Source organism: Acidovorax sp. KPB24-03 (genome assembly GCF_057546605.1).
The window spans coordinates 1-53,951 of sequence record NZ_BAAJYR010000007.1 but is presented as its reverse complement, the minus strand read 5'-3'; the positions used below and the strand labels follow the sequence as shown (position 1 = coordinate 53,951).

The window sequence follows — 53,951 nt, the reverse complement described above, 5'->3', positions numbered from 1 at the left end:
CGCCGGGGGGGCTCCGGAGCGGGCGGCAGGCGCTTTTCGTCGCAGCCGGGCACCACCAGCGTGGCGAACGGGCGCGCCAGGATCTGCGGCAGCGGCACGACGAACACCGAGGCGCTGCCGTCGTGGCCGGGCCGGTAGCGTGCGGCTTCGAGCACCTCGTCCACCCAGCGCGTGAACTCGGCCAGCGCCATGGGCCGCCCGGCGCTCGCCAGCCCCTCCAGATCGGAGGGCAACCCGTCCTGCAGCCGCAGCTCTGCCAGCACGCGCTCCCCCGCGGCGTCGGCCTGCAGCGCCTCCCATTGCCCCGTTGCCTGCAACAGTTCGCGCAATGCGGCCAGCCATGCCGCCAACGGCCTCGCGGCCTGCCAGGGCGTGCGCCAGGCGTGTACCTGGGCGATGAGCGCTCGCACCGCTTGCGTTGCAGACGGCATGGCATCGCTGCGTTCCTCGATGGCCGACCAGTGGCCGGTGCCGGCCCTGCGCAGCCATTTCTCGGCCGCGCCCACCGCCTGGGGACTGGCGACCGGCACGTGCTTGAGCCAGTCCAGCACGGTGTCGGCGGAGGCGTTCCAGGCACAGGCCCGCAGCGCCACCATGGCATGGGACGCCGCGCGCGTGGTGGACAAGGTCCAGCCGTTTTCGTCGTGCACGGCCACCCCGCGGCCCCGCAGCAGCGCGCTGATGCGGCGCGTCAAGGCCCGGTCGATCGCGGCCAGGGCCAGCGGAGCCTGGCCCTGCGCCAGGCGGTGCAGCACGCACGCCGCCGCGCGTTGGGCTTCATCCTCGGCATCGGCGGCCTCGTGCAGGAACACCTCGCCGAGCGCGGGAAGCGCCGTTTCAGGCGGCGCACCGAGCGGCAGGGACAGCGCGCGGTCGCCCCACCGGGTGCAGAGCGTCTTGGCCAGCGGATCGGCCTGAAAGCCGTCGAGCACCACCAGCGCATCCACGGCCGATCGCGTGCCCGGCTCGAACAGCACGTCCGTTGCGTGGCGGGAGGCCAGCACCCATTCGAGGGCGATGCGCGCCACCGCCGCCTCGTAGCGCAGTGCCGCGCCGTCGCCTGCGGTGGGCATCAATTCGCGCGCGCCCACCGCCCAAGCGTCGCGCTCGGACGGCGGCACGGCGCAGACGACGCTGGCCAATTGGGCCGCCGCCTCCAGCAGCGGCGCGGCCAGCACGTCGCGCTGCTCGGTCAGGCCGACCCGATCGAGCAACGCGCGCGCCGTGAGGGTGTCGCGCCCCATGTCGTGCGAGAGATCGTCGCCTTCCGGCACGAAAGGGGCGATGCGGGAGGCCCAGTTCCGGGTGGTCTCGAACCGCGGCGCGAAGCCGTCGGGCACGCAGCGCGCCCATTCGCGCTGCGCCTCGGCCATGAGCTGGGCGTACGGCACCAGCACCACGGTGGCCGCGGGGTGCGCGCCAGTGCGCCGGATGTGGACCTGCACCCGGTCCAGCACCGGGCCCCAAACGCTGCCGGGCGCATCGTTTTTCGCTATGACTGTCATAGCGGTGGAGGCCGCGGCCACACCGTGGGGCGGGAAATATCTTTCTGTCACAATCCCCTGACTTTATCCGGACCCGCCCACCTCAACTTGCTCCACAAAGGAATGTGCCATGGCAAGCGAACTCATCAAACACCTTTCCGACGCCAGTTTTGAAACCGATGTGCTGCAACCGGGCACCACGGTGCTGGTGGATTACTGGGCCGAATGGTGCGGCCCCTGCAAAATGATCGCGCCCATCCTGGACGAAGTCGCCAACACCTACAAAGACAAGCTGACCGTCGCCAAGATGAATGTGGACGAGAACCGCGAAGTGCCTGCCAAGTTCGGCATCCGCGGCATCCCGACCCTCATGCTGTTCAAGGACGGCCAGTTGGCCGCCACCAAGGTTGGCGCGATGAGCAAGACGCAGCTCACCGCGTTCATCGACCAGCAATTGGCCTGATTGGTGGCTTTCGGGGCTGGCGCGGGCGGCGGCCTGGTCCGCAGCACGCCACCCCGCCCGCAAGCATTGTTCGATGGCAGCGATCTTGCTGCCCGGGCCTTGGCAAACCGGTTTTTTTTCCTGTCATAATCGCCGCAGATCATCGCGTCCGCATGCACTGGCGGCCGGTTCCAGATCCCCAGGCCATCCGAGGTCCGCAAACAGCGGCAGCCCGGCTCCCGGCCTCCCCCCTGATTCAAATCCGCTCCGTTCAGGAGTCACCCCATGCATTTAAACGAACTCAAGGCACTGCACGTGTCCGAAGTGCTCAAGCAGGCCGAAGAGCTGGAGATCGAGAACACCGGGCGCATGCGCAAGCAGGAGCTGATGTTCGCGATCATCAAGAAGCGCGCAAAGGCCGGTGAGCAGGTCTTCGCCGACGGTGTGCTGGAAATCCTGCCGGATGGCTTCGGCTTCCTGCGCAGCCCCGACACGAGCTACACCGCCAGCACCGACGACATCTACATCTCGCCCAGCCAGGTCCGGCGCTTCAACCTGCACACCGGCGACATGATCGAAGGCGAAGTGCGCACCCCCAAGGACGGGGAGCGCTACTTTGCGCTGACCAAGCTCGACGCGGTCAACGGCGGCCCGCCGGAGCAGAACAAGCACAAGGTCATGTTCGAAAACCTGACGCCGCTGTTCCCCAAGGAGCAAATGAAGCTCGAGCGGGACATGAAGGGCGAAGAGAACATCACCGGCCGCATCATCGACATCATCGCCCCCATCGGCCGCGGCCAGCGCGCACTGATCGTCGCACCGCCCAAGAGCGGCAAGACGATGATGATGCAGCACATCGCGCACGCCATCACCGCCAACAACCCCGACGTTCACCTCATGGTCCTGCTCGTTGACGAGCGCCCCGAGGAAGTGACCGAAATGCAGCGCACCGTGAAGGGCGAAATCATCGCCTCCACCTTCGACGAGCCTGCCGCACGCCATGTGCACGTGGCCGAGATGGTGATCGAGCGGGCCAAACGCCTGGTCGAATTGAAGAAGGACGTGGTGATCCTGCTGGACTCCATCACGCGCCTGGCCCGTGCCTACAACAACGTCGTGCCCTCCTCCGGCAAGGTGCTGTCGGGCGGTGTGGATGCCGCTGCGCTGCAGCGCCCCAAGCGCTTCTTCGGCGCGGCGCGCAAGGTGGAAGAAGGCGGTTCGCTGACCATCATCGCCACGGCGCTGGTCGACACCGGCAGCCGCATGGACGAAGTGATCTTCGAAGAATTCAAGGGCACGGGCAACAGCGAAATCCACCTGAACCGCCGCCTGTACGAAAAGCGCGTGTTCCCGGCCATCGAGCTCAACAAGAGCGGCACCCGCCGCGAAGAGCTGCTGCTGCCGCCCGAGATCCTGCAAAAGACCCGCATCCTGCGCCAGTTCATGTACAACATGGACGAGATCGAGTCGATGGAGCTCATGATCAAGAACATGAAGGCGACGAAGACCAATGTGGACTTCTTCGACATGATGCGCCGCGGCGGTTGATTTTTTGCCGTCCGTACTGGGTGGCTTGCGCCGCTCCCGTGTACATCCAAAAGCCCCGCAGGCCATTCGGCCTGCGGGGCTTTTTGCTGAAGGCAGCGCCCTTTTCCGTCAAGTACCGGACCACGCTGCGGCGGACGATCCCAGTGCAGGCGCAGCCGATTCCCAGTGCATCGCCATGCCTTCGATGGACAGCGGCGCCAGCAAGCGCCTGGCTGGCCCCCAGGCGGTGGCTTCGATCTCCGGACACTGGTCATGCAAGGCCTCGGGCAACAGCGGCTCCCGGTCCAGCGACGACGGCGCCTGTGCCAGCCAGTGGGCGGTTCGCGCCAGCGACGCCCGTACCTCGCAGCCCTGACCTGTCTGCCGGCGGTGCGCCAGCGCCTTCAGGGCCGCGGCCGCCATCAGGTAGCCGGTGGCATGGTCGATGGCCTGCACGGGCAGTGGCACCGGCACCTGCTGCCCGGTCCGGCGAATGCCTTCCTCGGCAATGCCGGTGCTCATCTGGATGAGGCTGTCGAAACCCCGGCGTCCGCGCCACGGGCCGCTCCACCCATAGGCGTCGAGCGAGACATCGATCAATCCGGGATGGACCGCGCGCCGCCATGAAACGCCCAGCCCCAGCCGCTCCAGGGCCTCCGGCCGCAGCCCGTGTACCAACACGTCGGCCTGGCGCAGCAAATGCTCGAACACCGCGCGGTCGGCGGCCTGCCTCAGGTCCAGGCGCGCGCAGCGCTTGCCCAGAACCACCTCGGGCACGGTGCCGGGCTCTTCCCAGCCCGGCGGGTCGATGCGCAGGACCTCGGCACCAAAGCCGGCGAGGAAACGCGTTGCCACCGGCCCCGCCAGGATGCGGGTGAGGTCCAGCACACGCACGCCATGCAGCGGGCGTTGCGCCGTTCCCACCCAGGCGCGCTCGGGCCCCTCCGCTCCAAAGGCCACGTGGAGCAAAGGCTCCGCCTGGACGGCGCGACCCTGGGGATGGGACGACCATTCGTCCAGGCTTCGCATGGCGGCGGCACAACCGCCCTGCTCCACGATGGCGAACTCCAGATCGCTCGCACGCCAGCCAGCGACCGCCTGGGCCGCCGACTCCCGGTCAGTCACCCCGCCGAGCACCGCCAGCGCCGCGGTACGGTGGTGCGGCGCATTGGTGTGCAAGCGGATCCATCCATCCGCAGCTTGGTAGTCGCCTGCGATGGCATCCCACAGCGGTGCCAGGGCCCAGCCGATCGGACGCAACGATCCACCGAACCAGAAGGACGCCAGCCGCCGATCCACCCGAACCTGCGGCACCAGTGCGCGGGAAGGTGCCGCGACCTCCGCCAATGCGAGACCGGCCACCGCCATCGAGGCACTGGCCAGGTCGGTGACGGGAAAGACCGATGGCAACTGCCCTGCGTTCGTGAAAGACAGCGCATCCATCGGATCCGTTGTGCCGCCCAGGCCCTTCCAAAGCGTGCGCGCGAAATGGGTGAGTGGCGCAGAAGGGGGCAAAGGAGCGCAGGAATGGGGGGACATGGTGGGCCTCAAAAACGATGCATCAGCCTAGATCAACCCATTAAATTGTCAATATTGATTTATATTTTCAACATGAAACCATTCCACACCAGGAGTCCCGATGCCTGTCTATCTCTCCGCCCCTGAGGCCGCTGCCCGCCTTGGTGTTTCCCGACAGACGCTCTACGCCTATGTGAGCCGGGGCCTGCTGCCAGCCCACGCGGGCGACAGCACCCGCGAGAGCCGATACCTGCAGCAGGACGTGGAACGGCTCGCCGGCCAGCGCACGCGGGGCCGCAAGCCGAAGGAGGTGGTCAAGGCGGCGCTGGACTGGGGCTTGCCGGTGCTGGAGTCCTCCATCACATTGATCGAGGATGGGCAGCTTTACTACCGTGGAGAAAACGCCATCCCGCTGGCAGCCGCCTGCACCGTGGAAGACCTCGCAGCCCGGCTGTGGCGCTGGCCCACCGCATCCGCTTTCGGCTCCGACACACCTGCCTGGCCCCGGGCCATGGCGGCATTGCAGCCCTGTCTGGCCGGGCTGCGGCCCGAAGACAAGCTGCTGCCGCTCTTTGCCGCGGGCAGCGAGGACGTCCACACCGCTGTGTGGCAGACGTCGCCCGAGCGGCTGGCACAGGGATGCGGTGCGCTGGTGCGGCTGCTGGCCGCGTGCCTGCTGGGCACGGCACCCGAAACGGCCCCGATCCATCAACAATGCGGCGCGGCATGGGGGCTGGACCCCAAGGGGGCGGACCTCATCCGCCAGGCGCTCGTGCTTTGCGCCGACCACGAACTCAACGCGTCCAGCTTCACCGCCCGCTGTGTGGCCTCCACTGGCGCGAGCCTGCGGGCCGCGGTGATCGGTGGTCTGGCCGCGCTCACGGGCAGCAAGCACGGCGGCACCACCGCACGCGTGGAAGCCCTCTGGGACGAGTTGGACAACGCCGTGCCAGAACAACGCCTGCGGCAGCGCCTGGCACGGGGAGAGGACCTGCCAGGCTTCGGCCACCACCTTTATCCGCAAGGGGATGTGCGCGCCGAATGCCTGCTGCGCCCACTGCTGCCGCACAACGAACGCTTGCAGCGCTGGATCGCGGAGGCCCAGGCCTTGACAGGCCAACGGCCTTCGATCGATTTGGCGCTGGTCGCCCTTCGGCGCCATCTGGCGCTTCCGGAAGGAGCGGCCTTCGGCCTGTTCGCCCTCGGGCGGTCCATCGGCTGGGTGGCCCATGCGCTGGAGCAGCGCGAAAGCGGGCAGCTCATCCGGCCGCGCGCTGCGTACAACGGACCGCGGCCGGCTCAGCCCACGGAGAATCGCCGCTCCAACGCGCTGTAGCCCAGGCCGACGCCCTTGTGCACGCGAATCTGCACGGGGATGCGTTCCTTGAGGGCCTCCACGTGGCTGATGATGCCGATGGTCTTTCCGCTGGCGTTGAGGGTGTCGAGCGCATCCAGGGCGGTCTCCAGTGTTTCTCCATCCAGCGTGCCGAATCCCTCGTCAAGAAAAAGCGAGTCGATGCTGGCCTTGTGGCTCACCAGGTCGGAAAGCGCCAGCGCCAACGCCAGGCTCACCAGAAAGCTCTCGCCGCCCGACAGGGTGCGGGTGTCGCGGGCCACATCGGCCTGCCAGGTGTCGATCACCTCCAGCTCCAGTTCGCCCGCAGAGCGGCGGCCCAGCCGGTAGCGCCCGTGCAGCCGCCCCAGTTGGCGATTCGCCAAATGCACCAAGTGGTCCAGCGTGAGGCCCTGAGCGAACTTGCGGTATTTGGCGCCATCGGCAGAGCCGATCAGCCCATTGAGGTGCTGCCACAGATCATGGTCGGTCTCCTGGGCCTGGATCTGTGCCAACAGCGCTTGCAAGCCATCGCGGCGCTGCGCATCGTCTTGCAGCCGGCTCGCGATGGCACCCTGCTGCTGCTGCGCCAAGGTGAGCTCAGCCTCCCACTGCGCCATCAGCGCGGTCAGATCCTCTGAACTCCGCTCGGTGAGGGGAAGGGCTTGCAGCTCCGCCAAGGCTGCGTCAGCGGCAGCCTGCAAGGCGTTCGCCTCGGTCAGCGCCTGCTGCCGCTGCCCCAGCCGTGCGCGCAGCGCTTCGCGCTCCGGCTCGGCCATGCCCGCCGCGTGAAAAGCGGTTTCATCGGCGAAGGGGCTGAGCGACAGCGCCTGCGCCCAATCCTGCTCGGCCTGGACCTGGGGCACCTGCACCTCGGCATGCCGGCGCTGCAAGGACTCCAGCATGCCTTGCAGCGTGGCCAGCTCGTTCTCTGCCGCACGCCAGAGCGCCTCGGCTTGTTTGACCGCCTGTGCCAAGTCTGCGGGCCCGGATTCGGGATCTTCCCGCAGCAGGGCATCGACCTCGGCCCGCGTGCCAAGCGCTCCCACGGCCGCCCAACGCTGGGCGGCCTCCCCCGCCATGTCGGCCACCTGTTTCAATGCCGATTCACTGGCCGCCAATGCCTGAAGGCGCGCTTGCGCCGCCTGCCACGCGCGATGTTCTTGCACACGCTGCTGCAGCCAGTCCGCCCCATCGCTGGGCAGCGCGTAGCCCAACGTTTGCAATTGGCTCGCCAGCGCCGCTTCGGCCTCAGCGTGCTGGCTCTGCTGCTGTTGGAGGTGCCGCGCCAACTCGTCCGCACGCCCTCGGGCCGCCTGCAGATCCTTGTCCGACAGGGCCCGCTGCTGCAGGGCCGCGCGCTCGGCCTGTTCGGCCTGTTGCCATGCGGACAGCGTCTCGTCGAGCCGCGTTCGTGCCTGGACGATCTCCGCCCATCGCTGTTGCGCGGCTTCCAGCTCGGCCGCGTACCGGGCCTGGGTATCGACAATGGCCTGGGCGTCCACGGCATCCACCGGCCAGTCAGTGGCCGCGCAACATGCCTGCCACTGCGCCAGCCACTGTGCCAAAGCCTGCTCTCCTTCGGCGATCTGCTGCGCCGCCTGATCGCTCTGCGCCTGCAGCGCGGCCAGGCGGGAGCGCCGCGCCTGCCCTTGCTCGGTCACCTCGTCGCGCTGCGCGCGCAGCATCTCCAGTGCGGACTGGGTCGCGGAAACGTCCAGCGCCTCGTAGGCGTCGACGGCGGGATGGGTGGTCGATCCGCACAGCGGACAGGCTTCGCCCGGCTGCAAATGGCTGCGATGCGCCTCCAGGGCCTGAATGCGCTGCTCTTGCGCCAGGAGCTTTTCCTGGTCCTGCACTTGCCGGTGCAGGCTGGCATAGCGATCGCGCAGCGACTGCACGGCCTGCGCTTCGTCCGCCTCCTGCCGCTGCCGCTCCGTCTGGGCCGCCATCCATTGCGCCTGGCGCGTTCGGGATTGCTGCCATGCGCTCAGGCTCTGGCCCAGGCGCTCCCAGGCATGGCTGCGCTCCAGCAGTTGCAACGGGGCATCGCGCCATGCGGATTCTTCACGCCCCATCGTCAGGCGCTCATGGGCCTGGCGCGCTGCCTCGGCCTCCTGTTGCGCCTGGTTCAAGGCCGCAGCAGCACGTTGGCATGCCTGTTCATGGCCGGCGCGCTGCGCCTCCAGCGCCTGAGACTCACTGCCTTGTTTTTCCTGGCGCACCCGGGCTTCGGCCAGTGCCTGCAGCCGGTGCGCACGGGCGCCGAATTGCTCGCGCCATCCGCTCAACCATTCCCCCAGTTGGGCGTGCTGGGGCACCGCCGCGAGTTCTTGGGACAGCGTCTCGCGGGCCCGCACAACATCCTGCCATTCGTCTTCGCGCAACCGGGCCAGGCGCTGGCTGTCGCGCTGCACCTGGCGAAGCGCTTGGGCGCAGCGATCCACCGCCTGACCATGCCGCACCTGCGCGTCATCCCGTTGCCGAACCACGGCCACCGCCTCATGCAACGCGGCCTGCCATGCGGCATGGACCGGCTGCAGCCGCGCAGCGGGCTCGCTGGCGGCAAGGCGCAGGCGTTCTTCGGCACCGGCATCCCATTCGGCCTGGGCTTGCTCCCGATGCCGCACCGCCTCGTCACGCCGCATCTGGGCGCGGTCCTTGTCCGCCAGCCACTGGCGCTCGCGGGCGGTGGCCTGTCGCTGCGCCTGCAGCGCCTCGGCATGCAAGGCAAGGCTGCCGGCTTCGCCCGCCAGCGTGGCGCGCGTGGCCTCGTCCAGCAACTCCACGCCGCCGGCACGGGCCCGCAGTTGCTCCAGCACCGCGCGAGCGTCGCGGGCGCTCTCGAACACCCGCTGCGAAATCTGCCCGTAGATATCGGTCCCCGTCAACTCCTCCAGCAACTCCGCACGCTTGCCAGCGCTGGCTTCGAGGAAGGCAGCAAAGCCGCCCTGCGCGAGCAGCATGGACCGGGTGAAACGCTCGAAATTGAGCCCGGTGAGCACTTCCGTCTGGCGCAGCTTGTCCTGCACCCTGGTAGTCAAGATTTCGCCTCCGCCTCCGCCTCCGCCTTCGCCGCGGACCTGGGCCACCAATTCCACCTGCACCTGCTGCAAGGCCCCGTCGGGCTTGCCGTGTGCCCTGCGCTGGCTCCAAAACGACCGGTAGCGGGCGCCGCGAACTTCGAACTCCACTTCCGCCAGGCATTCCGCGGTGTGCCGGGTCATGACCTCGTTGCCCCCTTGGGACACGCCGGCGATGCGCGGCGTCTGGTGGTAGAGCGCCAGGCAGATCGCATCGAGGAGGGTGGTCTTGCCCGCCCCGGTGGGACCCGTGATGGCGAACAGGCCGTTGCCGGCAAAAGGTGCCGCGGTGAAGTCGATGCGCCATTCGCCTTTGAGCGAATTCAGGTTCTTGAGGCGCAGGCTCAGGATTCTCATGGCGCGGGCCTTTCCTGCAGGTCGGCCAGGACGGTCCGGTACAGCGCCGAAAGCCGCTCCTCCAGTGCCGGTTCGAGCGATTGGGCCGCCAGCCGGCGGGCAAAGACTTCTGCCGGGCCCAGTTCATCGAGGGTTTCTCCCGCAGCGGCATCCAGCGCGGTGGGAAGCACATTGCGGGCCCTGCGCACACGCAGGATCTGGATCGGCAGGCCTTCCGCCATCTGGGCCACGCGCACCTGCAGATCGGCAAGGTAGTCGTCATGGGCCACTTCCACCTCGACCCACACCGGCAACGAATCGCTTGCGCGGCTGGCGGCTTCGGCAAATGCCGCCGGCAGTTCCGCCAGGCGGCAGCGCACGCTGGCCAGCGGCTGAAAGCAGGGCACCGGCAGCGGCGTCACGCACTTCAGGCCCGCCAGGTCGAAATCGACCAGCAGCACTTCCTTGCGCTGGCGCGCCTCGTCGAAGCTCAGCGGTATCGGCGATCCGCTGTAGCGCACATGCTCCAGCCCTCCGACCTTTTGCGGCTGGTGGATGTGGCCCAGGGCGATGTAGTCGGCCGGTGGAAATGCGTTGGTGGGAAAGGCTTCCAGCGTGCCCACATAGATTTCGCGCACCGATTCGCTGGCGCTGGCGCCAACGGTGGTGAGGTGCCCCGTCGCCACAATGGGCAAGCCGCCCAGCGCGGCGCTGCGCTCGACGGCCAGGGCATGCAAGGCCTGGTAATGGGCACGGATGGATGCCTGCAACGCCAATTGCTTGTCGGCCGCGCTTTGCCCGGGCTGGCTCAGCAGCAGGTCCCGCGGGCGCAAGAACGGCACGGCGCACAGCACGGCTCCCGGCACGCCAGCCCGTGTATGAAGCACCAGCACCTGGTCTTCGGGCCGCTCCGCCATGCCTGGCACCACCCGCGTATTGAGATGCGCGAGCAAGCTGCGGCTTTCGCCGAGCACGGAAACGGAGTCATGGTTGCCGCCCAGCACGACGAATTGCGCCCCGGCGTCGCGCAACGCCAGCACGCAGCGGTTGTACAGTTCGCGCGCATAGCTCGGAGGGGCGCCGGTATCGAAGACGTCGCCTGCCACGATCACGGCGTCCACCGCCTGCGCGCGGACCTGCTGCGCCAGCCAGTCGATGAAAGCCAGGTGTTCGGCTTGTCGTGTCTGGCCCATGAAGTGTTGGCCCAGATGCCAGTCGGAGGTATGCAGGAGGCGCAATTCGTGGCTTTTGGAGAAGTTCTGGAATGGCAATGGTCTCACTTTGGCAGGCCTATGCAATAATCGAAGGCTAATTTCCGCGGAAAGTGCGACGCAATGGGTGCGGCGTGGCTACCGCAGCAGCCCCTGAAAGGACCATGCCATGAAAGAAGGCATTCACCCCAATTACCGCGAAGTGTTGTTCGTGGACCTGTCCAACGGTTTCAAGTTCGTGACCCGCTCCTGCGTGAACACGAAGGAAATGGGCAAGACCGATGACGGACGCGAACTGCCTCTGTTCAAGCTGGACACCTCCAGCGAATCGCATCCCTTCTACACCGGTACGCAAAAGTCCGTGGACAACATGGGCGGCCGCGTGGAGAAGTTCCGCAACCGCTTCGGCAAGACGACCGCAGCGAAGTAATCGGCGGACAACGATGTGTGCAGGCCCTGGCCTGCGGTGCCGCAAGGCAGCCGGCCTGCTACCGCAGACCGACAACACCGTTTGAAGAAAGGCAGCCCGGCTCGACCGCGCTGCCTTTTTCTTTGTCTTTTTGCCCGTATTCTCGGGCGTCCTTTTCCGTCACCAGAACGAGCCGAGTGATCCACCCCACCCCTGCCATCGTCACCCAAGGCGCAGTCCGCCCGCTGCCGCGCTGGGCGCTCTTGCTGCTGTGCCTGGCGTATGTGGTGCCTGGGTTCGTCATGCGAGACCCCTGGAAGAACGCCGACGTCACCGCCTTCGGCTACATGCTCGAGCTGGCGCACGGCACAACGGCATGGCTGTCCCCTTCGCTGGCCGGAATGCCCCCCGAAACGGAAGGCCTGCTGCCCTATTGGCTGGGGGCGCTGGCCCTGCAGATCGCCCCCTCCTGGCTTTCACAGGAAATGGCAGCGCGGCTGCCCTTCATTGCCCTGCTGGCAGCCACCCTCGTAGCCACCTGGTACGGCGTTTACTACCTGGCAAAAAGTCCGGGTGCCCAGCCGGTGGCTTTTGCATTCGGCGGCGAGGCCCTGCCCGCCGACTACGCCCGCGCCATGGCCGACGGCGGATTGCTGGCCCTGCTGGCCTGCCTGGGCCTGGCGCAGCTGTCGCACGAGATCACCAGCTATCTCACCCAACTGGCCTGCACCGCCCTGCTGTTCTTTGCGGCATCAGCCCTGCCCTATCGCACCGCACTGCCCACGGCGGCCGCCGCGCTCGGGCTGATCGGACTGGTGTTGAGCGGGGCGCCCACCATGGCCGCCCTGCTCGGTGCGGGCAGCGCCTTGCTGGTGCTGCGCACAGCCGACCACGAACCGCGTTCGAGCCGCACCTGGGCGCTGGCCTTACTGGGCCTGACGGTGGTGGCCGCCTTGCTGGCCTGGAAGCTGAACCTCTGGCGCTGGCGCATCGTGGGCAGCGCAGAGGGCGCGAAGGATTGGCAAAGCCTGCTGCGCCTGCTGACCTGGTTCGCGTGGCCGGCCTGGCCGTTGGCATTGTGGACCCTTTGGCGCTGGCGCCACCAGATCACCAGCCGCGCCATGCACCGCCATCTGCTGCTGCCGTTGTGGTTCACCATGGTCACGCTGGGCGCCACCATCACCACCCAGCCCGCCGACCGCGCCTTGCTGCTGGGGCTGCCGGCCCTCGCGGCGTTGGCGGCGTTCGCGCTGCCCACACTGCGCCGCGCCATCGCTTCGCTGATCGACTGGTTCACTTTGCTTTTCTTCAGTGCTTCCGCCATCACGATCTGGGTGATCTGGCTGTCGCTGCAGACGGGCGTGCCGTCCAAACCGGCGGCCAACGTGGCCCGGCTGGCCCCAGCGTTCGTGCCGCACTTTTCGGCCGTCGCTTTCACGCTCGCGCTCATTGCCACCGCTGCATGGTGTGCGCTGGTGTGGTGGCGTGCCTCGCGCGACCGGGCCGTGATCTGGAAGAGCCTGGTGCTGCCAGCCAGCGGCGCCACGCTGGGCTGGCTGCTGCTGATGACGCTCTGGCTGCCACTGCTCGACTATGGTCGCAGCTATCGCCCGCAGATCAACAGCCTGATGGCCGTGCTGGGCCCGCAGCCGGGCTGCATCATCACCCATGGCCTGAGCCGTGCCCAGGTGGCGGCGCTCCAATACCACGGCGGCCTTTCGCTGCAGCCGACCGACGGCCGCCGGCTGCCGGCTGCGTCCGATTGCCAGTGGCTGGTGGCCGACAGCGAAGCCCAGCCACCCGGCGGCGACATCGCATCGCCGCCAGAGTGGTCGCGAGTGACTCAGCTCCCCCGGCCCACCGACAAGAACGACCAACTGTTGGTGCTGCGGCGCGCGGCCACGCTGCGGTAATGTCCGAACGCGCCACCATCGCGCGGCATGCCGGCACCGTGCTGGCCGGGCAGCTGGCGGTCATGGCGTTCGGCGTCACGGACACCATCGTGGCCGGCCGGCATTCCGCCGCCGCCCTGGCAGCCCTGTCGATCGGGTCGGCGATCTATGTCAGCATCTATGTGGCGCTCATGGGCGCGCTGCAGGCCCTCCTGCCGGTCTGGGCCGAGCAGCGCGGAGCGGGAGAACGGGAAGGCATCGGCCGAACGGTGCGGCAGGCGCTGTACCTGTGCGCCATCGCCTGCGCGATGGGCATCGTGGTGCTGGTGTCGCCCGGCGCCATCCTGCGGTGGACCCAAGTGCCCGAAGCGCTGCGCGCCGTGGTGGGCAGCTACCTGGGCGTGCTGGCACTGGCACTCCCCCCAGCCCTTCTTTTCCGGATCTACAGCACGCTCAACCAGGCGCTGGGGCGCCCCCAGCTGGTCACCTGGCTGCAGGTGGGCTCGCTGCTGGTCAAGATTCCCTTGTCGATCTGGTTCACCTTCGGCGGTGCCGGGCTTCCAGCGCAGGGCGCGGTGGGCTGCGCCTGGGCCACCCTGGTGGTCAACTACGCGCTGCTCGTTGTGGCGGCCTGGCTGCTGAATACCCAGCCGCTGTACGCGCCGCTCGCCCTGTGGCGGCGGCTGGAAAAACCGGACTGGGCGCAGATCGGCCGCTTCGCCCAATTGGGCGTCCCGGCGGGGCTGGCCATTTTGGTGGAGGTGACGTCATTCACGCTGATGGCGCTCTTCATCGCCCGGCAAGGCAACATCGCGGCGGCGGCGCACCAGATCGCGTCCAACCTCACCGCCGTGCTGTACATGGTGCCGCTGTCGTTGTCCATTGCCACCAGCGCACGGGTGAGCTTCTGGCGCGGGTCGGGCGACGAATCCCGCGCCCGTGCGGCAGCCTGGATGGGTTTTCGCCTCTCTGCCGTAATAAGTATTGCCTTGGCAGCTATTCTTTTCATAGCAAAAGGGCATATCGCACCGTTCTACACGTCTTCGGACCAAGTCGCCTGGCTCACAGCCTCACTGCTGGTCTGGGTATCGATCTATCACGTCGCCGATGCGCTGCAAACGGTCTGCGTTTTCGTCCTTCGCTGCTACCGCATCACGCTTGCGCCGCTGGTCGTCTATTGCGTGCTGCTGTGGGGCGGCGGACTGACCGGAGGTTACCTGCTGGCCTACGAAGGTGCCCTGGGATGGGAGGCCCTTCGATCACCATCGGCATTCTGGGGGGCCAGTGCCGCGGCCCTCATCACGACCGCCATGGTGTTCGTCACGATGCTGGCCAGGGCGCTCAGGCCTGGGCAACCGCTCCCGCCTCCAGCACAGTGACCGGGCGACGGCTCTGCACCCGGCCCGCAGGAAAGGTGACGGAAAAGACCGAGCCCTTCCCTACCGTGCTCGAAATGTCGAGCGATGCCGAATGGCGCTGCAAGACATGCTTGACGATGGCCAGCCCCAGGCCCGTGCCCCCGGTCTCGCGCGAGCGGCTGCGGTCCACGCGGTAAAAGCGCTCCGTCAAACGGGGCAGATGCACCGCCTCGATCCCTGGACCCGTGTCGCGCACCGTAAAGCGTGCGCTGCCATCCTCCAGCGTCAGCCATTCGACGGTGATGGAGCCACCGGCAGGGGTGTACCGGACCGCGTTGCCGATGAGGTTGGACAAAGCGCTCTGCAACTCGGCCGGCACCCCACCCAGCTGGCCTGCCGCGCGCATGGTTTCCAGCGAAGGGAACTGGATCGTGTGCGGCCGGGGCTGGTTCTGGGTGAGCAAGGCGGACAGGCCCCGGGCCTCGTCCTCACAGCGACGCAGCAGCACCTCCACCGGTGTCCATTCAGTGATGCCGGGCAACGGGCTCCCTTCCAGGCGCGACAGGGTCAGCAGGTCCTGCACCACGCTTTGCATGCGTGCTGCCTGCTGCGACATCATGCCCAGGTAGCGGGAACGCTCTTCGGTGGAGAGCGGCAGCGTTTGCAGCGTCTCGACAAAGCCCGTCAACACGGTGAGGGGGGTTCGGATCTCATGCGACACGTTGGCGACGAAATCCCGGCGCATGGCTTCCGCCTGCTCGAGCGCCGTCACGTCGCGCGACAGCAGCAATTTGCGCCCGTCGCCATAGGGGTGGAGGTGCACCGAGATGCGCACCGGCCGGGAGGCCGTGCTGTCGCGGCCCTGCAGCACGACATCGTGGGAGAAATCCTGGCTGGAGTAGTAGGCGCTGAAGTCCGGATCGCGCACCAGGTTGCCGATGGATTGCATGACGTCGCGCTGCGCGTCGAACCCGAACTGGCTGGCGGCGATGTGATTGCACCATTCGATGCGCCCCTCACCGTCCAGCAGCACCACGCCGTTGGGCGTGGCCTGGAGCGCCGCCAGAATTTCCTGCAGCCGCGCGTCGCTCGCGGCCACTTCCGCCTGGCTTTGGCGCAGCAGCCGCCGCGCGCGATCGGCCGCCTCGCCCCACAGGCCACGCAGGTTGGGTGCCCGGGCCAGATCGCCCTCACGCAGCCACGCCACGACGCGCGCGCCGCGCAACAAATCCCAGATGAACCACACCCAGGCCGCCAACGCCGCCGCCAGCATCGCCCCCCACGGTCCGCCCTGCCACCACCCCACAGCCAGACCCGCCAACTGAAAGGAGAAAAAGAAGAAAAAGCGCCAAGCCATGTCGTGCAGTACGGGTCAGAGGGCGCGGCGCGCCCGGCGCCGCAAAGCGAACGTCAAGCCCGCATCAGTGCCGGAGGCTGTGCCGTGAGGCGATACCCCGCGCCGCGCACCGTTTCCACCATGGCACCGGCCACGCCCAGGGCCTCCCGCAGGCGCTTGACGTGCACATCGACGGTACGCTCTTCAATGAAGACGTGGTCGCCCCACACCTTGTCCAGCAACTGGGCGCGGCTGTGAACGCGCTCGGGGTGCTTCATCAGGTAGTGCAGCAGCTTGAACTCGGTCGGGCCGATCTTGAGTTGCTGCCCCTGGAAGGTCACGCGGTAAGTGGCGGCGTCCAGTGTCAATTCGCCGATGGTCACGCTGTCGCTGACCTGTTCGGGCGCACGGCGGCGCAGCACGGCGCGGATGCGCGCCAGCAGCTCCTGGGTGGAAAACGGCTTGGTGATGTAGTCGTCGGCACCGGCATCCAGGCCAGCGACCTTGTCCGGCTCATCGCCGCGCGCCGTCAGCATGAGGATGGGGATGGGCTTGGTGCGCGCATCGGCGCGCCACTTGCGGGCGAGCGTGAGACCGCTTTGGCCGGGAAGCATCCAGTCCAGCAGGATCACGTCGGGCAGCACCGCGTCCAGCTCGCGCTGGGCGGATTCGCCGTCTTCCGACCAGATCGGCTGAAAGCCGTTGTGCCGCAGGTTGACCGCAATCAGTTCGGCGATCGCGGGTTCGTCCTCGACGATGAGTACACGGGGAAGTCTCTTCATGGCTATGCACCGCCCTTCAAAGCACGGCGGACTCGATCTGGTCCAGTGCAGTATGGCGCACGTCCTTGCCTTTGACGAGGTAGATGATCAGTTCGGCAACGTTCTTGGAGTGGTCACCGATGCGTTCGATCGCCTTGGCGAGAAAGAGCAGGTCCAGACTGGCCGAAATAGTGCGCGGGTCTTCCATCATGTAGGTGATGAGCTTGCGCACGAAGCCGTCGAATTCCTTGTCGATGAGGTCATCCTCCTTGAGGATCGCCACGGCCGCCTTGGTGTCCAGGCGGGCAAAGGCATCCAGCGTCTTGCGCAGCAGGCCGGAGGCCAGATCTGCCGCCACCCGCAGATCGCTGGTGGGCAGCAGCCGGGCAGAGCCGCTTTCGATGATGGACTTCACCATGCGCGCCATCTTGTTGGCCTCGTCGCCCATGCGCTCAAGATTGGCGGTGGCCTTGGAGAAGGCGATCAGCAGGCGCAGGTCACGCGCGGTTGGCTGGCGGCGCGCGATGATGGACGACAGCTCGTGGTCGATCTCCACTTCCATCGCGTTCACGCGGTGCTCGGTGGCAGCCACCTGGTCGGCGGCTTCCACGCTGAACTGCGAGAGTGCGTAGATGGCCTGGCGGATCTGCGATTCCACCAACCCGCCCAGTTCCATGACGCGGGCGGAAATGCTGTTGAGTTCGCTGTCGAACTGCGAAGAAAGGTGCTTGTCGGGCATGTTGTCGCTCCTCAGCCGAACCGGCCGGTGATGTAGTCCTCGGTTTCCTTGCGCTGCGGCTTGAAGAACATCTGCTCGGTTTCGCCGAACTCCATCAAGTCGCCGAGGTACATGTAGGCCGTGTAGTCGCTGCAGCGCGCAGCTTGTTGCATGTTGTGCGTCACGATGACCACGGTGTAGTCGTTCTTGAGTTCTGCAATCAGCTCTTCGACCTTGGCGGTGGAAATGGGGTCCAGCGCTGAGCATGGTTCGTCCAGCAGCAGCACTTCGGGCTTGATGGCAATGCCACGGGCGATGCACAACCGCTGCTGCTGCCCGCCGGACAGGCCGGAGCCGCTCTGGTGCAGCTTGTCCTTCACTTCATTCCACAGGGCCGCCTTGCGCAGCGCCCACTCCACGCGGTCGTCCATGTCGGTGGCGTTCAGGCTCTCGAAGAGCTTCACGCCAAACGCGATGTTGTCGTAGATCGACATGGGAAACGGCGTGGGCTTCTGGAACACCATGCCGACCTTGGCACGGATCAGCGCCACGTCCTGCTTGCTGGTGAGCAGGTTCTCACCGTCCAGCACGATCTGGCCTTCGGCGCGCTGCTCGGGATACAGCTCGAACATGCGGTTGAAGGTGCGCAGCAAGGTGGACTTGCCGCAGCCTGACGGACCGATGAAGGCAGTGACCTTCTTTTCCGGAATATCGAGGTTGATGCCCTTGAGGGCGTGGAACTTGCCGTAGTAGAAATTCAGGTCGCGGACCGTGATTTTCGGCGTCTCGGACACAGCGGGCGTTGGGGAGGGCATGGTGTCTTCCTTGTATTGCTTACTTCTGGCGCGTGAGCACGCGGGCCAGGATATTGAGGCCGAGGACGGCGACGGTGATCAGGAACACCCCTGCCCAGGCGAGTTGCTGCCAGTTCTCGTAAGGGCTCATGGCGAACTTGAAGATGGTGACCGGCAGGCTGGCCATGGGCTTGCCCAGGTCGGCATTCCAGAACTGGTTGTTGAGCGCCGTGAACAACAGCGGTGCGGTCTCGCCAGCGATGCGGGCCACCGCCAGCAGCACACCGGTGATCACGCCGGCCCGGGCAGCCCGCAGCGTCACCATGGTGATCACCTTCCACTTCGGCGTTCCGAGCGCATAGGCCGCTTCGCGCAGGCTGGCAGGCACCAGCACCAGCATGTTCTCGGTGGTGCGGATGACCACGGGAATCACGATGAGCGCCAGCGCCAGGATACCGGCATAGGCGGAAAAGCTTTTGAACCGGGCCACGACCACCGCGTACACGAACAGGCCGATGACGATGCTGGGTGCCGAGAGCAGGATGTCGTTCACGAAGCGGGTCGTGGAGGCCAGCCAGCCGCGCGTGTCGTATTCAGCAAGGTACACACCGGCCATGATGCCGATGGGGGTGCCGACGAACGTGGCGAGCGACACCATCACGAGCGAGCCGAAGATGGCGTTGGAGATGCCGCCGACCTCGTTGGGCGGGGGCGTCATCTGGGTGAAGAGCGCCAGGCTGAGTCCGCCGATGCCCAGGCGGATGGTTTCCCAGAGAATCCACACCAGCCAGAACACGCCAAACACCATGGCGGCGAGCGAGAGCGTCAGGGCGATGTTGTTCACACGCTTGCGGCTGTCATAGCGGCGCTGGCGCACCTGCGCCATTTCAGCGGCCGTGATGAGGGTTTGAGACGTGCTCATGCGCGGGTTCCTTCGTTCTTTTGAAGGCGGGACAGCAGCACCTTGGACAGGGCCAGTACCACGAAGGTGATGAAGAACAGCACCAGGCCCAGGTAGATGAGCGAGGCCTGATGCAGGCCTTCGCCGGCTTCGGCGAACTCGTTGGCCAGTGCGGAGGTAATGCTGTTGGCGGCTTCGAAGACCGACAGCGAATTGAGTTGGTTCATGTTGCCGATCACGAAGGTCACGGCCATCGTCTCGCCCAATGCACGGCCGAGGCCCAGCATCACGCCCCCCAGCACACCCGTCTTGGTGTAGGGCAGCACAACCTTCCACACCACCTCCCAGGTGGTGGAGCCCAGCCCATAGGCCGATTCCTTGAGCAGCGCAGGGGTGACTTCAAAAACATCCCGCATCACCGCTGCGATGAACGGAATGATCATGATGGCCAGGATGATCCCGGCCGAAAGGATGCCGATACCGACCGGGGGGCCGGACACCAGGGCGCCCAGATAAGGAATACCGCTGAACAGCGACTGCAGCGGCTGCTGGACCCAGGTGGCCAGAATGGGGCCGAACACCATCAGGCCCCACATGCCATACACGATGGAAGGAACCGCCGCCAGCAACTCGATGGCCGTGCCCAAGGGACGCTTGAGCCAGGCGGGCGAGAGTTCCGTCAGGAACAGCGCAATGCCGAAGCTCACGGGAACGGCGATGAGCAACGCGATGAACGATGTGGCGAGCGTGCCATAGATCATCACCAGGCCGCCGTAGTCGTTCTGCACGGGGTCCCACACGCTGCGCGTGAGGAAGGTCAGGCCGTACTTCTCGATCGAAGGCCAGGCACCGACCACGAGCGACAACAAAATACCCACGAGCAGCGCCAGCGTGAGCAGGGCCGCACCGCGGGCGAGAAAGCCGAAAACCCGATCGGCCATCACGCCCGACAGGAGCGGCGACCGCGGGGGCGGCGTGGTACGGGGAGCCTCGGCGCGAACCGGCATCGAGGACGACTGACGTACTGGCATGGTGCTGGACACTGCTGTGCCTTCCATAAGAAAAAACGAACTGGTGGCCCGCGTCGGCGGGCCACCATGGGATCACTTCAGCGAAACGGCTTTGCCGGAAGTGTCCTTGATGTCACCCCAGGACTTGATGATGACGTTCTTCACGGAGTCAGGCATGGGCACGTAGTCCAGGTCCGCCGCCGTCTTGTCGCCCGACTTGTAGGCCCACTCGAAGAACTTGAGCGAGGTGGTTGCCTGCGCGGGCTTGTCCTGCGTCTTGTGCATCAGGATGAAGGTGGCACCCGTGATCGGCCATGCATCCTTGCCTGGCTGGTTGGTGAGGATCTGATAGAAGCTCTTGGCCCAGTCGGCGCCGGCAGCGGCGGCCTTGAAGGCGCTGTCTTCCGGCGACACGAAAGCGCCGTCCGCATTCTGCAGCTGGACGTAGTTCAGCTTGTTCTGCTTCACATAGGCGTATTCCACGTAGCCGATGGAGTTCGGCAGACGGCCCACGAAAGCGGCAACGCCTTCGTTGCCCTTGCCGCCGGCGCCGGTGGGCCAGTTCACCGCGGTGCCCTCACCCACCTTGGACTTCCACTCGGCATTCACCTTGGACAGGTAGTTCGTGAAAATGAAGCTGGTGCCCGAGCCGTCCGCACGGCGGACGGGAGCGATGGCGGCGTCCGGAAGGTTCACGCCGGGGTTCAGCGCCTTGATGGCCGCATCGTTCCAGTTCGTCACCTTGCCCAGGTAGATATCGCCCAGCACTTGCCCACTCAGCTTGATCTGGCCGGGCGAGATGCCCTTGATGTTCACCACGGGAACCACGCCACCAATCACGGTGGGGAACTGCAGCAGGCCTTTCTTGGCCAGTTCATCGTCTTTGAGGGGCGCGTCGGACGCACCGAAATCCACCGTCTTGGCTTCGATCTGGCGCAGACCGGCACCCGAGCCCACCGACTGGTAGTTGATCTTGACGCCGGTGGCCTTGTTGTAGTCGGCTGCCCACTTGGAGTACAGCGGTGCGGGGAAACTCGCGCCAGCACCCGTGGCTTCCTGCTGGGCCCAGGCGCTGGAAAAAGCGCCGGCCGCGACCACACCAGACACCAGAATCCGAATCACAGACAGTTTCATGTAGGAACCTCTTGGTTGAAAGAATCAGTGAGGCGACTCTAGAAGCGCTTTATGACACCATCGTGACACCCCCTGCAAGCTGTCATTTGCGATTTTCAGAGGCACATCCGTCTTTGCTTGTCACGCAATCGTCATCATTGCTGCGTAGCCTCCGGCGCACCGACACCGTCGGCAACCCTTCGGAGAACCCAACATGTACCGCCGCTACGTCTTTCCTTTTCTGCTTGCTGCCCTGACTGCCGCGACGCTGAGCGCTTGTGCCACGGGCCCCAGCGCCTCCAGCCCCATTCCCGCCGCGCTGGCGGCAACCCCCTCCATCAGCACCTTCCGCACGCTGGCCACGCAAGCCGGTCTGGCGGATACGCTGGCTGCCAACGGCCCTTACACGGTCTTCGCCCCTTCCGATGAAGCGTTCAAGGCTGTGCCAGCCAAGACCATGGCAGAACTCCAGGCTGATAAATCCAAGCTGCAGGCGGTCTTGAACTACCACATTGTTCCCAAGCGGCTGAAGGCGGCCGACATCCAGCCTGGCTCGGCGAAAACCCTGCAAGGCAGCGAGATCACACTGTCGCGCGCCGGCACCTTCGTGACCGTGGAAGATGCGATGGTCGTTCAAGCCGACATTCCCGCCAGCAATGGGGTGGTGCACGTGGTCGACCGCGTGCTGATGCCACCAGCCAAGAAGTAACTGAATCGACATTGCAGGAGGGGCGGCATCCCCTGCCCTTCCTGGCACAGCTCCGATGCGCCATCGACTGGAGAGGCAGGTGCTATGCTGCCCCGCCTGAAAACCAGCGCGCCTTGCGCAACAACATGCACGACGGAACACTGCTTGCCGCTGTGGATCTCGGATCCAACAGCTTTCGCCTGGAAATCGGGCGTTTCGAACACGGCCATATCCAGCGTGTGGAATACCTCAAGGAAACGGTTCGCCAGGGCAATGGCCTGGATGAAGACCGCAACCTGACCCCCGAGGCGATGCAGCGTGGTTGGGACTGCCTTGCCCGCTTTGCAGAACGCCTGACCGCCTTCGAACCCCATCACGTCCGCGCCGTCGCCACGCAGACCCTGCGGGAAGCGCGCAATCGCGAGGTGTTTCTCCAACGCGGCAGCGACATCCTGGGCCACCGGATCGAGGTGGTTTCGGGTCCTGAAGAAGCCCGCCTGATCTATCAAGGGGTCGCTCGGCTGCTTCCGCAGTCCGACGAACGTCGGCTGGTCGTGGACATTGGCGGAAGATCCACCGAACTGATTCTGGGGCAGCAATTTTCGGCGCGTGCCGTCGCATCCTATCGGGTGGGCAGCGTGGCCTGGTCCAGCCGGTATTTTCCGGAAGGCATCTTCACGCCCCAGGCATTCCGGACGGCCGAGATTGCGGCCCAGGCTGTGCTGGACGAAGCGCTCAACATCTACCGGCCGGACACCTGGGACGTGGCTTACGGGTCGTCTGGCACGGTCGGGGCGGTGGGGGACGTTCTTGCCGCGGCAGGCCATCCCGGCGGACTCATCACGCGCCAGGGGCTGGATTGGCTGCAGGAGCAACTGCTGCGTGTCCGTTCCGCAGACAGGGTGCGCATGGAGGGGCTCAAGGAAGAACGCCGCAGCGTGATCGGCGGCGGCCTCAGCGTGTTGCGCGCCATTTTCGAGTTACTGCAGATCGATCAGATGCAGGTGGCGCAAGGGGCATTGCGCCAAGGAGCGCTGTACGACCTGCTCGACCGTGAACTGCCGGAAACGGACTTGCGATCGTCCACGGTGCGAGGGCTGATGCACCGGTTCGCGGTGGACATCGATCACGCGGAGCGGGTGGCAAAGACGGCCTGTTGGTTGTTCACGCAAGCGTGCCGCAAGCCCTGCGAACGTGCCGAGCGGAAACTGGCCTGGGCCGCGCAGTTACACGAAGTGGGATGCCGCATTTCTCACAGCGAGTACCACCACCATGGCGCGTACATCCTGGACCATACCGACGCCGCCGGCTTTGCGGTATGGGAACTGCACCGGCTGGGACTGCTGGTGAAAGGCCATCGGGGGAAGGTCCGCAAGCTCGAAGCCGACCTTGACGATCCCGACCTGGCGCTGCAGTTGGTCTGCCTGCGCATCGCCGTGGCGCTTTGCCACGCCCGCCGCACGCCCGACATGCAAGGGTTGTCGCTTTCCCAGCAGGGCAATCGATTCGCTTTGTCCACACGCCCCGGCTGGTCGGCCGCGTATCCACAGTCCGCTCATCTTCTTCGAGAAGAAAGCACGGCCTGGATCAAAACGCCTTGGGAGTTCGCCGCCGAGCTGCAATGATGGACAAATCGTTGTATGAAACGGTATAAACTGTATATACCGTTTTCTCATTTAACCGATATGCCCAGTACCTCAGACGTTTCCGCCGCTTCTGCCTCGAACACTGCAGAAACCGCTGCTCCTGCAGCGAGTGCAGCCCTTTCAGCCAAGCCCGCCCCACGCAGCAAGGCCGCTGCTTCCAAGAAGGCCCCGGCCCGCAAGGCGGCTGCCCAGCCCGCTGCGCCCAGCGCGGCCCGTGACCCCAAGGCCAAGAAGCCCAAGCTCATGCGTGACAGCTTCACCATTCCCAAAGACGAGTACGCTGCCATCGAAGCACTGAAGCTGCGCACCGGGCAACTGGGCACGACTGCCAAGAAGAGCGAATTGCTGCGCGCGGGCCTCAAGCTGCTTTCTGCGCTGGGTGACGATGCATTGGCGAAGGCGCTGCAGGCCGTTCCGTCCATCAAGACCGGTCGCCCAAAGGCGCAAGCGCCTGCGCAGCCTGTACCAGCCGCGAAGAAGGCTGCCAAGCCGGCGAAGACAGCGCGCAAGTAAGCCAGGAGCCCTCGGCGCCGGTTGGCCCTGGCACCCATGGTGGTGTTGGTCTCAGAGAAAATCCGGGGACTGCACGGCCAGCAGGATGGTTTCCGTGGTCTCCGGCCGTTGCCGCTGACGCAGCCACCACACCGACCCTTTGCGGATCGCACATTCCGGTGCCTGCAAGGCCAAAAGGCTTGCAACGGCTTGGCCCAACACCGGCTGATGCCCCACCACCAGTACGGCGCCGCGCGACTTCGGCCATTGCGCCAGTTCCAACAGTTCCTGCGGAGTGCCACCAGGCAATAGCTCGGCGCGCAGTTTGTACTTGCGCCCCAGGGCCTTCGCAGTGGCCTCGGTGCGGCGAGCGGGGCTGGACAACACGCGCAACCCATCGGGCAGTTGCCGATCCAGCCAAGCAGCCATGCGCGCCGCTTGCTTCTCTCCGCGGGCGGTCAAAGGACGATCCAGATCGTCTTCTCCCTCACGGAGTTCTTCAGCCTCCGCGTGGCGCCAGAGGATCAGATCCATCATGCCTTGGAACTGCCGCCGCCGTGGGCCATTGTTCGGCCCGCCGCCGCAGCATAGCGGTCCATCAGGGCTTTTTGCGCACCTTTACCAGACACGGGATGCGGCGCGCGCTCATACGTACCGTCGGGCTGCAGAGTCCAGGCGTCCCGATCGTCCCGCAGGTAAGCCACCAGGCATTCATCGATGATGCGCTGCCGCAGTTCCTTGTCGGTGATGGGCCAGGCCAACTCCACACGACGCAGCATGTTGCGGTTCATCCAGTCCGCGCTGGACAGATACAGATCCTCTGATTTGCCCGCCCGGAAATAGAACACCCGGGTGTGCTCCAGAAAACGTCCGATGACCGAACGCACCCGAATGTTGTCCGTGATGCCCTTGCGTTGCGCCGGCAGCATGCAGGCACCCCGCACGATGAGATCGATGCGCGCACCTTGCTGCCCCGCCTTGATGAGCGCGCGCATCAGCACATCGTCCGTCAGGGCATTCATCTTGGCCACGATGCGGGCATCGTCGCCCTTGGCCGCGGACTCTCCCACCCGCTCGATCATGTCCAGCATGTGCTGCTGCAAATGGAAAGGCGCGAGCACCAGCTTGCGCAATTTGGGCAGCTTGTTCTGGCTCGCCAGATGATTGAACACCGCATCCATGTCGGCGGTGACTTCGGCATCGGCCGTGAAATAGCTCAGATCGGTGTACAGGCGGGCGGTCCGCGGGTTGTAGTTGCCCGTGGAAAGATGGCCGTAGCGGCGCAGGTGCCGGCCTTCGCGGCGCGTGACCAGCAGCATCTTGGCGTGTGTCTTCAAGCCCACCACACCGTACACGACCTGCGCCCCGATGGACTCCAGGGCTTCCGCCCAATTGATGTTGGCCTCTTCGTCGAAGCGCGCCTTCAATTCCACCACCGCCATGACTTCCTTGCCGCGCCGGACGGCCTCCCGCAGCAACTCCATCAATTCCGAATCGGCTCCCGTGCGGTAAATGGTTTGCTTGATGGCAAGTACCTGCGGGTCGTTGACCGCCTCGCGCAGGAACGCCAGCACGGCGTCGAAACTCTCGAAAGGCTGGTGGGCCAGCACATCGCGCCGACCGATCTGTTCGATGAGCGAGCTTCCCGACTGGATTTGACGTGGCCATACGGAACGCCATGGAGGAAACAGCAGTGCCGGATCGTTCACCAGGTCCACCAATTGCGAGAGCCTGACCAGATTCACCGGGCCATGCACGCGGTACAGCGCCGCATCGGGAAGGGCAAACTGCAATTGCAGAAAATCTGACAAGAACCGCGAACAGCTCGATGACACCTCCAGCCGTACCGCTTGGCCATAGTGGCGGTGCTCCAACCCCTGACGCAGCGCCGTGCGCAGATTGCGCACATCGTCTTCATCCACGGCCAGATCGGAATGGCGCGTGACACGGAACTGGGAAAACTCGGTCACTTCGCGCCCGGTGAAGAGCTCTGCCAGGTGTGCCCGCACAATGCTGGACAGACTGACAAACTGCGCTCCTGTCACGGCCACTTTGGCGGGCATGCGTATCAGGCGCGGCAAGACGCGAGACACCTTGACGATGGCAATTTCATTCTCGCGTCCAAAGGCATCGTTGCCTTTCAAACGCACGATGAAATTCAGCGACTTGTTGGCGACCTGCGGGAACGGATGCGACGGGTCCAGGCCGACCGGGATCAGCAGAGGACGAACCTCCCGGTCGAAATACTCGTTCACCCAGCGTCTCTGTGCCCCGGTACGGTCGCCGTGGGAGACGATGTGGATGTTCTGGGCTGCAAAGGCCGGGGTGAGCGAGTCGTTGTACAGCGCGTATTGCCGCGCGACAAGGTCATGGGCTTTGGCAGCCAGCTCCTCGAACGAAGCGACGGTATACGGGCCTTTGGTATCGCCGTTCTGAGCGGCAGTCAGATGGGCCGCGGCACGCACCTCGAAAAATTCATCGAGATTGGAAGAAACGATGCAGAGGTATCGCAAACGCTCGAGCAGCGGCACATCGACCCGGGCGGCCCAGTCGAATACCCGCTCATTGAAAGCAAGAATGCTGTGGTCGCGATTGAGAAAATCAGGATCGGAGTTCAACGATTTCTCTGGCAAAGGGGGCACATTGGCCCCCTCGACTTCCCCGTTAGGCACAGCAGATTGAAGAGACGATTCGGGGAGAGGCTCGGAAGGCGACGGCATGGCTGCTTTGGAAGGGATGGGTTCCACCCCAGTATTGGCAGTCACCATGACATTTTCATGACATTCCGGTGAAGGCGTCACGGAAGGTTTGCTGATGTTCATGACAGATAAGGCGCCGTCACACTCCGAGAAAATGCTTGCGGTATCGCGAAGGCAAATCCGCAATGCGCATGAGCATTGGCAAATCGGCTGAGTTGAAATCAGGGTCCCAGGCCGGCGCACCGAGAACACGTGCCCCCAGGCGCAAATAGCCCTTGATGAGGGCGGGCGGCTCGATCGCCAGTGATCCATCCAATTGATCCACAGGCAACGGCAACCGCGGGCGCACATGGAACTCGATGGGTGCCAGATGCGACTTCTGCACTTGGCTCCAGATGCTTGCAGCCGCATCGCCGCTCACCACCCCGTTGTGCAGCATGGGAATGCTGGCGCAACCGATCATGGTGTCGAGTTGATTGCGCACCATGAAATCCGCCAGGGCGCTCCAAAGCGCCAGAATCACGCCTCCGTGCCGATAGTCGGGATGGACACAGCTTCGCCCCAACTCGACCATTCGAGAGCGGAGCGTGCGCAGCCGTGTCAGGTCGAACTCGGTATCGCTGTAGGTACCGCCGACCCGGCGGGCTTGAGCGGGAGTGAGTACGCGGTAGGTACCAATGACCTGACGCGTGGCGATGTCCCGAACCAGCAGGTGCTCGCAATATTCGTCGAAAAGGTCCACGTCATGGCCGGCCACCGAGGTATTGAGTCGCGCTCCCATCTCCGATGCGAACACCTCGAACCTCAGGCGCTGGGCTTCCCGGACTTCGTCGAGATGTCGCGCCCAAGCCACTTCCACCCCGCCTTCGGTGGACAAACGGCTTGCCACATCGCCCGAATGGCCAGGGCGATGAAGTGACCCCCTGGGCAATGAGTCTGGACACAAGGGCATCGTCGGGATGGGTAGTTCGTTCACTCGTCTCTCCCTGCAAGGGTGGTTGGATCACAGCTTGAAGGAGCGTTGCCCTTCCCGCTTGGACGAGACTGTGGCAAACGGCAGTGACGCCGCCATGTCCAGGCCATGACAGCTTCATGACTTGGAAAGGACGGAGCCTGGCCTGCCAGAAGATATGCATCGCGCTTTTGATCGAGACAATCCCGAACTCGGGATTTCAGGGGCGACTGCTACACTTTCGCACAACTTGCCGCCCGCCAGGGCTTCACTCATTTCCATGTGCCCCACGCTTGATGCGCCCGTACTTTCTCAGCCCGGGCCGACTTTGCAACGCATCCTTCGCGAGCAGCAGACTTTGTTGGACAGCGCCGGGGTGGGCATCGTTTTCATCCGCCAACGGCAGATCGTTCGCTGCAACCAACGCTATGCCGATATCTTTGGCTATGAAACGGTCGAGGAAACCATCGGGCTGAGCAGCCAGGCCCTGTATCCCACCCTCGACGCGTTCCGGGACTTGGGACGCAATGCCTATCCGGTGCTTGCGCGTGGGGATACCTACCGCACGGAATGCCAGATGCGGCGCTGCAACGGCCGCTTGTTCTGGAGCAGCTTGGCCGGTCGGCTGATCAACCCCGCCGACACGGCGGAAGGCTCGATCTGGATCATCGATGACATCGATGAGCAGCGGCATGCGCAAACCCAGCTTCACGCCGTAGTGCAGGAAAAGCAGGCCCTTTTCGACCACGCCATGGTGGGCATCGCGTTCATCTCCAATCAGCGCATGACGCGGTGCAACCAGCACTTCGAACAGATGCTGGGCTATGGTCCTGGGGAGCTGGCCAACGCAGCGACGCGGCAATGGCATTTCAGCGACGCGGACTGGGAAGATGCGAAAAAGCGCTGCTACGAACCACTGACGGACGGCAAGATCTTCGTGGGCGAGATGACCTTGCGCGGCAAGGATGGCCGTGCCGTGGTGTGCGAAGTGCGCGTCAAGGCCATCGACCCTGCCCGTCCGGCCAATGGATCGGTTTGCATTGCCATGGATGTCAGCGAGCAGCGCCAGGCACAGGCAGAGCTGGCCCGGATGCATGCTGACCTGGAGCGTCAGGTGCACCAGCGGACGCGGCAGCTCAGCGAAACCGTGGACAACCTGCATCGCGAGATCAACGATCGCAAGCACGACCAGGAACGCATCTATTGGCTGGCCCACTATGATCCATTGACCGGTCTGCCGAACCGCACGCTCCTGGCTGAGCGCAGCCACCTTGCGATCCGCGCTGCCAGCGAAGGGGGCACGCCCCTCGCTGTGATCTTCCTCGACCTCGATCACTTCAAGCACGTGAACGACTCGCTGGGCCACCGGGTCGGAGATGCTCTGCTGGTGGAAATCGCCAAAAGGCTCCGGGCGGTCGTGCGGGACAAGGACACCGTTTCGCGCTTAGGGGGCGACGAATTCATTCTGCTGCTGCCCGGGGCCAACGCGCATGGAGCGGCACGTGTCGCAGGCAAGCTGCAGGAGGCGTCGCGCCAGCATTACCAGATTGGGCACCACGAACTCACGATGGCGCCTTCGATGGGCATCGCACTGTTTCCACAGGACGGCGCGGATTTCGACACCCTGACCCAGTCCGCCGATGTGGCCATGTACCGGGCAAAGCTGGACGGTCGAAACACTTACCGCTTCTTCACCCCGGAAATGCAGGCCCAGTCGGTGCGTGCCCTCCTTCTGGAAAATGCCCTGCGGCGCGCTCTGGAGCGCAACCAGCTGCATTTGCACTACCAACCGCAGATCACCATCGCGACGGGCGAGATCCGCAGCGTGGAAGCGCTGCTCCGCTGGGAGCATCCCGACCTCGGGAGCATCTCTCCCGCAGAGTTCATCCCCATCGCAGAAGACAGCGGCCAGATCCTGCAGATCGGCGAATGGGTCATGCATACAGCCTTGGACCAGTTGCAGCACTGGCACACCATGGGCATGGACTGGCTGGCCATGGCGGTCAATCTATCGGCACTGCAGTTCAGACAGCCGCAGTTGCCCGAACTGGTCAGCCGGCTTCTGGACAGCACTTCGCTGCGGGCCAACCGGCTGGAGCTCGAACTGACCGAAGGCGTCGCAGTGGACGACCCCCGTTCCGCCATCGCCACCATGGACCAGTTGCATGCCCGGGGCGTGCGCATGTCCATGGACGATTTCGGCACGGGATATTCTTCGCTGAGCCAACTCAAGCGCTTCCAAATCTACAAGCTCAAGATCGACCAGTCGTTCGTGCGGGACTTGGGCAATGACAGCAACGACCGGGCCATCGTCAGCGCCATCATTCGCATGGCGCAGGCTCTGGGCATCCGGACCACGGCCGAGGGCGTGGAAACGAGCGAGCAGCTGTCATACCTTCGCGAACAAGGTTGCGACGAAGCACAGGGCTATTACTTCAGCAAGCCTTTGCCCGCCCACCAGATCACCGCCCTGCTACAGCGGCAGCATGCAGCGCAATAGGCCGGATCAGACGCTGCGCAGGCTCAGATACTGAAGCACGCCGCAGATGGACTCACCCCGCACGCGCCGCATCTGCCAGTTGTTGCGCGAAGTGATTGGCATGGTCGGCATTGCTGGCCTCCACCATCACGCGCAGCAGAGGTTCGGTTCCGCTGGCGCGGATCAATACCCGCCCGGTTTCGCCCAATGCCGCCTCCACGGAACGCAAGGTGTCTGACAAGGTGGTGTTGCTCTTCCAATCCTGCCCTGGAGCCAGCCGGACATTGAGGAGCACCTGCGGAAAGAGTTGCACACTCGCCAGCATGTCCGGCAAACCGCAGGCGTTGCGAACACACGCCTGAAGCACCTGGAGGGCGCTGATGAGGCCATCGCCGGTCGTATGGCGGTCCAGGGCCAACAGGTGCCCTGAACCCTCTCCGCCCAAAAGCCAGCGATGGCGGGCCAACTCTTCCAGCACATAGCGGTCGCCGACTTTGGCACGCACGAACTGTATGCCCTGCGCCTTGAGCGCAAGCTCTACCGCCATGTTGGTCATGAGCGTGCCGACCACGCCCGGCACCGGCTCGCCCCGGCCCAAACGGTCAGAGGCCATGAGATACAGCAGTTCGTCGCCGTTGTAGAGGCGCCCCGCCGCGTCCACCATCTGGAGCCGATCCGCGTCACCATCCAACGCCACGCCGAAGTGCGCGTGGTTGGCCCGGACCGCCCGCACCAAGGCTTCGGGATGGGTCGCACCGACTTGGTGGTTGATGTTCAGGCCATCGGGGGAGCAGCCGATGGCCAACACTTCCGCGCCCAGTTCATGAAACACCTTGGGCGCGATGTGATACGCCGCGCCGTGGGCCGCATCCACCACGATTTTCACCCCCTTGAGGGTCAGATCCTGCGGGAATGTGCTCTTGCAAAATTCGATGTAGCGGCCTGCCGCATCTTCCAGGCGCCTCGCTTTGCCCAACGAGGCGGAGTCCGCCCAGACCGGGGCTTCATCCAGAGCCGACTCCACCGCCATTTCCCACTCATCGGAGAGCTTCGTCCCTTGAGCGCTGAAGAACTTGATGCCATTGTCCGGATAGGCATTGTGGCTGGCGCTGATCACAACACCCAGGCTGGCGCGCTGGGCACGTGTCAGGTACGCCACGCCGGGCGTGGGCAAAGGGCCCAGCAGTACCACATCCACCCCTGCAGAGTTGAAGCCGGACTCCAGCGCGCTCTCCAGCATGTAGCCGGAAATGCGCGTGTCCTTCCCGATCAACACCGTGGGCCGCTCCTCCTTGCGGCGCAAAACCCGGCCCACCGCATGCGCGAGCCGCAGCACAAAGTCGGGAGTGATGGGCGCCTGCCCTACGGTGCCGCGGATGCCATCCGTACCGAAATATCGACGTGTCATGATTTTTTGCCTCCGCCTGAAGGATATCCGCAGGCTAGAGTGAGGGTGGGGGAATTTGAGAGGCCTGCCAGACTTGCAATGCGGCGACGGTTTCGCGCACATCGTGCACACGCACGATGCGCGCGCCACGCTCCACGGCCAACAACGCCGCGGCCACGCTCGGGACCATGCGCTCTGAAACCGGCCACTGCGTGACCGCACCGAGCGACGATTTGCGCGACCAGCCAGCCAGCCAGGGGTAGCCCGCGCGGGACAGCAAAGGCTGGCTGGCAAGGAGCGCGAAGTTCTGCTCCACCGTCTTGCCAAAGCCGATGCCGCAGTCCAGCACGATGCGACTCTTTTCGACCCCCAGCGCATGTAAATCTAGAGCACATTGCTCTAAAAAAGATAGCACTTGAGAGACCACGTCTCCCTCCATCGGAGCCGCCTGCATGGTTTGGGGGTCGCGGTGCATGTGCATCAGGCACACCCCGCATGCAGGATGGCCGGCCACCACGGCCATGGCTCCGGGTTGCCGAAGGGCCCAGATGTCGTTGATGATGTCAGCGCCCATGTCCAGCACCGCACGCATCACCTCGGGCTTGTAGGTGTCGATGGACAATGGCACGCCCAGGCCCACCGCCAACCGGACCAGCGGCAACACCCGAGCCAACTCCTCATCCAGCGAGACGGCGGGACTGCCTGGGCGGGTGGATTCCCCCCCGATGTCCAGAATGTCGGCCCCCTGCGCCAGCAGGCTTTCACAGTGGCGCATCGCGTCCAGGGTGGTGGCGTGCCGCCCGCCATCGGAAAAGGAATCCGGAGTGGCATTCACGATACCCATGACCCGAGGCCGTGAGAGATCGATCTGGAATCGGCTGGTCTGCCAGTGCATCGACACGTGGAATGGTTTAAACGAGAAGAACACAAAAACGGGGCACACAGGCCCCGTTGTTGGTTGCAGCGTTCCGCCGCAGGCTCAAGCGGCCGAAGGAGCAGGTTCGGTCGTCACGGCCGGCGTGCCGCCGCCCGAGTTATCCCCACCCGACGACGGCGTGCGAGGCGTCCAGTCCTTGGGAGGACGCGGAGGCTTGCCTGCCATGATGTCGTCGAGTTGCTCGGTGTCGATCGTCTCCCACTCCAGCAGCGCCTTGGCCATGGCATGCATCTTGTCGCTGTTGTCTTCGATCAGCTTGCGTGCCAACGCGTATTGCTCGTCGATGATGCGGCGAACCTCGCCATCGACCTTTTCCATCGTCTGCTCGCTCATGTTGTTGGTCTTGGTCACCGAGCGGCCGAGGAAAACCTCGCCCTCGTTCTCGGCATAGACCATCGGGCCCAACGCCTCCGTCATGCCGTAACGCGTCACCATGTCCCGGGCGATCGAGGTGGCACGTTCGAAATCGTTGCTGGCGCCGGTGGTCATCTGGTTCATGAACACCTCTTCGGCAATCCGTCCGCCGAACAGCATGCTGATCTGGTTCAGCATGTACTCGCGGTCGTAGCTGTAGCGGTCCTTTTCGGGAAGGCTCATGGTCACGCCCAGTGCACGACCACGCGGAATGATGGTGACCTTGTGGACCGGATCGCACTTGGGCAGCAACTTGCCGATCAGCGCGTGGCCAGACTCGTGGTAGGCCGTATTGCGGCGCTCTTCCTCGGGCATCACCATGCTCTTACGCTCGGGGCCCATGATGATCTTGTCCTTGGCCTTCTCGAAATCCTGCATCTCCACGGTGCGCGCACTGCGGCGTGCCGCCATCAAAGCCGCTTCGTTGCAAAGATTGGCCAGATCCGCGCCCGACATGCCGGGAGTTCCACGAGCGATGACGCTCGGGTTCACGTCCTGGCCGACGGGCACCTTTCGCATGTGCACGTTCAGGATCTGCTCACGGCCGCGGATATCGGGCAGCGTCACATACACCTGGCGGTCGAATCGGCCCGGGCGCAGCAAGGCGGCATCCAGGATGTCAGGGCGGTTGGTGGCGGCCACCACGATCACCCCGAGATTGGTCTCGAAGCCGTCCATCTCGACCAGCATCTGGTTCAAGGTCTGTTCGCGTTCGTCATTGCCACCACCCAGGCCGGCGCCGCGCTGGCGGCCCACCGCATCGATTTCATCAATGAAGATGATGCAGGGCGCATTCTTCTTGGCGTTTTCGAACATGTCGCGCACGCGGGCCGCGCCCACGCCCACGAACATTTCCACGAAGTCGGAGCCGGAAATGCTGAAGAACGGAACCTTGGCTTCGCCGGCAATGGACTTCGCCAGCAGCGTCTTGCCCGTGCCCGGAGGGCCCACCAACAGAAGGCCCCGAGGAATGCGGCCACCGAGTTTCTGGAATTTCTGAGGGTCTTTGAGGAAGTCGACGACTTCCTTGACTTCTTCCTTGGCTTCGTCGCATCCTGCCACGTCGGCAAAGGTCACCTGATTGCTGTTCTCGTCCAGCATGCGGGCCTTGCTCTTGCCGAAGCTGAAAGCCCCGCCCTTGCCGCCACCCTGCATCTGACGCATGAAGTACACCCACACGCCGATCAGCAGGAGCATGGGGCCCCAGCTGACGAGCAGGGTCATCAAAAGCGAGCCCTCTTCCCGTGGCTTGACGTCGAACTTGACGTTGTTGTTGATCAGATCGCCGACCAATCCGCGGTCCAGATAGGTCGCGGTGGTGCGCAATTTGCGGTCATCGGTGGTAGTGGCAATGATCTCCGTGCCACCCTGCCCTTCCTGGATCGTGGCGCTCTTGATCCGGTTGCTGCGCACCTCCTCCAGGAATTCGGAGTACCCCACGGAGCCCGCGCTGGCGCCTGAACGGGTGTCGAACTGTTTGAACACCGTAAAGAGCACCATGGCGATGACCAGCCACACGGCAATTTTTGAAAACCACTGATTGTTCAAGCGGGGCTCCAGAAGCAAAGGGGATAACGCCATGAACGTGTCATGGAGACGTCCTAGCGCATTTAGGGCGCATTTTAGGCGTTTCAAGGTGGAAGGCGGTGCGATTTACCCCAGCAGAGGCCATGGTCAACCCACGGCAAGACTGCATTGGCATGGGTTGCAACCGCTGACGAACCGCGTTCATACTGTTCAAGCCTGCTTTTTCAAGCCGATTCCCACCAAAAAAGTCTCGGAAGATTTGTCCCGCGAGGCTTTGGGCTTGATGGGTTTGACCACCTTGAATGTTTCCTTGAACAACTGCACCAGCTGCGCATACCCGCTGCCATGGAACAGCTTGACCACGAGCGCCCCTTCGGGTTTGAGGTGCTGCACGGCGAATTCGACGGCCAGTTCGATCAGGTGGGAAATGCGCGCCGCGTCGGCTGACTCGATTCCGGACAGATTGGGGGCCATGTCGGAAACCACCACGTCGACAGCCCGCCCCTGGACGGCTTCCTGCAACTGCGCCAGAACATCGTCCTCCCGGAAATCGCCCTGGAGAAAGCCGACCCCTTCGATCGGCTCCATGGGCAGCAGATCCAGGGCGATGATGGTGCCGTTGAGTTGGCCGACTGCCGCGCCTCCTGGCGACATGCGACGCCGCAGGTACTGGCTCCAGGCCCCTGGCGAGGAGCCCAGGTCGACCACGATGTGCCCTGGCTTGATCAGCCCCAGCTGCTCATCGATTTCCTTGAGTTTGTAAGCGGCACGGGCGCGATAGCCCTCTTTCTGGGCGAGCTTGACGTAGGTGTCGTTGACATGGTCATGGAGCCATGCCTTGTTCACCTTCTTGCTTTTCGTGTTTGTTTTCATCCTGCCTCGATAATACGGCCCATGCCCCAAATTCAATTGACTCCCGCAGAGCGCCGGGAACACCGCGCTAATGCCCACCATCTGGACCCCGTCGTCCTGATCGGCGGCGATGGGTTGACCCCCGCTGTCCAAAAAGAAATCAACGCTGCCCTCAATGCCCACGGATTGATCAAAGTCCGCGTCTTCAGCGACGACCGGACATCGCGCGAACAGATTTACCAGACATTGGCGGCAGAACTCAACGCTGCACCCATCCAACACATCGGCAAGTTGCTGGTGCTCTGGCGCCCGCAGCCTCCCAAGGAGCGCACCGTCGACGAAGATCGCATGCCCGGCCCTCGCGATGTGAAAGTGCTCAAATTCAGCAAGCGCGGCGGCCAGCGGCCCGAGATCAAGCAGTTGCGCGTCCTTGGCAACCAGCGATTGACGCCCGGCGGCCAGATCAAGCGGGCCAAGAAGCCCAAGCAGAAATCCGTCAAGAAGCGCCAGGCCGATTGATGGGCTCCAGCACGGCGCGAACGCGCCACGTGATCTGCATGAAATGGGGCACCAAATACGGCCCCGAATATGTGAACCGGCTTTACGCCATGGTTCGGCGCCATCTCACTGGGGATTTTCGCTTTGTCTGCCTGACGGATGATTCGACGGGCATCCGGGCCGAAGTGCAATGCCTTCCGATTCCCGCACTGGATCTGCCCACCGGCATTCCGGAGCGCGGTTGGACCAAGCTCGCCACGTTCAGCGCCGATCTGCATGGCCTGTCAGGCACCGCACTGTTCCTGGACGTGGATGTCGTCGTCACCGGCAGCCTGGATGCCTTTTTCGAAGCGCCGGGCGAGTTCCTGATCATCCATGACTACAAACGGCCCTGGCGTATCACCGGCAATTCATCGGTGTATCGGTTCGAGATCGGTGCACACCCCGACGTACTCGAATACTTTCGCGGTCACTTCGATGCCATCCGCCGGAAGTTTCGCAACGAACAGGCCTACCTTTCGGACTTCCTGCATCAGCAGGGCAAGCTGAGCTACTGGCCCGCAGGCTGGTGCCCCAGCTTCAAGTACCACTGCATCCCTGCATGGCCTTCCAATTATTGGAAGCCGCCGATCGTTCCGGCCGACGCGCGCATCGTGATCTTTCACGGTGAGTGCAACCCGCCCGATGCCCTTGCGGGCCGGCGCAATCGCCGCTTTCGCCACATCCAGCCTGCCACCTGGGTGGCCGAGCACTGGAAAGAGTAAACGGGCAGTAAAAGGACCGTCCCCTGCGCCGAGAAATCAGCGCCGGGACGTTCGCCACAGGACGGCCAGAGCGCATCCCCACTGCAACGTGTACATCACGCTGCCCACGCTGTGCCACAGCCGTAGGTTCTGGCGAGCGACGATGCGGGGCGATACGCCGTACTGCACCAGCAACGCCAGTAAAAGCCCGGCGATCACGAAGACCAGCGCAGCCTGGGCCCAATCCTCCTGCGTCTCTGCATGCCGTCGTTTGGACAACAGGAGAAGGCACACGCAGCAAGCGATCGAGACGAAGGTTTGTGCCTCGAAAAGGCGTGCGGCCATGTTGCCGGACAGCGCCGGTGTAGGCAAATGCACGAACAGGAGCGGTACGGCCAGGAACCCGATGGCCGACAGACTCCCCCACCACAATGCGGCGGCCAGAACGGGCACGCGGTCATACATGGCAGCGTCTTTCGCTCAGATGTAGCTCACGCCCACCACTTCATAGCGGCGCAGGCCACCGGGGGCCTGGACCTCGGCCGTGTCGCCCTCTTCCTTGCCGATCAGCGCGCGAGCGATGGGGCTGGACACATTGATGAGGCCCAGCTTCAAGTCGGCCTCGTCCTCGCCCACGATCTGGTAGGTGACGGCATCGCCGCTCTCTTCGTCTTCCAGCTTCACGGTGGCACCGAACACCACTTTGCCGCCCGCGTCCAGCGCGGTGGGGTCGATGATCTGCGCAGCGGACAACTTGCTCTCGACTTCCTGGATGCGGCCTTCGATGAAACCCTGCCGGTCTTTGGCGCTCGTACTCGGCGTTTTCGCTCAGATCGCCCTGGGCACGCGCCTCGGCGATGGCATTGATCACCGCAGGGCGTTCGACGGTCTTCAGACGGTGCAGCTCTTCCTTGAGCTTTTCAGCGCCGCGCTTGGTAATGGGAATGGTGGCCATTGAATCAGTCTCCACGTTCAATTCGACGCCGCGCAACGCGCGGCCCTCCTGGCGTCTTGCACACCCGTGGATGCACAAACGGACGCCCCAAAAGGAAACCGCCGCGCGTTGCCGCGCGGCGGTCTCTGGTCAGTGGCGATTATGCCGCGTTTGAGGCGGCCGGACGCTTAACCTGACTGTGCCGTTCAGGCCGTCAATTGCGCGTGCAGTTCCTGCACGGAATAAACGTCCAGATGGTCCAGATGCTTCATGCCTTCCACGGCCGCCTCGGCGCCGAAGATGGTCGTGAAGGTGGTGACCCGGGCCTGCAGCGAACTCGTGCGGATCGCGCGGGAGTCGGCAATCGCATTGCGCCGCTCTTCCACCGTATTGATGACCATGACGATTTCGTCGTTCTTGATCATGTCCACGATGTGTGGGCGGCCTTCGGTCACCTTGTTCACCACGGTCACCGGCACGCCGGCCTCCGAGATCGCAGCAGCCGTGCCCTTGGTCGCCACCAAGTCGAAACCCAGGGCGACCAGTTGCCGGCCGATTTCCACCGCACGCGGCTTGTCGCTGTTCTTCACGGTGAGGAACACCTTGCCGGACGTCGGCAGCTTCGTGCCGGCCCCCAGCTGGCTCTTCACGAAAGCCTCGCCGAACGTCTTGCCCACTCCCATCACTTCGCCGGTGGACTTCATCTCCGGGCCGAGGATCGTGTCCACACCCGGGAACTTGACGAAGGGGAACACCGCCTCCTTCACGCTGAAATAAGGCGGCGTGACTTCCCGCGTGATGCCCTGGCTCGCCAGCGACTGCCCCGCCATGCAGCGGGCCGCCACCTTGGCCAACTGGATGCCCGTGGCCTTGCTGACGAAGGGCACCGTGCGGGATGCGCGCGGATTCACTTCGAGCACATAGATCACGTCCTTGCCATCCTTTTCCTGAATGGCGAACTGCACGTTCATCAAGCCCACCACGCTCAGGCCCTCGGCCATGGCTGCAGTCTGGCGCTTGAGTTCATCCACCGTGGCCTTGCTCAGGTAGTAAGGCGGCAAAGAGCAGGCCGAGTCGCCGCTGTGCACGCCGGCTTGCTCAATGTGCTCCATCACGCCCCCGATGAAAACCTTGCCTTCGGGGTCGCGCAGGCAATCCACATCGCACTCGATGGCATCGTTCAGGAAACGGTCCAGCAGCACGGGCGAGTCGTTGCTCACCTTGACGGCTTCGCGCATGTAGCGTTCTAGATCCCGCTGTTCGTGGACGATTTCCATGGCACGGCCACCCAGCACATAGCTGGGGCGCACGACCAGTGGATAGCCCAACGCGGCAGCCTTCTCCAGGGCCTCCGGCTCGGTGCGTGCCGTGGCGTTGGGTGGCTGGCGCAGCCCCAGGTCGTTGAGCAGTTTCTGAAAGCGCTCGCGGTCTTCCGCAGCATCGATCATGTCCGGGCTGGTGCCGATGATCGGCACGCCCTCGGCCTCCAGGCCGAGCGCCAGCTTCAGGGGCGTCTGACCACCGTACTGCACGATCACGCCCGTGGGCTTTTCCTTGTCGACGATTTCCAGCACGTCTTCCAGCGTGAGCGGCTCGAAATAAAGCCGATCCGACGTGTCGTAGTCGGTCGAAACCGTTTCCGGATTGCAGTTGACCATGATGGTTTCATAGCCGTCCTCGCGCATGGCGAGTGCGGCGTGAACGCAGCAATAGTCGAACTCGATGCCTTGGCCGATGCGGTTGGGGCCACCGCCCAGCACCATGATCTTCTTGTTGGTGGTGGGCGCGGCTTCACACTCGTCCTCGTAGGTCGAGTACATGTAAGCCGTGTTGGTGGCGAACTCGGCGGCGCAGGTGTCCACCCGCTTGTAGACGGGACGCACATTGAGTGCCCGGCGCGCCTCCCGCACAGCTTTTTCCTGCGTCCGCAGGAGCTTGGCCAGGCGGCGATCGGAAAAGCCCTTCTTCTTGAGCGCTCGCAGCGTATCGGCGTCGATGGCAGCCAGCGCGCCATCCCCCTTTTCATCGGTCAGCTTGTCCAGATCCAGTTCGATCTTCACGATCTCTTCGATCTGCACCAGGAACCATTTGTCGATCTTGGTGAGGTCATGCACCTCGTCGACCGAAAGGCCCATGGCGAAGGCATCGCCCACATACCAGATGCGCTCGGGACCCGGCTCGCCCAGTTCCTTTTCCAGCAGTTCGCGGTCCTGCGTCTTTTCATTCATGCCGTCCACGCCGACTTCCAGGCCACGCAACGCCTTCTGGAAAGACTCCTGGAACGTGCGGCCCATGGCCATGACCTCGCCCACCGACTTCATCTGCGTGGTCAGGCGGCTGTCGGCCGTGGGGAACTTCTCGAATGCAAAACGTGGAATCTTGGTGACCACGTAGTCGATCGAGGGTTCGAACGATGCGGGCGTAGCGCCGCCCGTGATTTCGTTCTTCAGTTCGTCGAGCGTGTAGCCCACCGCGAGCTTCGCCGCGACCTTGGCGATCGGAAAGCCCGTGGCCTTCGATGCCAGGGCCGACGACCGCGATACGCGTGGATTCATCTCGATGACGATCATGCGACCGTCTTTCGGATTCACCGAGAACTGCACGTTGGAGCCACCGGTATCCACGCCGATCTCGCGCAGCACCGCGAGGGACGCGTTGCGCATGATCTGGTATTCCTTGTCGGTCAGCGTTTGCGCAGGCGCCACCGTGATCGAGTCGCCCGTGTGCACGCCCATCGGATCGAGGTTCTCGATCGAGCAGATGATGATGCAGTTGTCCGCCTTGTCGCGAACCACTTCCATCTCGTACTCTTTCCAGCCGAGCAGCGATTCTTCGATCAGCAGTTCGTTGGTGGGCGAAGCCTCCAGCCCGCGCTTGCAGATGGTCTCGAACTCTTCAGGGTTGTAGGCAATGCCGCCGCCGGTGCCGCCCAGTGTGAAGCTGGGACGGATCACCGTGGGAAAGCCCACGGTCTTTTGCACCGTCCACGCCTCGTCCATGCTGTGGGCGATGCCGGAGCGGGCCGAGCCCAGGCCGATGCGGGTCATCGCATCCTTGAACTTGAGGCGGTCTTCCGCCTTGTCGATCGCCTCGGGCGTGGCGCCGATCAGCTCCACCTTGTACTTGTGCAGCACGCCATTGCGCCACAGGTCGAGGGCGCAATTGAGCGCCGTCTGCCCGCCCATCGTCGGCAGGATCGCGTCGGGGCGCTCCTTGGCGATGATCTTCTCGACGGTCTGCCACGTGATGGGCTCGATGTAGGTCACATCGGCGGTGGCCGGGTCGGTCATGATCGTCGCAGGATTGCTGTTGATCAGGATGACTTTGTAACCTTCCTCGCGCAGGGCCTTGCAGGCCTGCACGCCGGAATAGTCGAATTCGCAGGCTTGGCCGATGATGATGGGGCCGGCGCCGATGATGAGGATCGATTTGAGGTCTGTGCGCTTCGGCATTATTTCTTCTCCATCAGCGCAGTGAAGCGGTCAAACAGGTAGGCGATGTCGTGCGGGCCGGGCGAGGCCTCGGGGTGGCCCTGGAAACAGAACGCGGGCTTGTCCGTGCGCTCCAGGCCCTGCAGCGTGCCGTCGAACAGGCTGATGTGCGTGGGGCGCAGGGTCGACGGCAGCGACTCCATCTCCACGGCAAACCCATGGTTCTGGCTGGTGATGCTGACACGGCCGTTGTCCAGGTCCTTCACGGGATGGTTCGCGCCATGGTGGCTGTTGTCCATCTTGAAGGTCTTCGCGCCGCTGGCCAGGGCCATGATCTGGTGGCCCAGGCAGATGCCGAACGTGGGTACGCCGGCATCGATGATCTGGCGCGTGGCTTCGATGGCGTAGTCGCACGGCGCCGGATCGCCAGGGCCGTTGGACAGGAACACGCCATCGGGCTTCATGGCCAGCACCTCGGCTGCCGGGGTCTTGGCCGGAACCACCGTGAGGCGGCAGCCGCGCTCGGCCAGCATGCGCAGAATGTTCTTTTTCACGCCGTAGTCGTAGGCCACCACGTGAAAGCGCGGAGCGGCAAGGGTGCCGTAACCCGAACCAAGCTTCCACTCGGTCTGGTCCCACGGATAGGCCGCGGAGGTGCTCACCACCTGGGCCAGATCCAGGCCCTTCATGCTGGGTGCCGCCTTGGCGGCGGCCAGGGCCTCGTCGATGCGCGCCTGGGTCACCGCTTCGCCGGCCGCAAGCCCGACGATGGCGCCGTTCTGCGCTCCGTGGGTGCGCAAGATGCGCGTGAGCTTGCGGGTGTCGATGTTGGCGATGGCAACGGTCTTCTCGCGCACGAGGTACTGCGAGAGGGTCTCGGTGCTGCGGAAATTGCTGGCCAGCAACGGCAGGTCTTTAATGATCAAGCCTGCGGCATGGACCTTGTCGGCTTCGATGTCCTCGGTATTGACACCGTAGTTGCCGATGTGCGGATACGTCAGGGTGACGATCTGCTGGCAGTAGCTCGGGTCGGTGAGGATTTCCTGGTAGCCGGTGATGGCGGTGTTGAACACCACTTCGCCGACCGTGGTGCCGGTGGCACCAATCGAATTGCCGATAAAGACCGTGCCGTCTGCGAGCGCCAGGATGGCGGGCGGGAAGGATCCCTGTAGAGACAAAAGCACTGGGTTCTCCGAATGGTTACGGGTCGCCCGGAGTCCGCAGGAAGACATTCCTGAAGACTGCTGCTTGTTGGGGGATTGCTTTGGTTGCTGCCGGGCGACGTTTTTGCGGGAAAGCCTCCAATTGTAGCCTCACTGAAAGAGCATCCCGACTTCCGCGGCCCATTCAGCCCACGCAAACCGGATCCGGCGATGCAACGATCGTCAGCGAGCAGGCTCTTTTGTCCTACACCACGACGGCCGAGGCCCCCTGAAAGATCGCAGCGGTTGGCATCCTGCGGCGCCCGCCCCCCTCGCCGCTCGCCCCCTCTCCTTGCAATGCCGCTTGCCAAATCCGATGAAAGCATCCACCACGCATTCTGCCCAACACAGTCTTCAGCGGCTCGGGCAGTGGCTCAAGGTCATGGGCTACCGGTTCGTCACGGTAACGCCGCTCACGCACCAGAGAGTGCTTGCAAGGCCGCACGTCCCAGAGGCTTCGGACCTGCGTGACGCATTTGGATGGAACCGACCTTTTCCAAAAGACCAGCTTCCCCCAGATCTATCAACCGCTCTGCTAGACGATGGCTGGCTGCAGTCCGCCCCAAACGGGCTGTTGCAAAGCAACGTTCGGTTCAGTTCGCTCGATGGATTCCTCTTTGCCCACTCCGCCTTTCCGACGGCGCAAGAGGATGCCGTTTTCTTCGGGCCGGACACCTACCGGTTTGCGAGTTTCATCCGCCATCAGTTGCGAATGCAGCCGCAGCCGGAATCACCACGCATTGCCGATGTCGGGTGCGGCGCCGGGCCGGGAGGACTCGTCGCGGCGAGGGCGTGGCAGGCGCAGCCCAACGGATGCGAGATCGTCCTGGTGGACATCAATCCCAGCGCGCTCTTGCACGCGAAAGCCAATGCAGCAGTCGCCGGCTACCCCTACGCGCAGTGCGTTCAAAGTGACCTCTTCTCCGAGGTCACCGGCAGGTTCGATCTCATCGTCTCCAACCCGCCCTACTTGGTGGACGATGCCAACCGCACGTACCGGCACGGAGGTGGACAGTTTGGAGAAGCCCTTTCCGATCGCATTTTGAAAGAGAGCCTTGATCGCTTGACGCCCACCGGCCGCCTGCTGCTCTACACCGGCTCGACCATCGTCGAAGGACGCGATGCTTTGCGCGACTCCGTTGTCGCCTACGCCGCGGCCCACGACTGTGCGGTGCACTATGAAGAACTGGACCCCGATGTCTTCGGAGAGGAACTGGAAGGGCGGGCCTATGCCAAGGCGGATCGGATCGCGGCCGTCGGCGTGGTGGTGCAAAGGCGGGCTGCATGAGATTTCTGGGCATTGGGCAGACCAACGACCTGGCGGCCATGTATGGCGGCCTCCAGCACCGCGGCCACGAGGTGCGGGTCGTGATTGAAGACCCTGCGTGCCACGACGTCTTTCAGGGCATCCTGCAGCGGGTCGAAGGATGGGAAAGCGAACTGGGATGGATCAAGGCGGCTGGAAACGAAGGCGTGATCCTCTTCGAATCCGCGACCCAGGGCGAATTGCAGGATGCATTGCGTGCGGAAGGCTTTCAGGTCATCGGCGGCAGCGCCCTCGGCGATCGACTGGAGGCGGACCGCGCCTTCGGGCAGAGTGCCTTGCAGGCCGCGGGACTGCAGGTAGCGGGCTGCCACCGTTTCACCGACTATGGCGAAGCGATGGTGTTCCTTGATGACCATCCCGCACGTTATGTACTCAAGTTCAACGGGGCCTCCGGCGAGCGCACGCGCAACTACGTCGGCCAGTCCAGCAACGGCGCCGACGTGCGCGCCCTGCTGGCCATGCACGCGGGCAAAACCCGAGTGGACCAGGCCGAGGCACCGGACTTCATCTTGATGGAGTTCATCGATGGGATCGAGATCGGGGTCGGCGGGTATTTCAACGGCCATGACTTTCTGTCGCCCGTGTGTGTCGATTTCGAGCACAAGCGGTTTTTCCCGGGCGACCTGGGCGAGCTCACCGGAGAGATGGGCACCATCGTGAGCTACCACGAAAGCGCGCGCCTGTACGACACCGTCCTGCGTCCCCTGCTGTCCATGCTGCGGGATGGCGGTTACTGTGGCTACATCAACGTGAACCTCATCGCCAACGAAAACGGGCTGTGGCCCCTCGAATTCACTTGCCGGTTCGGCTACCCGGGTTTCGCGATTTGCGAAGCGCTTCACGATGATCCGTGGGACGCCATCTTTCGCCGAATGCTGCGCCGCGACACGTTGGACTTCGGTACGAAAAAGGGTTTTGCCTGCGGCGTGGTTCTTACAGTCCCGCCGTTTCCCTACCGGCATGGGTATGCGGAACTGTCCAAGGGTTTGCCGGTGTTCCTGGATCCCTCCATCACGCAGGCACAGCGAGACAGCCTGCATTTTTCAGAGGTGGCTCTGCATCAGGGACAGCTGGTGGCGAGTGGCTCATGCGGCTACCTGGGCGTTGCCACGGGCGTGGGCGCAACAGTGCATGCCGCCAACCTGGCCGCGCTGGATTGCGTTCGCCAAGTGATCGTGCCCAATCTGCGGTACCGTAGCGACATTGGCCCGCGGCTGCACGGGGGCGAATTGCAGCAACTGCGCTCGTGGGGCTGGCTGCAGGGGAAGCCATCGGCGGCGTAGGACCTTGCCGACCGGGGTTCGCGCCATCTGGTGGTTTCTGCCTTCTTTCCAGCATCGCAGCATGGGTCCACTCCTCCAGCCCATCGCCAACGATGCTTGCACAAAAAAATTCTTCCCTCCGTCGACCACCATGGCAGCCAAGCACCTCGCGCTGACGATGCGCAGCGCCCGAATGCCGCCGGCCCCTATCGTCGTCTCTACGAAGCGCTGCTCACGCCGTCCCCCACGCTGCAAACCCGCCAGCACGCCGCCCAGTGGCTGCAGCGGCTGATGGACGATAGCAAAGACGTCCCCAGCGCATTGTGCGAAGCACCCGAGGACCTGCATGCGTGGGCCCACGCAAACGCCCAGTCTGTGGCGCAGCGCTATCAAGCCTACCTGGATGGGCGGCGCGCAGGCGGCGAGCGCCAGTATTTTCACAACCGCGCCCATGCGCTCAACTTTCTGGCATCGGTGGCGCCCACCAAGCTGGTGGACGGGTCCTGGCTCTACGGTCTGGCGCAGCATTCATCGACTGAACGGCTGCGACCCCTGCTCCAGACCTACCTCGAAGAACTCGGAGACGGCGTGCCGCACAAGAACCACGTCACGCTCTATCGCCAATTGATGCGCCGGCACGGCCTTCAGCAAGACCTGCAACTGGACGATGCCAACTATCTGCAGGGCGCGGTGCAATTGGCCCTGGGATGGAATGCCGAGCATTTCCTGCCGGAGGTCATCGGCTTCAACCTGGGCTATGAACAGTTGCCGCTGCACCTGCTGATCACGGCGTACGAGCTCAACGAGCTTGGGATCGACCCCTACTACTTCACGCTTCACGTCACGGTCGATAACGGCGACAGCGGCCATGCATGGCAAGCTTGCGAAGCAGTGCTTCAGATGATGGAAGTGCAGGCAGACCGCGAGCAGTTTTGGCAGCGCGTTCGCGCCGGGAGCAAGCTCGCAGACGCCGGGCGTGGCACGCAGGAGGTCATCACATCTTTTGACGCCAGGGCCGAAGTGGTAAAAATCTTCGAAAGAAAGGCACCGGCCGGTGCAGGCATGCACTCCGACTATTGCCGCATTGGCGGGCGCACCGTCAACGATTGGCTGGGCCCCAGGGCAACATCGATGCATTGCTCGACGCGCTGGTGGACGGCGGGTGGATCCGACTCGGCGCGCCGGTGGCGCAAAGCCGATTCTGGAACCTGCTTCAAGGAGAACGCGCGGAAATGTTCGGCGTTTTCACGGGATATGAGTTGCAGGTGATCCACGACTGGATTCGTGGCGAGGACAGCCGCGACGGACAGGACTATGCCCAGCCCGCCTCGGCCAACCAGACGCGCAGACTGCCCTCGTTCAGAGCCCTGGCACGCCACCGCTCGGCGGGCCCTTTCGTGGCCAGCGCAGAGCCTGTACTGGACCCCGAACTGAATCAATTCAATGAACAACTCCAGTCACTGGAAGGAGAGCAGCGCCGACAGTTCCTCAGCGCCGCGCTGTCTCCCGCGACGCATTGGACTTCGACAGGGTTGCTGGCCACCCGGCTCTTCATCAACGAAGGCTGGGCGGCCTGACCGCTGGAGCGACCATTGCCCTGAGACGGCGGTGGACCGCAAAGACTTACGGGGGTGATGGCATCTGCAGCAACGAAGGGTCGCTGCCGATCGCATTCAACTGTCCGTCTCCGCCGATGCGAAAGTGCGCGTTCTGACCGGTCGCAATCGCCACGCAGGCGGCAAAGCAGTGGGCGGGCAAGATCAATGTGCCGATGGCGTCGGTTGTCGTGACTTCAAAGCCCGCGGCAGCCGCAGGTTCGCCGAGGGTGAACCCGATCAGCAGCATCTGCCCCAGACCTGCCACCTTGGCGCCGATGAGCTCGATGCAACCCACTGCCTGCTCGACCACCCAGCCAGAAGTGGCATAGGGGGCATGCCCGCCGAGGGCAATGGTGCGCACTCCCCGCGCTTTGATGACGCTGTACTGCTCCCACTCAGGCGCGAGATGGAGCGGAGAAAATTGCTGAAAGAGCCCGCGGTGGCGCGGGGCGCGCGTGGGGTAGTTGGTGTTCATGGATTGCCTCATGGGATAGGATTTATGGCGCGTCCCACCTTCCTGGACAGCCGACGGAACGAATGCCTGGGCTTGCGCAGGAATGCGGGTTCGACACGTGCAGCGCTTCCAACGGCAATCGATGTGCCACCCATCTGTTTTCAGCGGCAGCCCCCGAACAGATCGTCTGCACCCCGGCGCTGGATTCAACGGCTTTGGGGGCCTGAATCGCGACCTGCGCCCTGCGGCGCGCGAGTCGCTCCGTTGGGTTTCGTGCTGGAAGCGCTGTCCGACAGAGTGGCCTCCGCATCGGCTGACGCACCGGCTTTGGCACCGCCAGAATTCGAATTGCGGCGACTATGGCTCTTGGCGCCAGCGGCGCGGGCTTCTTCGGAGGTGAACTGATGCGCCGTGCCCTTTTGATGCGCCGCCTGCCCACCCTTGCTTGAAATTTCACGTTGCTTTGCCGCATCCATGGCGGCGAAGCCACGATTGCTACTGGATGGATTGCCTTGGTTGGCCATTTCGATACTCCTTCAATGTGCTCCCGTGGAGGGGAGCGGCCCAGGCCTGGCAGTCAAACCAGGCTTGGCACGGCAGAGGCAATCGACATGCCCGGCACCTGCAGGCCCACTCGCGCAGCTACCGGTCCACGTCTGCCTGGATTGCTCGCTTGACACAACGCGCAGCCTCTTGCCTCGCATGCCTGCGGCGAGCGATACCCGCATAAAGCGTCTGCACCAGGTCAATCGCATCGCAATCCGCTTGCGCTGCACTGAACCGCATTTGCGCGCAGGCCACAGTCGTGATCCGGGGCTGCATGCCCTGCAGCACATCGACCAGCCCACACCAATGACCATCCACCGCCAACGTGCGGGAAAACAAGGTCAATCCGTCAATGGAAGCCCAGGCGAAAGCCATGATTGATCTTTGGTGAATTGGTCTTCACCCTGAGGTGCAAACCGTTGGTTTAAACGTTCCTGTGACGTTCCGGCGCCGCCGAAATGCGAAGCGCCTGCCGGTACTTGGTGACCGTGCGCCGGGCAACCGAAAACCCCTGCTGCGCCAGCAGGCCGGCAATCGCCGCATCGGACAAAGCATGTAAGGGCGACTCGGCCGCAATCAACTCCGACACCAGCTCCTTGACGGCCGCAGGAGCGCAGGTGGTGCCATTGCGCGTAGACAAGCCGCGCGAGAAAAAATACTTGAGTTCATGCAAGCCGAACGGGGTCGCCAAGAACTTGTTGTTGGTGACACGGGACACGGTGGATTCGTGCACCCCCACTTCCTGCGCGATCTGCTGCAGCTTCAGTGGTTTGAGCGCCAACGGGCCATGCTCGAAAAACGCCTGCTGGTGCCGCCCGATGGCTCGCGCCACCGCCAGGATGGTGGCAAAGCGCTGCGCCACATTGCCCACCAACCAACGCGCTTCCTGCAGGCAGGCGCTCAACGCCGCACTCTCACCATGGCGCTTGCGCTGCTGAAACATCCGCGCGTAGGCGGAATGCACCCGAAGGCGAGGCATCACAGCATCGTTGAGAACCATTTGCCAACCTCTTCCGCCCCTCACCGCCACGATGTCAGGCACCGCAAGCGGCACATCGTCTTGCAGGAAGGCGCGGCAAGGACTGGGGTTGAGCGCGCGAATCTTCGCGCAAACCGCTGCTGCAGCCTCGCGCGACACCCCCAGCGCCTCGGACAGCCGTGTGGGGTCGCGCAACGCCACGGCTTTCAGGTGGCCTTCAATGGCACGACGCACCAGATCCCGGGTCGTCACGCACTCCATCGTGTGCAATTGCAATAGCAGGCAATGCTGCAGGTCCACGGCGGCAACGCCTGCTGGATCCAGCCCCTGGACCCGGCGCCACGCCATGCGGATTTCCTGCCCATCCGGCTCCGGAGACAGGGCCATGGTGTGCACCGCCTGCTCGATCTCTTCAAGCCCGCCGCGCAGGTAGCCATCGTCGTCCAGCGATTCGATGACCGCCTTTGCCAACAGCAGATCCCGCTCCGGCAGACGAAGCAGGTCCAGTTGCCCATGCAAATGGGCTCGCAATGAAATGGGCGCTGCTGAACGCTCCCAGGCCCTCTCCCCATCGCTGTCGGCAGACGGGATCCGGCCGCTGCCAGATGACGGACTCCAGTCGCTCGGCGGCGCGTGCGGCACCGTCTGCATATCCCGCTGTGCATCGCCATCCTCGACTTCCAACAGCGGATTGCTCTCCACCGCCTCCCGCACGGCGCGTGCGAAATCCTGTGAGGACATCTGCAGCAGGCGCACGGCATGCTGCAAGCGGGGCGAAGCATTCTGGGTGAGTGCTGCGGAAGTGCTCAGACTAAGCTGGCTCATCGAAGGTCCATGGGTTGGGGAGCATCCCATGCAACAAAGCAAGGCATATGCCACACCACGCATGGCTTGGAAAGAGCTCACCCAGCCTCGAAAACGAGCACTTGGCGCTATCCTTCAATGCAAGCATGTTGCTCAACCGGTAGAGATTGCCGCAATTCCTGCCGGTTTCGCCCACGGGTCCGTTGCTTGGTCCGGTTTTTACCGGCACTGACTGGCACGCGGCATGCTGCGGCACTGGCGCCCGGCAACACCATCACGAGCGGAACGCCCTCGCCCATCATGAATGACACCTCCACACCCATCCCGACAGCAGCGCCTCACCCCGACGCAGAGGTTCCCGTTGCAGCGCCGCCGTGGCTTTCCATGGCTGGTGTGGGGCATGAATTGCGCACCCCGCTGGGCGCACTGTCCGCAGCGCTGGAGGTGATTGCGCTCGCCCCCCATCCAATGCCCATCCAGAGCGAAGCGTGCGCGGTGGCCGCTCGGCAGACACGGCATCTGTCTTCGCTGCTGGAAGACCTGCAGGACGTGCTGGCGGCGCGCGAGGGGCGCATGGAACTGCGGCGTGTGCCGCTGGACTTCTCGGGTCTGGTGCGGCAGGCCTGGGAGGCATTGGTGAACTCCAACAGGGGCTATGCCTGCACCCAGCAGATCGCTGCGGACCTGCGGGTCATGGCAGATCCTCGCCTGATGCGCCGGGCGATGGATCAGATGCTTTGCCGGGCGTGCAAAGCGGCGGCGCCGGGCATGCGCATGGACTTGAACGTGTTCAGGCAAGGGGACGAGGTGCGCGTGGAAGTTCGCGGCCTGCCCAACGACCACATGGAGCGGCCCTCGGGAGCCGCATGCCTGCTGGCTCTGCATGTGCGGGCCGGCGCACCTGCCACCTTGGCAGACCTTCTTGCCGACCATGTCATTGCACTGCATGGGGGACGCACTCCATCGCCGTCCGATGGACCGCTGCAGTATCTCGCGCTGCCCTGCCTCGCAGAAACGCCACCGCCGCCAGCCCGACTGCGGCGCCTGAAGGTGCTTGTCGCACTGCACGGCGCGCAAGATCGCCAGACAGCAGTGCAAACTCTGGAGCGCCAGGGATATACCGTGCTGGACGGCGGGGCGACCCAGCCGGCGCTGGACCTGTTGCTGCAGCACGTGCCCGATCTGGTTCTTGCAAATGCTCAGCCTGCCAAAGAGGCGCGCGAGTTCGCAGCCGCCGCGCGGGAGACCGGGTATGCCGGCCGCATGGTGGCCGTGGCAGCCGCCATGCCTTGTGCGCAGGAAGAGGCGTTGGATGCAGCCGGCGCCCGGCGCGCAGGCTTTGACGCATGGGCCGCCTGGGGCCAGTGGCCCCAGGTGCTGACGGACGCGCTGGAACGCGGAAGCGGTTGACCGCTGTACGTTCGTTTACACCCATGGCAGCGATCGCTGCAAATAATTCCTCTTTTTCAAATTCTTACTCGGGGAGATTTGCATGGCCCATGCCCTGGTAGTGGAAGACGATGCCGACTCCGCGCGCATGCTCGCGAGCTTGTTGCACACTGGCGGATTCACGGCAGCCACGGCGTCTTCGCTCCGGGATGCGCGCCGTCAGATTGCCCTGCAGCGCCCCGACATCGTGCTGCTCGACCTGCAGTTGCCCGACGGCAATGGGCTGTCTCTGTGCGAGGAGGCCGAGCTGCTCTCGTATTCGGAAGTGGTGCTGATCACTGGCCACGCCAGCCTGGACACATCGATCCAGGCCCTTCGCCTGGGCGCGGCGGATTACCTTATCAAGCCGGTGGATACGCAACGGCTCAATGCCGTGCTCTCCCGCGCTCGCTCGCCCTCCACCCTGCTGGCCGAGATTCAGGACATGCGCCTGCAGTGGGAATCGACCGGCCGCTTCGGCCACCTGCTGGGCCGGTCGCCCATCATGCGCGAGGTGTACGAGCAGATCGCATGCGTGGCCGGCACCTCGGTCTCGGTGTTCGTGACAGGGGAAAGCGGCTCTGGGAAGGAGCTGGTTGCCCGCACCCTCCATGACCTCAGCCGGCGACGCGACGGTCCTTTTCTGGCGGTGAACTGCGGCGCGATCTCGCCCCAGCTGATCGAGAGCGAAATCTTTGGCCACGAGCGGGGCAGCTTCACGGGGGCGGACCGACAGCACCTGGGGTTTTTCGAGCGCGCCAATGGCGGCACCCTTTTCCTGGACGAGATCACCGAGATGCCGCTGGAGCTGCAGGTCAAGCTCTTGCGCGTGCTGGAGACCGGCACCTTCCTGCGCGTAGGCTCCACCGAGGCGCGGCACACCGATGTGCGCATCGTGGCTGCCAGCAACCGCAACCTGGCCCAGGCCGTGGTGGATGGCGCGTTGCGGGAAGACCTGCTCTACCGCCTCAACGTGTTCCCGCTGCACCTGCCGCCCCTGCGGGACCGGCTGGAAGACCTGCCCCTTCTGGCACAGCATTTCCTGGACGACATCGCAGCACGTGAGGGGGGCCGAAAGACGCTGACCGCCGCCGCCCTGGAGCGCCTGGCGGAATACCGGTGGCCCGGCAACGTGCGCGAGTTGCGCAACGTGCTGCAGCGCGCCTTCGTGATGACGCAAGAAGGGCCGGTGACCGAGCGCTGGTTGCCGCGCGACCTCGTGCCTTCGCAGCCACCGCTCCCACTGCCACCGCTTGCGCCGCAGCAACGCGAGATGGCACCGATGGCCGACGGCGCTGCCGCCTCCACCGAACTGCGGCTGCCGCTGGGCAGCTCGCTGGCGGAAGTGGAGCGGGCGCTGATCCTCGCCACCTTCGCTCACTGCGGGCAGCGGCGCGAGCAGACCGCCGCCATGCTGGGCATCAGCATGAAGACGCTGTACAACCGGCTGAAGGAATACGGCGACGGCGCCTGACCGGCTGGCGGTGGCCGTCACCAGGCCTGGCCTTCTCAAGGGCGGCAACATCGTCCGGGCTCCAAGCCTGCGGCCTGAACGCCGGTACAACCCGTTGTCCGGTCATACATCCTGAATCCAGAACCCGCCATGCGCCGGGCACACTGGGCGCGCACGCCATCGCCCGCCCCAGCAGTCCGCGCGCGTCTCCGCGCGCAGTGGCCGCTCCCCCGGCAAGCCCAACCCATATACGGCATCGAACGAACCCCGCGCATGCTTTCCGCCGTGGCCCACCAGACCACGCCGTCGAACGCGAAAGCCCACGATCGATAATCGGCATTCACTAGAAAGACGCCAACATGGATGACTCGCTGACCACCCCCGACGAAGCCGAAGAGCATGTGGGAGAGGCGCTGGACAGCGTGGCGCCGGCGCGGGCCTATCACATGTTGCCGCTGATCGGTCTGGGTGGTTCGGCGGGCAGCATCCCGGCCCTGCAGACCTTTCTGCAGTCCATGCCCGAAGACCCCGGACTGGCTTTTGTCGTCATCCTGCACCTGTCGCCCGACCACGACAGCGAGCTGGCCGAAATCCTGCAGCGCAGCACCTCCCTGCAAGTGATGCAGGTGCGCGAGACCTGCAAGGTCCAGGTCAACACCGTCTACGTCATCCCGCCTGGCAAGGTGCTGCGCACCTATGACGGCTTTCTGCAGCTGGCCGATCTGCCGAGCCCGCGCCATGGCCATGTGACCGTGGACCTGTTCTTTCGCATGCTGGCCGACACCCACGGTCCGCATGCCACGGCCATCGTGCTGTCCGGCATGGATGGCGACGGTGCCATTGGCATCAAGCGCATCAAGGAGCGGGGCGGACTCACCATCGCCCAGGACCCGGACGAGGCGGAGCACAGCAGCATGCCCCGCTCGGCGCTGGCCACCGGCATGGTGGACTGGACGCTGCCCGCGGCGGCCATGCCCGGCCGGCTGCTGGAGTACTACCGGCTGGAGCGCCGCCTGAAGCTGCCTTCGGAGAAGGGACCCCCGCCCATGGAAAACCCGATTCCCCATGGCATGGCCACAGAAGCGGCCCTGCGCGACGTGCTGATCTTCCTGCGAACGCGGACCGGCCGGGACTTCGCCTACTACAAGCGGGCCACCATCCTGCGGCGCATCGGCCGGCGCATGCAGGTCAACGGCATCGCCGATCTGCCGGGCTATCTGGATTGCCTGCGCACGCGGCCCGGTGAGGCTGGGGCGCTGCTGCAGGACCTGCTCATCAGCGTGACCAACTTCTTTCGCGATGGCGAGTGCTTCAGTGCGCTGGAGGCGCACATCGGGGGGCTGTTTGCCGGCAAGGGGCCGGGGGACTCGCTCCGTGTGTGGGTGGCCGCCTGCGCCACGGGCGAGGAGGCCTACTCCATCGCCATCTTGCTCAGTGAATACGCACGCAAGGTGGATGCGGCGCCGGTGATCCAGGTCTTCGCCAGCGATCTGGACGACGAGGCCATCGGCATCGCCCGCGAGGGGCTCTACCCCACGACCATCGAGGCCGACGTGTCGGAAGAACGGCTGCGCCGGTATTTCGTGAAGGAGCACCGCGGCTACCGGCTTCGCCGCGAAATCCGTGAAATGGTGCTGTTTGCGGTGCATGACGTGCTCAAGGATTCGCCGTTCTCGCGGCTCGACCTCGTCACCTGCCGCAACCTGCTGATCTACCTGAACCGCAACGCCCAGCACCGCGTGTTCGACACCTTCCATTTCTCGCTCAAGCCCCGCGGGCTGATGTTTCTGGGCTCGTCGGAATCCGTCGAAGACAACAGCCCCCTGTTTGTCGTGCTCGACAAGAAGCACCGCATCTACAGCCACCGCCCCGCCTCGCGCTCGGGCATGCCAGGGCACTCCGCGCCCGGCACCGTCTCGCTCGCCATGGAGGCGCAGCACGCCGCGCGGTCCGGCCCGGTGCTGGCCGGCCCGGCCTTCACCTCGACGCCCCC

Annotated in this window: 43 protein-coding genes and 2 pseudogenes; 19 read left to right on the top strand and 26 right to left on the bottom strand. The window is 64.4% G+C overall.

Annotation, left to right across the window (positions count from 1 at the left end; all coding sequences use genetic code 11):
- A pseudogene (locus AC27KI_RS02690) lies at window positions 1-1,505 on the bottom strand (PD-(D/E)XK nuclease family protein); the annotation flags it as partial.
- Between the two features lie 109 nt (window positions 1,506-1,614).
- Between AC27KI_RS02690 and trxA the strand changes: the two are divergent.
- Together trxA and rho are read left to right on the top strand one after the other, a co-directional pair.
- Entirely contained in the window at window positions 1,615-1,947 is a 333-nt protein-coding gene (trxA, locus tag AC27KI_RS02685) for a thioredoxin TrxA (RefSeq protein WP_272568977.1), read from the top strand.
- 264 nt (window positions 1,948-2,211) lie between these two features.
- On the top strand, window positions 2,212-3,474 hold the full coding sequence (gene rho / locus AC27KI_RS02680) for a transcription termination factor Rho (protein ID WP_272547856.1): 1,263 nt from the start codon (window positions 2,212-2,214) through the stop codon (window positions 3,472-3,474).
- Window positions 3,475-3,582: 108 nt separating this feature from the next.
- On the opposite strand, the gene AC27KI_RS02675 is transcribed toward rho, so the two are convergent.
- Window positions 3,583-4,992: a CoA transferase gene (locus tag AC27KI_RS02675; RefSeq protein ID WP_487112490.1), complete on the bottom strand. Its 1,410-nt coding sequence runs from the start codon at window positions 4,990-4,992 to the stop codon at window positions 3,583-3,585.
- 100 nt (window positions 4,993-5,092) lie between these two features.
- Here AC27KI_RS02675 and AC27KI_RS02670 point away from each other — a divergent pair, with 100 nt between their 5' ends.
- Window positions 5,093-6,307, top strand: coding sequence for a citrate/2-methylcitrate synthase (locus AC27KI_RS02670; protein WP_487112488.1), 1,215 nt, complete (start codon window positions 5,093-5,095; stop codon window positions 6,305-6,307).
- Here the strand turns inward: AC27KI_RS02670 and AC27KI_RS02665 are convergent.
- A complete protein-coding gene (locus tag AC27KI_RS02665) occupies window positions 6,271-9,744 on the bottom strand; it encodes an AAA family ATPase (RefSeq protein WP_487112486.1) in 3,474 nt (1,157 codons plus the stop codon). The two genes, AC27KI_RS02670 and AC27KI_RS02665, sit on opposite strands and share 37 nt — an antisense overlap.
- Complete coding sequence (gene sbcD, locus AC27KI_RS02660) at window positions 9,741-10,961, bottom strand: exonuclease subunit SbcD (protein ID WP_487112484.1); 1,221 nt, start codon at window positions 10,959-10,961, stop codon at window positions 9,741-9,743. Before sbcD ends, AC27KI_RS02665 begins: the two co-directional genes overlap by 4 nt.
- A gap of 142 nt (window positions 10,962-11,103) precedes the next feature.
- Between sbcD and AC27KI_RS02655 the strand changes: the two genes are divergently transcribed.
- The 3 genes from AC27KI_RS02655 (at window position 11,104) to AC27KI_RS02645 (ending at window position 14,614) form a co-directional block, all read left to right on the top strand.
- The gene (locus AC27KI_RS02655) at window positions 11,104-11,364 is read left to right on the top strand and encodes a type B 50S ribosomal protein L31 (protein ID WP_272568968.1); all 261 of its coding nucleotides are present in this window, start codon (window positions 11,104-11,106) and stop codon (window positions 11,362-11,364) included.
- A gap of 176 nt (window positions 11,365-11,540) precedes the next feature.
- Window positions 11,541-13,256, top strand: coding sequence for a hypothetical protein (locus tag AC27KI_RS02650; RefSeq protein ID WP_487112482.1), 1,716 nt, complete (start codon window positions 11,541-11,543; stop codon window positions 13,254-13,256).
- Window positions 13,256-14,614, top strand: a complete 1,359-nt coding sequence (locus AC27KI_RS02645) for an MATE family efflux transporter (protein ID WP_487087452.1) — start codon at window positions 13,256-13,258, stop codon at window positions 14,612-14,614. The genes AC27KI_RS02650 and AC27KI_RS02645 overlap by 1 nt, the downstream gene beginning before the upstream one ends.
- Here the strand turns inward: AC27KI_RS02645 and phoR are convergent.
- The 7 genes from phoR to pstS form a co-directional block, all read right to left on the bottom strand.
- A complete protein-coding gene (phoR, locus tag AC27KI_RS02640; protein ID WP_284403800.1) occupies window positions 14,577-15,950 on the bottom strand; it encodes a phosphate regulon sensor histidine kinase PhoR in 1,374 nt (457 codons plus the stop codon). The genes AC27KI_RS02645 and phoR overlap by 38 nt on opposite strands.
- A gap of 53 nt (window positions 15,951-16,003) precedes the next feature.
- The gene (phoB, locus tag AC27KI_RS02635) at window positions 16,004-16,711 is read right to left on the bottom strand and encodes a phosphate regulon transcriptional regulator PhoB (protein WP_272568962.1); all 708 of its coding nucleotides are present in this window, start codon (window positions 16,709-16,711) and stop codon (window positions 16,004-16,006) included.
- A 16-nt stretch (window positions 16,712-16,727) separates the two neighbouring features.
- A complete protein-coding gene (phoU, locus tag AC27KI_RS02630; RefSeq protein ID WP_272547863.1) occupies window positions 16,728-17,429 on the bottom strand; it encodes a phosphate signaling complex protein PhoU in 702 nt (233 codons plus the stop codon).
- Window positions 17,430-17,440: 11 nt separating this feature from the next.
- Window positions 17,441-18,223, bottom strand: coding sequence for a phosphate ABC transporter ATP-binding protein PstB (pstB, locus tag AC27KI_RS02625; RefSeq protein ID WP_272547864.1), 783 nt, complete (start codon window positions 18,221-18,223; stop codon window positions 17,441-17,443).
- A gap of 19 nt (window positions 18,224-18,242) precedes the next feature.
- On the bottom strand, window positions 18,243-19,124 hold the full coding sequence (pstA, locus tag AC27KI_RS02620) for a phosphate ABC transporter permease PstA (RefSeq protein ID WP_272568960.1): 882 nt from the start codon (window positions 19,122-19,124) through the stop codon (window positions 18,243-18,245).
- Entirely contained in the window at window positions 19,121-20,134 is a 1,014-nt protein-coding gene (pstC, locus tag AC27KI_RS02615; protein WP_272569680.1) for a phosphate ABC transporter permease PstC, read from the bottom strand. The genes pstA and pstC overlap by 4 nt, the downstream gene beginning before the upstream one ends.
- A gap of 72 nt (window positions 20,135-20,206) precedes the next feature.
- On the bottom strand, window positions 20,207-21,247 hold the full coding sequence (pstS, locus tag AC27KI_RS02610; RefSeq protein ID WP_284428543.1) for a phosphate ABC transporter substrate-binding protein PstS: 1,041 nt from the start codon (window positions 21,245-21,247) through the stop codon (window positions 20,207-20,209).
- A gap of 193 nt (window positions 21,248-21,440) precedes the next feature.
- Here pstS and AC27KI_RS02605 point away from each other — a divergent pair, with 193 nt between their 5' ends.
- The 3 genes from AC27KI_RS02605 (at window position 21,441) to AC27KI_RS02595 (ending at window position 24,073) form a co-directional block, all read left to right on the top strand.
- Entirely contained in the window at window positions 21,441-21,935 is a 495-nt protein-coding gene (locus AC27KI_RS02605) for a fasciclin domain-containing protein (RefSeq protein ID WP_284428544.1), read from the top strand.
- A gap of 125 nt (window positions 21,936-22,060) precedes the next feature.
- Entirely contained in the window at window positions 22,061-23,539 is a 1,479-nt protein-coding gene (locus AC27KI_RS02600; RefSeq protein WP_317360263.1) for a Ppx/GppA phosphatase family protein, read from the top strand.
- Between the two features lie 15 nt (window positions 23,540-23,554).
- Window positions 23,555-24,073, top strand: coding sequence for a hypothetical protein (locus tag AC27KI_RS02595; RefSeq protein ID WP_487112480.1), 519 nt, complete (start codon window positions 23,555-23,557; stop codon window positions 24,071-24,073).
- Window positions 24,074-24,124: 51 nt separating this feature from the next.
- On the opposite strand, the gene AC27KI_RS02590 is transcribed toward AC27KI_RS02595, so the two are convergent.
- Genes AC27KI_RS02590 through AC27KI_RS02580 form a run of 3 tightly spaced genes read right to left on the bottom strand, consistent with a single transcriptional unit; the run spans window position 24,125 to window position 27,727 of the window.
- Window positions 24,125-24,589, bottom strand: a complete 465-nt coding sequence (locus AC27KI_RS02590; RefSeq protein ID WP_284428546.1) for a SixA phosphatase family protein — start codon at window positions 24,587-24,589, stop codon at window positions 24,125-24,127.
- Window positions 24,586-26,874, bottom strand: coding sequence for a polyphosphate kinase 1 (gene ppk1 / locus AC27KI_RS02585; protein ID WP_487112478.1), 2,289 nt, complete (start codon window positions 26,872-26,874; stop codon window positions 24,586-24,588). The genes AC27KI_RS02590 and ppk1 overlap by 4 nt, the downstream gene beginning before the upstream one ends.
- Before the next feature lie 16 nt (window positions 26,875-26,890).
- Window positions 26,891-27,727, bottom strand: a complete 837-nt coding sequence (locus tag AC27KI_RS02580; protein WP_284428547.1) for a GNAT family N-acetyltransferase — start codon at window positions 27,725-27,727, stop codon at window positions 26,891-26,893.
- 256 nt (window positions 27,728-27,983) lie between these two features.
- Here AC27KI_RS02580 and AC27KI_RS02575 point away from each other — a divergent pair, with 256 nt between their 5' ends.
- Window positions 27,984-30,203 carry a sensor domain-containing protein gene (locus AC27KI_RS02575; protein WP_487112493.1) on the top strand — a complete coding sequence of 740 codons (2,220 nt, stop codon included), beginning with the start codon at window positions 27,984-27,986 and terminating at the stop codon, window positions 30,201-30,203.
- A 52-nt stretch (window positions 30,204-30,255) separates the two neighbouring features.
- On the opposite strand, the gene glmM is transcribed toward AC27KI_RS02575, so the two are convergent.
- The 4 genes from glmM to AC27KI_RS02555 form a co-directional block, all read right to left on the bottom strand.
- Window positions 30,256-31,590 carry a phosphoglucosamine mutase gene (gene glmM / locus AC27KI_RS02570; protein WP_284428549.1) on the bottom strand — a complete coding sequence of 445 codons (1,335 nt, stop codon included), beginning with the start codon at window positions 31,588-31,590 and terminating at the stop codon, window positions 30,256-30,258.
- A 34-nt stretch (window positions 31,591-31,624) separates the two neighbouring features.
- The gene (gene folP, locus AC27KI_RS02565) at window positions 31,625-32,464 is read right to left on the bottom strand and encodes a dihydropteroate synthase (protein WP_317357745.1); all 840 of its coding nucleotides are present in this window, start codon (window positions 32,462-32,464) and stop codon (window positions 31,625-31,627) included.
- 84 nt (window positions 32,465-32,548) lie between these two features.
- Window positions 32,549-34,468: an ATP-dependent zinc metalloprotease FtsH gene (gene ftsH, locus AC27KI_RS02560; RefSeq protein WP_487112476.1), complete on the bottom strand. Its 1,920-nt coding sequence runs from the start codon at window positions 34,466-34,468 to the stop codon at window positions 32,549-32,551.
- A 189-nt stretch (window positions 34,469-34,657) separates the two neighbouring features.
- Window positions 34,658-35,320: an RlmE family RNA methyltransferase gene (locus tag AC27KI_RS02555; RefSeq protein ID WP_284428552.1), complete on the bottom strand. Its 663-nt coding sequence runs from the start codon at window positions 35,318-35,320 to the stop codon at window positions 34,658-34,660.
- A 21-nt stretch (window positions 35,321-35,341) separates the two neighbouring features.
- Between AC27KI_RS02555 and AC27KI_RS02550 the strand changes: the two genes are divergently transcribed.
- Both AC27KI_RS02550 and AC27KI_RS02545 read left to right on the top strand, forming a co-directional pair.
- Window positions 35,342-35,818: a YhbY family RNA-binding protein gene (locus AC27KI_RS02550; RefSeq protein ID WP_272568941.1), complete on the top strand. Its 477-nt coding sequence runs from the start codon at window positions 35,342-35,344 to the stop codon at window positions 35,816-35,818.
- Window positions 35,818-36,561 (top strand): glycosyltransferase, encoded by a 744-nt coding sequence (locus tag AC27KI_RS02545; protein WP_487087442.1) that lies wholly within the window; start codon window positions 35,818-35,820, stop codon window positions 36,559-36,561. Before AC27KI_RS02550 ends, AC27KI_RS02545 begins: the two co-directional genes overlap by 1 nt.
- 36 nt (window positions 36,562-36,597) lie before the next feature.
- Here the strand turns inward: AC27KI_RS02545 and AC27KI_RS02540 are convergent, their stop codons facing one another.
- From AC27KI_RS02540 to carA, 4 genes and pseudogenes are all read right to left on the bottom strand, one after another.
- Window positions 36,598-37,005: a DUF4149 domain-containing protein gene (locus AC27KI_RS02540; RefSeq protein WP_487087441.1), complete on the bottom strand. Its 408-nt coding sequence runs from the start codon at window positions 37,003-37,005 to the stop codon at window positions 36,598-36,600.
- A 15-nt stretch (window positions 37,006-37,020) separates the two neighbouring features.
- A pseudogene (gene greA, locus AC27KI_RS02535) lies at window positions 37,021-37,495 on the bottom strand (transcription elongation factor GreA).
- Window positions 37,496-37,680: 185 nt separating this feature from the next.
- On the bottom strand, window positions 37,681-40,926 hold the full coding sequence (carB, locus tag AC27KI_RS02530) for a carbamoyl-phosphate synthase large subunit (RefSeq protein ID WP_284401005.1): 3,246 nt from the start codon (window positions 40,924-40,926) through the stop codon (window positions 37,681-37,683).
- The gene (gene carA, locus AC27KI_RS02525) at window positions 40,926-42,089 is read right to left on the bottom strand and encodes a glutamine-hydrolyzing carbamoyl-phosphate synthase small subunit (RefSeq protein WP_487087438.1); all 1,164 of its coding nucleotides are present in this window, start codon (window positions 42,087-42,089) and stop codon (window positions 40,926-40,928) included. Before carA ends, carB begins: the two co-directional genes overlap by 1 nt.
- 334 nt (window positions 42,090-42,423) lie before the next feature.
- Here carA and AC27KI_RS02520 point away from each other — a divergent pair, with 334 nt between their 5' ends.
- The 4 genes from AC27KI_RS02520 (at window position 42,424) to AC27KI_RS02505 (ending at window position 46,273) form a co-directional block, all read left to right on the top strand.
- Window positions 42,424-43,395, top strand: a complete 972-nt coding sequence (locus AC27KI_RS02520; RefSeq protein WP_487087436.1) for a methyltransferase — start codon at window positions 42,424-42,426, stop codon at window positions 43,393-43,395.
- Window positions 43,392-44,717 carry a phosphoribosylamine--glycine ligase gene (locus tag AC27KI_RS02515; protein ID WP_487112474.1) on the top strand — a complete coding sequence of 442 codons (1,326 nt, stop codon included), beginning with the start codon at window positions 43,392-43,394 and terminating at the stop codon, window positions 44,715-44,717. The genes AC27KI_RS02520 and AC27KI_RS02515 overlap by 4 nt, the downstream gene beginning before the upstream one ends.
- A gap of 96 nt (window positions 44,718-44,813) precedes the next feature.
- Window positions 44,814-45,965, top strand: a complete 1,152-nt coding sequence (locus AC27KI_RS02510) for an iron-containing redox enzyme family protein (RefSeq protein ID WP_487112472.1) — start codon at window positions 44,814-44,816, stop codon at window positions 45,963-45,965.
- Window positions 45,929-46,273, top strand: coding sequence for a hypothetical protein (locus AC27KI_RS02505; RefSeq protein WP_487112470.1), 345 nt, complete (start codon window positions 45,929-45,931; stop codon window positions 46,271-46,273). Before AC27KI_RS02510 ends, AC27KI_RS02505 begins: the two co-directional genes overlap by 37 nt.
- Window positions 46,274-46,319: 46 nt before the next feature.
- Here AC27KI_RS02505 and AC27KI_RS02500 read toward each other — a convergent pair whose 3' ends face one another.
- From AC27KI_RS02500 to rpoN, 4 genes are all read right to left on the bottom strand, one after another.
- On the bottom strand, window positions 46,320-46,769 hold the full coding sequence (locus AC27KI_RS02500) for a hypothetical protein (RefSeq protein WP_487112468.1): 450 nt from the start codon (window positions 46,767-46,769) through the stop codon (window positions 46,320-46,322).
- Window positions 46,770-46,954: 185 nt separating this feature from the next.
- Window positions 46,955-47,272, bottom strand: a complete 318-nt coding sequence (locus AC27KI_RS02495) for a KGG domain-containing protein (protein ID WP_317357723.1) — start codon at window positions 47,270-47,272, stop codon at window positions 46,955-46,957.
- 118 nt (window positions 47,273-47,390) lie between these two features.
- A complete protein-coding gene (locus tag AC27KI_RS02490; protein WP_317357720.1) occupies window positions 47,391-47,669 on the bottom strand; it encodes a hypothetical protein in 279 nt (92 codons plus the stop codon).
- A gap of 49 nt (window positions 47,670-47,718) precedes the next feature.
- The gene (gene rpoN, locus AC27KI_RS02485; RefSeq protein WP_317357717.1) at window positions 47,719-49,098 is read right to left on the bottom strand and encodes an RNA polymerase factor sigma-54; all 1,380 of its coding nucleotides are present in this window, start codon (window positions 49,096-49,098) and stop codon (window positions 47,719-47,721) included.
- A gap of 279 nt (window positions 49,099-49,377) precedes the next feature.
- Here rpoN and AC27KI_RS02480 point away from each other — a divergent pair, with 279 nt between their 5' ends.
- The 3 genes from AC27KI_RS02480 to AC27KI_RS02470 form a co-directional block, all read left to right on the top strand.
- The gene (locus AC27KI_RS02480; protein WP_487112466.1) at window positions 49,378-50,487 is read left to right on the top strand and encodes a sensor histidine kinase; all 1,110 of its coding nucleotides are present in this window, start codon (window positions 49,378-49,380) and stop codon (window positions 50,485-50,487) included.
- A gap of 82 nt (window positions 50,488-50,569) precedes the next feature.
- Window positions 50,570-51,979 carry a sigma-54-dependent transcriptional regulator gene (locus AC27KI_RS02475; RefSeq protein ID WP_317357713.1) on the top strand — a complete coding sequence of 470 codons (1,410 nt, stop codon included), beginning with the start codon at window positions 50,570-50,572 and terminating at the stop codon, window positions 51,977-51,979.
- 338 nt (window positions 51,980-52,317) lie between these two features.
- The coding region (locus tag AC27KI_RS02470; RefSeq protein WP_487112464.1) for a CheR family methyltransferase at window positions 52,318-53,951 on the top strand (1,634 nt) is incomplete at its 3' end.

What these genes read in the sequence shown, in the direction of transcription:
- AC27KI_RS02480 (WP_487112466.1), top strand. Translation starts at nt 49,378, where the DNA reads ATGAATGACACCTCCACACCCATCCCGACAGCAGCGCCTCACCCCGAC.
- AC27KI_RS02505 (WP_487112470.1), top strand. Translation starts at nt 45,929, where the DNA reads ATGTTCGGCGTTTTCACGGGATATGAGTTGCAGGTGATCCACGACTGG.
- glmM (WP_284428549.1), bottom strand. Translation starts at nt 31,590, where the DNA reads ATGACACGTCGATATTTCGGTACGGATGGCATCCGCGGCACCGTAGGG.
- carB (WP_284401005.1), bottom strand. Translation starts at nt 40,926, where the DNA reads ATGCCGAAGCGCACAGACCTCAAATCGATCCTCATCATCGGCGCCGGC.
- pstB (WP_272547864.1), bottom strand. Translation starts at nt 18,223, where the DNA reads ATGCCCTCCCCAACGCCCGCTGTGTCCGAGACGCCGAAAATCACGGTC.
- AC27KI_RS02500 (WP_487112468.1), bottom strand. Translation starts at nt 46,769, where the DNA reads ATGAACACCAACTACCCCACGCGCGCCCCGCGCCACCGCGGGCTCTTT.
- AC27KI_RS02600 (WP_317360263.1), top strand. Translation starts at nt 22,061, where the DNA reads ATGCACGACGGAACACTGCTTGCCGCTGTGGATCTCGGATCCAACAGC.
- AC27KI_RS02575 (WP_487112493.1), top strand. Translation starts at nt 27,984, where the DNA reads ATGTGCCCCACGCTTGATGCGCCCGTACTTTCTCAGCCCGGGCCGACT.
- AC27KI_RS02550 (WP_272568941.1), top strand. Translation starts at nt 35,342, where the DNA reads ATGCCCCAAATTCAATTGACTCCCGCAGAGCGCCGGGAACACCGCGCT.
- AC27KI_RS02515 (WP_487112474.1), top strand. Translation starts at nt 43,392, where the DNA reads ATGAGATTTCTGGGCATTGGGCAGACCAACGACCTGGCGGCCATGTAT.
- AC27KI_RS02490 (WP_317357720.1), bottom strand. Translation starts at nt 47,669, where the DNA reads ATGGCTTTCGCCTGGGCTTCCATTGACGGATTGACCTTGTTTTCCCGC.
- pstS (WP_284428543.1), bottom strand. Translation starts at nt 21,247, where the DNA reads ATGAAACTGTCTGTGATTCGGATTCTGGTGTCTGGTGTGGTCGCGGCC.
- rpoN (WP_317357717.1), bottom strand. Translation starts at nt 49,098, where the DNA reads ATGAGCCAGCTTAGTCTGAGCACTTCCGCAGCACTCACCCAGAATGCT.
- AC27KI_RS02595 (WP_487112480.1), top strand. Translation starts at nt 23,555, where the DNA reads ATGAAACGGTATAAACTGTATATACCGTTTTCTCATTTAACCGATATG.
- AC27KI_RS02590 (WP_284428546.1), bottom strand. Translation starts at nt 24,589, where the DNA reads ATGATGGATCTGATCCTCTGGCGCCACGCGGAGGCTGAAGAACTCCGT.
- ppk1 (WP_487112478.1), bottom strand. Translation starts at nt 26,874, where the DNA reads ATGAACATCAGCAAACCTTCCGTGACGCCTTCACCGGAATGTCATGAA.
- trxA (WP_272568977.1), top strand. Translation starts at nt 1,615, where the DNA reads ATGGCAAGCGAACTCATCAAACACCTTTCCGACGCCAGTTTTGAAACC.
- phoU (WP_272547863.1), bottom strand. Translation starts at nt 17,429, where the DNA reads ATGCCCGACAAGCACCTTTCTTCGCAGTTCGACAGCGAACTCAACAGC.
- AC27KI_RS02495 (WP_317357723.1), bottom strand. Translation starts at nt 47,272, where the DNA reads ATGGCCAACCAAGGCAATCCATCCAGTAGCAATCGTGGCTTCGCCGCC.
- AC27KI_RS02670 (WP_487112488.1), top strand. Translation starts at nt 5,093, where the DNA reads ATGCCTGTCTATCTCTCCGCCCCTGAGGCCGCTGCCCGCCTTGGTGTT.
- AC27KI_RS02540 (WP_487087441.1), bottom strand. Translation starts at nt 37,005, where the DNA reads ATGTATGACCGCGTGCCCGTTCTGGCCGCCGCATTGTGGTGGGGGAGT.
- AC27KI_RS02475 (WP_317357713.1), top strand. Translation starts at nt 50,570, where the DNA reads ATGGCCCATGCCCTGGTAGTGGAAGACGATGCCGACTCCGCGCGCATG.
- AC27KI_RS02675 (WP_487112490.1), bottom strand. Translation starts at nt 4,992, where the DNA reads ATGTCCCCCCATTCCTGCGCTCCTTTGCCCCCTTCTGCGCCACTCACC.
- AC27KI_RS02645 (WP_487087452.1), top strand. Translation starts at nt 13,256, where the DNA reads ATGTCCGAACGCGCCACCATCGCGCGGCATGCCGGCACCGTGCTGGCC.
- pstA (WP_272568960.1), bottom strand. Translation starts at nt 19,124, where the DNA reads ATGAGCACGTCTCAAACCCTCATCACGGCCGCTGAAATGGCGCAGGTG.
- AC27KI_RS02545 (WP_487087442.1), top strand. Translation starts at nt 35,818, where the DNA reads ATGGGCTCCAGCACGGCGCGAACGCGCCACGTGATCTGCATGAAATGG.
- rho (WP_272547856.1), top strand. Translation starts at nt 2,212, where the DNA reads ATGCATTTAAACGAACTCAAGGCACTGCACGTGTCCGAAGTGCTCAAG.
- AC27KI_RS02520 (WP_487087436.1), top strand. Translation starts at nt 42,424, where the DNA reads ATGAAAGCATCCACCACGCATTCTGCCCAACACAGTCTTCAGCGGCTC.
- pstC (WP_272569680.1), bottom strand. Translation starts at nt 20,134, where the DNA reads ATGCCAGTACGTCAGTCGTCCTCGATGCCGGTTCGCGCCGAGGCTCCC.
- AC27KI_RS02665 (WP_487112486.1), bottom strand. Translation starts at nt 9,744, where the DNA reads ATGAGAATCCTGAGCCTGCGCCTCAAGAACCTGAATTCGCTCAAAGGC.
- phoR (WP_284403800.1), bottom strand. Translation starts at nt 15,950, where the DNA reads ATGGCTTGGCGCTTTTTCTTCTTTTTCTCCTTTCAGTTGGCGGGTCTG.
- AC27KI_RS02655 (WP_272568968.1), top strand. Translation starts at nt 11,104, where the DNA reads ATGAAAGAAGGCATTCACCCCAATTACCGCGAAGTGTTGTTCGTGGAC.
- AC27KI_RS02555 (WP_284428552.1), bottom strand. Translation starts at nt 35,320, where the DNA reads ATGAAAACAAACACGAAAAGCAAGAAGGTGAACAAGGCATGGCTCCAT.
- phoB (WP_272568962.1), bottom strand. Translation starts at nt 16,711, where the DNA reads ATGAAGAGACTTCCCCGTGTACTCATCGTCGAGGACGAACCCGCGATC.
- folP (WP_317357745.1), bottom strand. Translation starts at nt 32,464, where the DNA reads ATGCACTGGCAGACCAGCCGATTCCAGATCGATCTCTCACGGCCTCGG.
- AC27KI_RS02605 (WP_284428544.1), top strand. Translation starts at nt 21,441, where the DNA reads ATGTACCGCCGCTACGTCTTTCCTTTTCTGCTTGCTGCCCTGACTGCC.